Here is a 57,671-nt window from a genome sequence, read left to right as displayed (position 1 = left end):
AAAATTACCCTAACGCTGGTACGTATTTTCTTAGTTCTTCCCGATACAGGGGTCCAAGTTGCAGTTCTTTTCCATTCGTCAGTAAAATCGTATTTCCATCAATTTGCCGAATGGCCGCCAGTTGAACAATGAAGGAACGGTGAATACGAACAAATTGGGGCGGCGTGAATAATTTTTCTGCCTTCCCAATACTTAGATGTGTGAGAATCATTTCCTCATTGAGGTAGACCTTCACGTAATCTTTTAAAGCCTCGACGTATAGAATTTCCTGGTAGGGTATTTGCAACAGCCGCTTCTCTTCCCGTAACCAGATCGACGATGTTTCAGGGGAAATTATTAATTTATCGGAAATATTTTCCCCTGAACCATCAGCCAGCTGATGACTTACCGGAGCCAGCGGGATTTGCATCCTTTCGCGAAACTTCACAACGGCTTTCACAAACCGCTCAAAGGCAATAGGCTTTACTAAATAGTCTAACACCGAAAACTCATAACTACTTAGCGCATAATCCGGATAAGCAGTAGTTAAAATCACTTCAGGGCGGGGGTTTAATGGAAGACTCATTAATTCCATTCCAGACATTTCCGGCATCTGGATATCTAAAAACAATAAGTCGGGCTTTAATTGCTGAATTGCCTCTAGGCCTTTCATGGCATTCGAGCAAGTCGCGACACAGGTTAAATCTGGAATGCGATTGACAAATACTTTGATCAGATCACGGGCAGGATGTTCATCATCTAGAATAATGACTTTATAGGGCTGGCTCATACAGGGTGATAGTTAACGTAACAAGATAATGGGCCGGATCAGACTCAATTGTGAGGGCATGCTTTCCCGGGTAACTATACGCAAGCCGCTTCTGCATGTTTTTCAGACCCAATCCGGGCGACACTGTTTTTTTTATCCTGGGGACACTATTCTCTACCCGCAAAGTAAGATTGGTCGAGTCTATACTTAACTGTATGCTGACCCATGATTCTTGGGCTGATGCCTCAATGCCATGCTTAAAGGCATTTTCAACCAGTATAATCAGGATCAATGGTGGTATTAGATGGTGCGTTGCCGTCCCTGTTACCGTAAATTCAATAGAAACATGCTCATCGTAGCGAATTCGTTGCAAATCGACATAACTGTTTAAAAACGATAATTCTTTGGTCAAGAGCACGCGATCCTCAGACGTCTCATACAAAGTATAGCGCATCAAATCAGCGAGTTTCAGTATAGAATCGGCTACTTTTTCCGGTGACCGTATAGCAAACGAATACACATTATTTAATGTATTGAACAAAAAATGAGGGTTGATCTGTGCTTTTAAGAAGTTGAACTCTAATTGAATAACCTCCTTTTCTAATTCAGTTTTCCGGTTTTGAATACTAAATAGATCTTTAAATACCTTGAAACTAACTGTATATAATAAATAATTATAAAATAGTGAGAAAGAGAATAACCAAACAATTACACTGTCGAAGGGAGCCCTTAAATAGGATAATGTTTTTACATGAGTTTCATTAATATGGTAGAGTCGTGGCAATTGAGGTAATGGGAATAAGGCATAAAACAGATTAAAATGAATTAATACTAGTTCTGACGCAAGTAAATGCGTTAGACAAATACCTCCAATAAAGTAGCTGAATTCAAATTTAGTGAGAATGTACCGATGAGTTATCGTCGTTATTACCAGGTATGCCCCTATCGTCAGCAAACCAAAATAAGCCGTAGATAAAAGGCTGTATCCTAAAATTGACTCTTGAGTTGACGATGGAGCTGTTGTCGCCAGAAAGTGAAAACCACGATAAATGAGTAATAGGGCTGTCGTCCACATGCAGCCGTATCGAATGATACGATAGCTTGGGTCCGAATTAATCAATACCCTGTAAAAGAAAAGTCTTGGATTAGCGCGCATAGTCAATCAATAGCGAACTCCTATCGCAATAAATCGGTATAAGATAAGAATACATTACTCTGATCAGCTTACTAAAAAAAAGGCAATAGATTGTATATATTTCTATAGCAATTAATGATTTATTTTTGGAAGTGCTCGCTGAACTGCGTCAATAGGATCTACTCGAAGCAATATGATAAACACCGTCATTCAAATATAATGCTGAACTGATTGATTACATCTCCCCAATTGCATGTCATTATTCCTAGATTATATTTTACCATATTAGCACCCCATAACGCTGACAAAGTACTATTAAAATGTATTTTCAGTTTGGGAAGACAATAACCGGCCGGCTTTGGGATATGTTACAAAAGCGTCAGTTTCTGGCTAATCAGGAGTAATACTCTGTACAAGTACAGATCATTGTTTCCGGTCAATAGTATATCATACCCCGATTCTGGAGTATTACTAACAATTTTACAAAGAAACGAATGCTAAAGGAACTTTTTCATGGATATGACTTTGTAAAAGCTAGTTTTAATATACAGACTAAACAAATCCATCCAGGCAGACAAATAAGTCCATATTCCAACAGTCAAGGCAATGTAGATAATGCCATCAACCAACACTAGTCAAGAAACGAGTAGTAGCAGACCAGGGCTAAATGGACTAAAATGGCGTCTATTGGTGAATCAGGTGTATAAATTACAAGATGACGCATAAGTACAGTTGTCGTATGAGCTGTTGTACTTGATACCAACTTTCTAGGCCAAACCTCCCAACTTTTACTGATACGTAATTAAGGCCTCCCTTAAAATTGGGGCTGAAGCGTTCAATGCCTTCTCATCTTGGAAAATATAAAATATTTGGTGATGTAGCGTAGATCGTTCAAGCAAATCCCATACACACAACCCTTAGAAATCGGCGATTGCCAGAGAGTGTTCAGTAAAGTGTGTCAAGTTGGAATGAACTAACTTGATAAGTAAATGGAAAATACAAAAGGGGAAGAAAACTTCGATTACACGGCCTTTCGTCAGCAGGCCATTCAGCGGATGCTGGCTGGTGACAAAGAACTTACGGGTAAAGATGGCGTGTTAGCTCCGCTGCTAAAAGATTTGCTCGATGCTGCCCTGTCGGGAGAAATGCAAGCCCATGACGAGCAGAGCCGACCGAACCGACGCAACGGCAGCAAGGCCAAGCAGGTTAAAACACCGCACGGGCCCGTTAGCGTGGAGATGCCTCGTGACCGGGACAGCTCCTTCGAGCCAAAGTTGATTGGTAAACGACAAACTACACTGGGTGAAGGACTGGATAACCGTATCCTCTCGCTCTACAGCAAAGGCATCGGGGCCGCCCGTGCGGTCCTACGAGGATATCCAGGACCATTTGCAGGATTTATACGGACTGGACATCAGCACGGGGCAACTATCAGCCATTACCGATAAGATATTACCCTTGGTTGAGCAGTGGCGCTCACGGCCGCTGGAGCCGGTCTACGCTTTTGTCTGGTTAGATGCAGTTTACTTCAAAGTGCGTCAGGACGGCAAAGTCGTTAACAAAGCCGCTTATAATGTCTTAGCTGTTGATCTACAAGGCCGTAAAGACCTGTTAGGTATCTACATCGGCGATGCCGAAAGTGCTCGTTTCTGGTTATCGGTCTTGACTGATTTGCAAAATCGAGGAATTAAAGATCTGTTGATCTGCTCGATTGATAATCTGTCAGGTTTCGGAGACGCCATCGAAACGGTCTTCCCGCAAGCCGATGTCCAGTTGTGTCTAGTGCATCAGGTGCGCACCTCCCTGCGGTATGTCGTCTCCAAAGATCAAAAAGCAGTAGCGGCTGAGTTGAAGCCGATTTATCAGGCGGCTAACTTGGCAGCAGCGGAACAAAAGTTGGCTGATTTTTCCCATCAATGGGGGAGTAAATATCCGCTGGTAGTTGAAAGCTGGCAACGAAACTGGCTACGCTTAACGCGCTTTTTTGAGTATCCAGCCGCCATTCGCAAGGTAGTTTATACGACAAATACGGTTGAGGGTTTTCACCGACAAATCCGCTGTGTAACTAAATCGAAGGGAGCTTTTCCCTCGGAAAGTGCTCTGGTGAAACTTCTTTACCTGAGCACACAACGGATTATCGAAACCTGGACGATGCCTTTAGCCAATTGGTCACTGACGGTCCAGCAACTGGCCATTTTGTTTGGCGATCGAGTCAAGCCCTACTTAAAAGTCTGAAGGAATGACACACTTCATTGAACATTCCCGGCACGATTGGTACTTTATACCTGTAACTTAACACCGAGCCTCTCGATGAATTTCAATACCCGAAGGTGCGATTGATACCGGCTGGCGTGACGGCGTTTTCTAGCTATCCGTGGGTGGCCTTTCAATACCCGAAGGTGCGATTGATACAGTCTTAATCAACTCCAGCTAGTCAGGGTCTCTCACTTTCAATACCCGAAGGTGCGATTGATACTCTTGAAAAGCGGATGCCTTATCAGAAATTACATCAACCTTTCAATACCCGAAGGTGCGATTGATACTTTTCTGCAGTCGGATTCGACGCGCCGGTATGGGGATTCTTTCAATACCCGAAGGTGCGATTGATACAAAGGCTCGTTCTTCATTGTCAACCTCACAAGCCACTTTCAATACCCGAAGGTGCGATTGATACTTGGCAAAGAGACTTCTCAGGGATGGGGGCAGGTGCTGCTTTCAATACCCGAAGGTGCGATTGATACCGTAACCACATCGCGCCATCTGAGCTAGTAAGCGCCATCCTTTCAATACCCGAAGGTGCGATTGATACACTGCTTTTTTTCGTCATCCGGCTGAGTGGATTTACCCTTTCAATACCCGAAGGTGCGATTGATACAGAAAGAATTCAACTGGAAAGAAGTTGAAACTGAGAACTTTCAATACCCGAAGGTGCGATTGATACATCAACTTAATGCCTGCTTCCCCCGTCTGGATAATCGCCTTTCAATACCCGAAGGTGCGATTGATACTCCATTTGTCGAAGCTGCGTCGCGAGTTCTGTTAACCTTTCAATACCCGAAGGTGCGATTGATACTCGCGGCAAGAACGGCAATTTCTTAGTACAATTTGATAACTTTCAATACCCGAAGGTGCGATTGATACGTTCTTGTTTTTGTTGTTTACTGTGCCTACTTACGCATCTTTCAATACCCGAAGGTGCGATTGATACTTAGTTTTAGGTATCCGTCTTGCGTAAGATTATTTTCTTTCAATACCCGAAGGTGCGATTGATACCGGTTGTGGCGGCCCAGTTATCTACCTCATTACCATCCTTTCAATACCCGAAGGTGCGATTGATACCTGAGCACGAACCGGAGCTACCCACCAATACTGATGTCCTTTCAATACCCGAAGGTGCGATTGATACGTCTGTATCCTGGCTGAGGCTTGAACAGGCTGCTTTCTTTCAATACCCGAAGGTGCGATTGATACACGAGGTGGCATAGCCGCAAACATTTTCTGAAACAACTTTCAATACCCGAAGGTGCGATTGATACATCCTCCGTACAAAAGACTCCAGAGGAGTAGCTTGCTTTCAATACCCGAAGGTGCGATTGATACTTCTAATAAACGATTCCGCGATGAACCATTTGCCCTTCGCTTTCAATACCCGAAGGTGCGATTGATACTGCCGTATTGATTCCGACCGTGGGCTTTGTTGTTTTGCCTTTCAATACCCGAAGGTGCGATTGATACGTACTCTTCCTTGCCCACAGTTCGGCTTGAGCAGCTTACTTTCAATACCCGAAGGTGCGATTGATACATCCATCTTTTGTCTCTGTACCGCGCAGTTTATTCTCTTTCAATACCCGAAGGTGCGATTGATACCGCTACCTTCGAGAAACGACGTAAGCGTTGAGGTAGCTCCTTTCAATACCCGAAGGTGCGATTGATACGAGGAGCCAGTACCTGGATCGTAAAGGGCGTTGCATCTTTCAATACCCGAAGGTGCGATTGATACATCAGTCCAATGTATTCCGTGGGAACAGATTCGCTTTCCTTTCAATACCCGAAGGTGCGATTGATACTTTAAGCAGAGCGGTACTTATAATCAGTGAGGTATTCCTTTCAATACCCGAAGGTGCGATTGATACACAAGCGAAAAGTCTGTCTACGATTTGATGGTGTGTTCTTTCAATACCCGAAGGTGCGATTGATACACGTTGGGCAAAATCCTGTTCAATCTTGGCGCGGGCATCTTTCAATACCCGAAGGTGCGATTGATACTTCCAGTGCTTTTTCGTAGGTGCCTTTCGTGAGCTCTTCTTTCAATACCCGAAGGTGCGATTGATACTCATTCAGCGCGAATCACCCGAAGAGTTCCAGCAGCTTTCAATACCCGAAGGTGCGATTGATACCGGTTGTGGCGGCCCAGTTATCTACCTCATTACCATCCTTTCAATACCCGAAGGTGCGATTGATACCAGTGCGATCGGCTTAACAGTAGGATGGTTATTCTTTACTTTCAATACCCGAAGGTGCGATTGATACTTGTCTACGTCGCGGTCTACATCAACAACATCAAGTACTTTCAATACCCGAAGGTGCGATTGATACCTGATGGTCCGTCCCCACCGTAGATGAGTGACACGTCCTTTCAATACCCGAAGGTGCGATTGATACTGATTCAAATCGTGGGGCTAGCACCTGAATAACAACTTTCAATACCCGAAGGTGCGATTGATACTTTGATCATCCTAGCGCGGACGAAACGCATTTCAAAGCTTTCAATACCCGAAGGTGCGATTGATACGAATGTGAGCCGAATTCTTACGAACGACGAGAATATCTTTCAATACCCGAAGGTGCGATTGATACAATTTATTAGAATAAAGTCCCGCTGCCCATCTTTCCTTTCAATACCCGAAGGTGCGATTGATACAAATATAAATTAGCTAGGTAGATTTACATTAGGCAACTTTCAATACCCGAAGGTGCGATTGATACGACGGTAAACGCTGGCCTAATTGGCTAAAGCATACCTTTCAATACCCGAAGGTGCGATTGATACCAATCCTAAAAAAGCACTGTACAGGGCTTTCAAGTAGGTTTTCAGGCTTAAAAATAACACAAAAAAGCGTCAGCCTCTAGTACTGCTAAAAATGCAGGAGGCTGACGACTTTACAAAAAGGCCATTTACAGGCCGTATAATTTGATTTAGCTAATCATTCGAGAACAGGCCGTATTAATTTCGAGTTGATCGCCCAATTCAACAGGCTGACGACTTATAAGAACCTAGTGCGGTTCACCTCATCGGTGCCGAGTGCAATGCGTTCGACGTAGCGTTCGTCGCGAAACTGATAAAACACCACGCCGTCATCGTCCTGCAAAAGCGCATCCGCTTCCAGTTGTAACTGCTTTAGCTGACCAACGGTTAGGTCACCTTCAAAGACGGAATTTTGTACCCAGGTTAGGTAACGCCGGAATAATTTGAGCATTTTACTCACCCGCTTCTGGTTTACATCATACACAGCAATACAAAACGGCATAGTTATAACGGTTTAGTATAAACGGCGTTACCACCACATGTGAAAACCCTGATACGGATCGCCGACCGGATCGCACAAGTGACGCACAAGTTTGTAGCACTCGTGGCGAATCAGCCGCTCGTAGGATACTTTCTTGTTCATGGTGCGGTGCTGAACGGTCTGGCTTAGGCGCTCATCCCAATGGCTAACCACAATTTTGCGTCCGGCCTCGGTCAGGTAACATCCACCCAAGTATTTCTCGAAGTGCTTTGGATTCAACTCACCCGTTTTTAGGAGCCGGAAAATCATCCGGTCTACCAGCAGGGGTTTGAAGACTTCGGCTAGGTCCAGCGCCAGCGAGAATCGTCGGTCGCCGGGTTCGTGCAGATAGGCAATAGTCGGGTCAAGAGCGGTACGGTAAATCTGACGCAGTACGGTCGAATAGCAGAGAGAGTTGCCAAACGAAATCAGGGCGTTCAACTCGTTGGAAGGAGGTCGTCGTTCACGTTTGTTGAACGGAAACCGGGCCGCTACTTCCGGCCCCAGAAAGTGGGGCCAAAGTCGATAGTACCGATCCCGAATACGCCCTTCAACCGCCATTAGTGTGGGAATATCAACCGTCAGCGGTAGGGCTTCTCGGTCTTTTTTCAATTCCACTAGGGTAGCTTGCACGGCTGCTTGCCCCTCCCCTGCCAACCGAGGTTGATAGTATTTGATAACGCGTTCAATGTTGAACAGAGCCGCTTCCACAAAAGCGCGGGCCAACACCAACCTTCGTTTCCCACTCAGATAATGCCGGGCCTGATCAACGCGCAACCGCCCCGACAACTGCCCCTCCCGAGGGAACAGAGTGGCCGTATAATTGCCGTAGTAGTCGTAGAAAAACGTCGGAATACCCTGCTGTCCTAGGAACGTGACGAGTTTGCTGTTGATGTCGATTTCGCCGAACAGATACAGACTGTCGACGGCTTCGACGGGAAACGGAGATCGGGCACCGTCAGCCTCGACGGAAGGCAACCCCTCGTCGTCAGGGGCATCATCAGGCAATCGCTCACCTGTTGTGCGCTCTAGGCATAGGGTATTGTGCTGGCGACGCAATCGGCCGCTTGAAAAAAGGTAGTGTGGTCGTTTCATAGTAGTGAATTACTGAGACTGAACGCGTTACTTCATCCACCCTCTCGCTCCACTACGGCATTTTGGTTCATCCATAGCAGAGTTCTTCAAAGGCACATTTGGTGCAGAAAGATCGTTTGGCTAAACGCGGGGGCGGTGTTTCCTGGTCAGCGATGGCTCGGATTGCCGACACGGTAGTGGCTAGTTCCGTGATGTGTTCAGCATCCAGCGTGACAGGTTCTGTCCGGCGCAGCAACGGATAATCCAGTTGACCGGTAAACGGCTGTCCGTTGGAACGAGTTACGCCGTTGAGATAAAGTAGCCAGAGGTAGTACCGGACCTGCCAGCGGTGCGAGTCCTCGCAGGCGCGGCCTTTCTTGGTTTCGTGCAGCACGCCGTTTTTAAGGTTTGTCCGGTCGATCTTACCGACCAATTCGGTACCATCAGGCGCTTCGGCGTCGATGGTAAGGTGCTTTTCGTCGCGACTATAGCTGTGGTCGTCCAACAGACGACCGAGCGCCACCGCATCCGACTCCTGTTCCATCCAAAGTCCCCGCATCGACAGCCACGCTTTGCGAGGGCACAGGCGGTAATACCCCACCAGCATACCACCAATGCGAGAGTTAGAGGTGATCATGGTTACAATGCATCGGCGTAAGCCGTAATACGTTTTATAAGTTCATCTTCTGCCTGCTTGAGTGCATAGGGAGAAGCAATATTTGATCGTACATTATGAAGCGCCCCCGCTGTGTGAACAAATAAACTGACGCCTTCAACGGTATCATCCGCTATCGGTTCGACTTTTGCGTTATCGTCTAGTGGCAGGGTCACGCGGATTGAACCAGCTATTAAACTAGCGTTATCACTAATTCCCACAGCTAAAGTTTCCATTGGACTATAGGTTCTGGATTGATTCGACGTAATTCGCCAGTTCAATAACGCATATGCTAAGGCTTTTGTGATCTTCTCTCGTTCTGATTTGGGTGCCATTAAACATTTGCCGAACACGTTTTGTCCTTCGCTCCATCCTTTGCTTTTTAATGCTTCAATTGTATCAGGTGAAATCTCTGGCTCAAACTGATTGATAGACACGGTAAAGAGCCTCCGTAGATCAATTGCGACATCATATATAAACAACCCGACAGCACGGCTTTCTCCCTGAATCCATTTACGAAATAAGCTACGGTTTTGTCCACCTAAAAGCTCCACAATTTCTTCTTCGGATAGGCGTCTCCCTTTTTCATCTCGAACAATAGGCTTGTGAACTTCCGGACGATCACTCCTATCAAAAGAAACATTCTCTGTTTTCACCCCAGCTAAATCAGGATGTAAGGGCCGCATAGCAGAAATCGACAATGGACTACGACGTTTTATGGTTCGTTTTTCAGTGCCTTCCGATTCCTTACTGTCAACGTTCATGTAACCCCCAATTAACTGATCAGGATAACTAGGATCACAGAGTCCTAATGGAGCCCCTTCACCTAATGATTTTTTATCCTTCTTGACTGTTACAACGCTAATGAACGTTATTGGGGCCGGTTGTATGCCAAGGCAATCGATGAATGCTTCCATAATTGAGCGTTTCACTTGTTGCCCACTGGAATAAGGAAGAGGGTAATTGGCACGATAGTCGTAATACGTTTTTTGACCATTATCAACACCGAATACGGTCAAATCAGCTTGTTTTAAGCCACGCAAGTACAAAAAAGATGACATGATTTTAGGAGTTAGAAGTGGTGTAAACTATCAATATTGCACTATGACTGTCTTACGTAACGCAGATGAACAAGCGTATTGAAATACGAGAAGTTATCTCTGGAAATTAGGTAAACTTTATGAGCAAACTTTTCCAGTTCTTCCTTCATTTCAGCATCAGCCGATTCCATAATTGGCACTAAAGCTGCCATAAATTTTGGCTGGTTCGATGCGGATAATAAGTCATTGACTTGATGCTGCCTAGATAGGCTCAAATCCTTACGCTCCCTATCAGGTCTTACGTAAGTTTCATATCGAATTAATAGGTCGGCAGCATGACCGGCTTCATCCCAAAATTCATTATTGTTTAGCATGGCTAGTAACCAAGTTATGTATGTTTTAAAAGTGATTTCGTCAGTTGGTTTGTATCTCCCTCCCTGCATGATGTCGCGAAGACCTTTAGGTTCCAGCGCAGCTACTCCAACAGCACCCATTTCACAGATACGTTGAAACGACTTTGCCGATCCATAAATCGCTCGTATTTTGTCGCGGTCGTTCTGATAAGAGCCTTCACCAAATAGCCGTACATAAATCTGCTCAGGGCGCTGAAGCTGAGTAAGCTGAAATGGGATGAAGCCGTATGTCGAATTGGTTTGCCCCATTTTGTAGATATAACCTGTCAGCGAGTCGATTGCTAACTGACTAGCGATACTTAGTAGCACATTGAGCCATGATTGCGGTTTGATCTCAATATCCTTGCCTGATTCGGCTACCAATACCTTATTTGCAAATCCTCGCAGTGGACTGTGTTCATTAAATTCATCACTAAAGACATGGCTAAGCCACTGACCATTCCAGGAGTTAATTTTATTACCGGGCAGATTATCATAAGCAGGGTCATTTAGAAAATCCCGGTAGTATTGCCAGCCAGCAAACAACGCATCGAAAATCAGTGGATGGTCAAAAAGTATTAACTGCCCCCCAGCCACGCCTATACCCAAACCACTACCAATCCAGGAGCAGTAAACAGTTTCCTCGGAGGTAGTCAGGCTCAAATCAGTTACCTGCCCTGATGTGGTCGCATACTCACTCTCTTCAGAAGCGGGGTACCCAATGGCAATACTGGCATCAGTTGCTCCCGCCTTAATTTTCTTATGTAGATCACTCAATTTTTCCAGTCGTTCGGCAGACGTCAATAGGTGTGGTTTTTGTCCTTTTTTCATCTGAACAAAAGGCGAATTACCAACCCACTGCATGTACTTTGAGTGATTGTAAAACAACTTAAAATAGTGGCGTTCGAAAAACTCCTTAGCGGATAAGTTGTCCTTATTCTTTTGGTTGTAATGCGCTAAAAATGCGCGTCCTACAAGGGCAGTTACCATGTCGATAGCAGATTAAAGAAATCGGTTTGCGTTGTCATAAAATTCTGGTTTCAGGAAGTCCTTTAACAGCCCCGCATCTTTATCATAAGCTCGGTTCGGTACAACAAACGGCTTATTACCGACAGGTGATCGATCCAACCCATTATGGGCAATGGTGTGGTAGCGAACTGGGATTTCCAGACTCATACGTTCTTCGTAGCCCATGCGCTCATAGGCTGGCTGGTCATCCTGTGTAATGCAGATCATCGAATCAATTTCCAGCTTCTCAAACAGCACCGATTTAGGACGGTGAACCAGTTTTTCAATTTCCCATTGACCATTTACATAGATGGCTTCTTTATTGATTTCAATGCTGTCTACGGTTGGGAAAACCTGATCAATTAGCCGCTGGACGTCGCGCTCGTGTAGTACGTCGTCACCAGGCAAGGCAGCAAACGAGTCTTTTAGTACCTGTAATTCGTAGGGTTTGGCGTCGTCCACGTTTTCGGGAGGAGCGATAACGTACACAGGTTTGAACTTACCAATTGTTGTGTCATCACGCTTTCGATTAACCCGGCCAAACCGCTGAATGAGCGCATCCAAAGGAGCGGTATCCGTAATCATCATATCGAAACTAATATCTAAACTGACCTCAACGACCTGCGTCGAAACAACAATACAAGGTCCAATAGCTGTATTAAATTCACGGATTGGCTCTCTGGTCGTCTTATCGACGCGTTTGCCTGTTAACCGTCGTTCCAGGTTTCCCCGACTACCTCGCTTAAATCGACTATGGATAAGCAGAATGGAAATGTCAGGATAAGTTGCTTGTAGTTCAGTGTACCGCTGTTGTGCTATCTCGACTCGGTTGGCTACAACCAATATCTTTTGCCCCGCTGTGATAGCTTTGCCGATAATATCACTAGCATCGGCGTAGCTGGAAAGCTTATGAACGGTATGGCGATCGAATTTATCCAATTGCTCATTAGTCAGGCTGACTTCGTAAATTGACGAGGGGTCTAAGATTTGTCGAATTCGATCCATCAATATAGAAGGCATGGTAGCCGTACCGATATGAATTCGACACCCTAGGGCTCGTAGCATCTCAACAATTTTCAGTACGATACTGCGGGTAATCTGCGTGTACGTATGAATTTCGTCCAGTATGACGTCGCAACCCCGTAAATCCATCAGCGTAGCTTCATAACCGGGCGTACCAAACACAATAGAGGCCAGTTGATGCGGAGTTAACACTTTTATGGCTGACCCAACGTGTCCTTGCAGAGTACGTTCCTCTACTTTTTTCTTCTCGACAACCAAACGTGATGCAGCATGAAGCACTCGAATTTGTTCATCCAAGCCGGGATTGTCGGGCAGAATATCATCCCGAATGCGACCGTACATACTATTAATGGACGCCTGAAACGGGAGCGTATAAAATACTCGCCCTTGACATCGTCGCAACAGAAAATCAGTTTTCCCAGCTCCCGTACAGGCCGTCACAAGCGTATGAGGACGATCCGAGTCCGCACTAACCCTTGAAAGTGGATAAAGTGGATTGTTTATGCGTCGCTGGTAGTGCGTTAGGTCCGGTTTTCGGAAAAGCTGTTGTGTCTGATCTAGCGTTTTGTGAATCAGAGCCGAAGCAAAATGATCGCCAGCCATTAGCAAACCGCGCCATTCCGAAAAACCATCTGGAGCCTTTTTACAATACATCAAGACCTCATTATACGCCTGTTGCGCTTCGTCCAGATTGATAGGCCGCGTTGGAATACCGTAATAAGTGAGCACAGCTAATGCCTCCTGCGACCATTGTTGCCATGCTTCTTCATGCAGCGCTTTTTCTGATAATGGAATATTGTGGTTTTTGCCTTCATTCCAAGCTCCAGCATGAAGGTAAAAAGCCCGCTCCCCAAAACGTACCTGTAAATCAATAATGCCCCGCTCTTTTAAATCACCCCGCACGGATTTATGATGACCTACAACCATTTCAATCAACGGTGGCCAGATGGTCCGCTCGAATAAGGGTAGAAAGAGCAGCGAAGCCAACTCATGACGGAACGGTTCATCAAAGGGACTATGCTGGTATTTATTGGTAAGACGGAATTGAAACGTAGGATGAATTTTGCCAATATCATGCAAAATGCTTCCCTTCCTGGCCAAGTCAGTATCCATCCCGAATGCTTGAGCGGCTTTTACAGTAGCCACACTTACGTGGTCGAGGTGGTGAACTACTGTTGTGTAATCCGGCTTCCCTTTTGCTAATAGGAGTGGAAATGGGCTACTCATATCTCAAGATTCGTTTTAACCGGATTCCCCACAATTTTCAGCCAACCCTCCATCACCGCCCCGTTGTCGAAACGATTATAGCCGACTACAAATGACCGCTCCGAAGGCTCAAAAACCAGTTCAAATCCGTCAAACGGCTGTTGGTCAAAATCATCAGGAGTAACCGTTATTATGTCAGGCCCGGGAAATAGAATATCTTCATTTCTGCATAGGCACAAATGCTGACGAGTTGCTGACTCAGCATCAGCCAAGGTACGAAAGGCTAGATGCAATGCAGGATTAAGCATAATTCCACGAGTCAAAATGGCGCGTGGGCGTTCTAGCGTCTTTCCCCATCGGTTCCAGCCGCGCGGTTGCGTTTGCTCCTGCTGCATGGACATACCAACGTACGAAAGTCGGTAACTAGCTATTCGATATAGGCCGAAGGGCTTATTGAGCAGTTCAGGAAATAGTTTGCGTTCAATGCCACATAGAATTGACGGTGTCAGAAACTGCTGACTGAATGTCTCACTATCGCGCACAGCGGTCCAAGGTTTGATGTAGCCGAACGGGCCGGTGTAGCGGACGACATAGTAAAGTTCTTGGCTCATAGGGGCTTATCGGATTAACGTAATGCGCCAAAACCACTACCCGTTAATTCACCAAGTCCCACCGTCCAGGCAAAATACAGCGCATCGGGAGTTCCCTCAACAATCACCGGGCATTCACTTCCCCGATGATTAGTACCTTTAATAGCGATCTTTCGAGTACGAGCATTTTGGTAGGTACGGTCGAACGAAGCCGTCACACCGAGGTCAGCTCCGGAAAAACCAGCCGCTGTAAGTTTGCGCTGGAATGACTGCGTTAATGCCTGGTCAGTAGCTGGATCATCCCAGAGTAGATAGGCTCGCGAACCATCGGGCCGTTTTTGGCGAATGACGATCGAGGAGCCGTCTGTCAGGAAATAATGATGGGACTGAAACGATGGTGGAGCTACCTCACGGATTTCAAAAATCCGCATACCAAAGCCCAACTCGGGTTGGCTCAACATACCTTTTAGTAACTGCCGGGCTTTCTCGTCATCAAAAAAAGAGATGTTCCAGGTGGCTCCTTTAGGGAAACGCAAGGAACCGTTACGGCTTTCGCCCCCACGTAACCAGCCGAAGCTGTATAAACTTAAGCCATCATGAATATCGTTCTGGCCCAGCCATTTGTGTAGCGCTCCGGTAAGTTGATGCAGATGGTCGTAAGGTACTAACTGAGTAGTAGGAGTTAGTTGTACTTGAAGGCGCATATGTGGTTTAGAAGGTTGTTTTTTGGGGTTAATAAGCTATGTGGGTCAAAGGTGAATGAACACTCCGCCACTTTTTGTCGCTAGGATAAGAAATGCAGGAAATATTATTCTGATTTGGCTCGATAATGGGACAGCAATCCTATTACTCGCCTAGCCATCTTCTCCCGCAGTTCAGCCGGTTCCAGTACTTCGACCAGTTCGCCGAAGGCCAGGATTTCACGTTCAAGTTCATGGTTGAGAATGACGGTCAATTCCAGATCAACAAAATCGGGGGTTTCCTGAATGAGCCGCTGACTACTGTGCAACGGCAGTGAACGGACGTAGTTGGCTTCGCTGGTCTGGAAGCGCAAAACCACCCGCTGGGATTCGAGGTCGGGCGGGCAGGTTACGCCGATGGCATGTCGGCGGTCAGTTCGGCGCTGGCCTGTGCGGGCGGTGGAGATAGGCTGATCCGTCAATGAAAGCCCATGCAACCGATCCAGGCCGAAGGTGCGTGGCTGATTGGCTTCCAGATCAAAACAATCCAGATAAAATCGATTACGGTACTCCAGCAGTAAATCCGGTTCTACCCGCCGGAGCTTTCCTTCGTCGGCTTCTTTATCAAACTTTCGGTAGACAAACTCCACACAGCGACCTGTTTGTAGTGCCTGCCATAACAGAGGCAAATGTCCGTTGCCTGTAAACTGTGTGTTATGCTCAAGTTGCAAATAGCGCCCAATGCCCCGAATACTCGCTACCGACGATGTCAGAAACTCTAACCGTTCTCGTCGTTCGAGCAGTTGCACAAACTGCTCAAAGTCAGCCACATCTTCATCGGTGGGCAGGTCGAGGTAATAGCCCCCTTTGCGTCGGTCATTTCGAATATAAATTTGATAAACCGCTCCAATCGCCCGGATGTCTCGCTCAACGGTCCGTACTGAAACCGCGTCGAAGTCCTCACTGAGCTGAGCAACCAGCTTTTTGAGAGAAGGATACAAAAAAGGTCGATCGACCATGCGAATGATGTGCAGCCGTCGACGCAGGGTCTGGATTTGATCCATTAAAGAAAAGGATATAGACAAACGTAAGGTCAACGAATGAAAATTTATGTCGTTGACTAAACCAGAGAAACGAAGATGTTTTTTGAAGAAATGATATGTTGATTAGAATTATCGCTTTCGCCTAATCGTCTGCTTCTGCCGTTCACGAATGGCTTTCATTTCAGCAACGAGCTTTTCATGCTCGTACTGTGTTTTCCCATGCACCATCGCCCTACTGTAATCGTTGGGAGTATTATCGTTTGAGGACTTCAAAATTTTGTCCAATAGCTCCGGTTCGTGTTTGGCGAGTTGGTAGCCATGATTATACCCTCTAACAAACTCAGGAGATGGTTCTTCTTCGTCTTCTATCATGGCTAAAAGGTCGCTTTGGAGTGGCGTGCTAAATAATCATTGATGGAATCGCTATCGTATAGAATGATTTTCTTCTCTGGCTGCGAAAACCGAATGCTGCCTTCGTCGCGCAGTTTCTGCAATGTTGTTTTGCTTTGAATGCGTAACTTCTTCATGGCTTCACTACCTGAAATCCATTTATCCTCCCTGACCGTTTGCTGTTGCTGAACCCGTTCAAGGACTTTATCAATCAAAGCATAAAAAGCCTCATCGTGCAGACAGATAACTTCCATTGGATTTTTTAGCCAAAATAACAAATATGCCTATAAAAGCAATTAAATGGATGCTGTGCAATATTCTAACCTCCTATAACTGTCTCAAGCGCTTCATCTGCATCCTTGTGGACAAAGTTTCCCTGATAGCCAATAGTCGTTGTGATGGATGTATGTCTATAGAGTTTTTGCAACAATTGAATAGGAATTTTATCTCCAGATAGATTACCGAACGTATGGCGTGCTATATGCATGGTTAGAACCTTGTTGATACCTGCTAACTTGGCTATCTTCCGCATGTGCACGTCCAGCCTTTTTATGGCAGATGCGATTTTTCGCTGCACGTCATAAGCATCATTGAAATGATCAAGTACCTGTAGTTCAGGAAATATCAAATCATGCTTTCCATCCTTTGGATATTGGGCAATGATTTTGAGCACTTTTTCTGGCACTTTCAATGAGCCAGCTTTTGCATTCTTACCCATAGTATAATGCAGCCGGTCGTTTTGAAAATCAGAATGCTTCAAACGTAAAACGTCTGAAGCCCGCATCCCAGCAAAATAAAAAGCGACCAGCCAGACATTACGAGCATGCGACCAATAAGCGGGCTTGCCAGATAAATCAACTGTTTCAAGCAATTTAACCTCATCGGCATTTAAGCCAATCTTATTGGCTTCGGGCAGTTTGATTCTGACCTTTCCCTTACCAAACGGATAATATTTCGGATCAACCATCCCATCGGTTATAGCCTGGTTAAAAAGCGTCCGGATCAAAATCATGTAATTCATGACTGTGCGTTCACTTACATGACGCTCACCTTTCAGGTAAGCCCTGAACTTGTTGAGAAGCGAAACTGTGATCTCTGGAAACATAATATCCTTACCATCCAGAAACTCACGAAAAATATTGATGCGGGGTTGCTCTGCATTCACACGGTTATACTTTCCTTGTCTGCGCATAGTATCCATACTGGCATCTGCAAACAAAAAAAAAGAATTAGCCTGTTTTGTCTTTACCTGCTTACGAACAGCGTTTGATGATATGACTTTATTCTGAGTTGCTAAATCGATAAACTTGCCATCAATCTCTGTCAACTTTTGGCGAATAAAGCTATTTAAGCGGCTAGAGTTGGGATGATTTTTCTTTACTTTTTGCTCTAAAGAGTCCCACTCTGTTTCACGTAGATTTTTACCCAAATGAATGTAGGAAGACTTGCGGTCAACTGTAATGCGGATCGCCAAAGGATAGGTACCATTAGCATTCGCCTTTTTCCTTAGAACGACTTTGAGGGAGTGAGCCATAAAATTTATGCATTTATATGAATGGATTTATGCTCAAAATTGTTGAACCGTATCCGTACCTTGGATCAACTAGATCAAAGATAACATTTTATTGGTACAACATAGGTACAACAAATTGTGGTTTTCTATGTATTTACAAGTTTCAACCAAAAACATAATACACTGAAAATCAACACATATCAAATCAAATAAAACCATATAAAACCAATAATCGCAGGACTTTGAATCCTGGCAGATTCCTATGAGCAAACACGGACGTATTCTGGTCGCTATGAGTGGCGGCATTGATTCCTCACTGGCAGCTGTTATGCTGCACGAAGAAGGCTACGAAGTTATTGGCATGACCATGAAAACATGGGATTATGCGTCGTCGGGTGGCACGAAAAAAGAAACTGGCTGCTGTAGTTTAGATAGCATCAACGATGCCCGTAATATAGCTGTCAACCTGGGTTTCCCCCATTATATCCTTGATATCCGGGAGGAATTTGGGGATTACGTCATTGACCATTTTACTGGCGAATACCTGGAAGGCCGCACCCCAAACCCCTGCGTTTTATGTAATACGCATATCAAATGGGACGCTTTGCTACGTCGGGCCGACCGTCTTGACTGCGAATTTATTGCAACGGGCCACTACGCTCACATCCGCCAGGAAGCCGGTGGACTAGCTGATGGGCGCTACGTCATTTCTAAAGGTGTCGATACGTTAAAAGATCAGTCGTATGTGCTCTGGGGTGTATCGCAGGAAAGTTTAAGCCGGACCAAACTGCCGCTGGGTCATCTGCGGAAGTCGGAAATCCGGGATATGGCGAGAGAAAAAGGTTTCATCGAACTGGTTACCAAGTCGGAGTCTTACGAAATCTGTTTCGTTCCTGACAACGACTACCGAGGTTTCCTGAAACGTCGAATTCCTGGTCTGGAAGCCGAAGTAGCGGGCGGTAACTTTGTCATGGAAGGTACCGGTAAAATTCTGGGCAAACATCAGGGCTATCCCTTCTATACCATTGGCCAACGTAAAGGGCTGGGCATGGCCTTCGGTCAACCGATGTTCGTTACCGAAATTAGGAAAGAAACCAACGAAGTCGTGCTCGGTATCGACACCGATCTCCTACGCGACGGAATGATCGTCAGCAAATTGAACTTGCAGAAATACGACCACATTCCAGCGCCGATGGAGACAATCACGAAAGTGCGCTACAAAGACGCGGGTACACCCGCTACGATTTCGCAAACAGGCGATAAAATCGAAGTTTTGTTCGAGCAGGGCGTATCGGCTATAGCGCCTGGTCAGGCAGCCGTATTTTACGAAGGCGACGACGTAGTGGGCGGTGGCTGGATCATGAAAAGCTTCCGTCAGGCCAATCCGCTGGCTGCTACGAATCAGATAGCTAACGTATCTGCGTAGCCAGTCGGCAATCCATTATATTTCAGCCCCATCCTACTATCTTGCAGATTAAATCTGGCTAGTATGATGGGGCTCTGCTTGTAAACGATTTTCTTTGCAGTAGACCGTCACAACAGGATCTAACTATGAAAACGTTTTTATTGCTGATTGCTTTGTCGGTAAGCGTAACGGGTCAATTACTGGCACAAACGCCCCCTACTGGTCACCCAAATACGAACACCGCTGGCTGGAAACCACTTTTTGAACGAGACTTATCGGATGCCAGCTACCCGAAAGGCGTATGGAGTTTTTCAGAAGGCGAATTGACGGCAACCGAAGACAAAGCGATCTGGACCAATAAGCAGTATGACGATTTCGTGCTTGACCTGTTCTTTAAGACCGCCGATGGGACGAACAGCGGAGTAGTGGTTCATTGCAGCGATACAGCCAACTGGATTCCTAATTCTGTCGAGATTCAGATTGCGGACGATCATGCTAAAAAATGGGCTGAAGCACCTACCAACTGGCAGTGCGGTGCCTTTTTTGGGCATCAGGCTCCGACCAAAAGTCTGGTCAAAAAGCCAGACGAGTGGAATCGGTACACCATTACGTGTCAGGGTAAAATGATTTACATCGTATTGAACAATCAACTCGTCAATACGATTGATCTATCCAAGTTCACATCGGCCAAAAAGAATCCCGATGGGTCCGAGGTTCCAGCCTGGCTCAACAAACCGGCTGCCGATCTGCCGCTACGTGGCTACATTGGCCTTCAGGGTAAACATGCAGGGGCACCTATTTATTTTAGAGGAATGAAAATTAAAGAGTTATAGTAAAAATGCCCAGGTACGGTCCTGGGCATTTATTACGTATTAGCTAGGCAGCGGAACGACTACGACTAATGGCATCTGCTACGTATTCTTTGAAGGTTGTCTGCGTTTTAACTAGTATAGCCCCATTTCCTTCGGGTTTTGCTTTTCCGTCATTGACGGCCTGGGTCATCTCGATGAAGTTTTTGGCTGAATCCTGCGTAAAGCCGGCCTGCTGCAATTGATCTCCCCAGCGTTCTCTAGGCATTTGACTGGCTTCTACGGATCGTCCGAGTATATTACCAAACGTAGTAGCCACATCGTTGGGATTACACCAGCCCGGCCCTTCCAGCTCATAAATTGGGTTGCCTTCCACATCCTGCACGATCACATTCGTCAAAAAATCGGCCACATCGAGTGGCGAAATCATCGGCATTTTTAGATCGGTCGGGTAAAATGTTGGTAAAAGTCCTTCGGCCATTATCGTATCCAGATAGAGCAGCCAGTTACTGAAATAGTAAGCAGGCCGCACTAAAACTGTCTGAACGTCAAGCCCCTCAAAGGCTCTTTCCAGCAAATAGGACATCTTTAAATTCCCAATAGGATGCTGAGCCCCCATTGACGACAAACCAACCACCTTTTTTATCGACGAACCGTTGATGGCATTTCTATAGTTAGTTAACAGCGTTTTTGTTTCGCCGATAACATCGGTAGAACTTGTGGTTTCAGGCGTAAGCACAAACAATGTGTTTCCCTCTTTGATAGCGCCCTGTAGGGCCGATCCATCAAAAACGTCCGCAATACGTACCTGTATGCCTTTCCTCTCAAGCTCCTTCGCTTTTTCCGGATTCCGGACAACAGCGACTACCGGTTCCTTTTCGTTAATCAATTGATCAATTATTGCGGAACCAACCTGACCAGATGCACCTAAGATAACATTCATAGTATTGGCTTTCTTTTAATAAGAAGCAGAATGCATCGGTTGTTCAGAATTTTTCAGTTGTTCACTACGTACCTCATCGGCTTGCTACGTTTAGTGTCAATACTACGTAGTACTCATTTTTATCTTCCGTCACATGCAAAACATGGCCGGGATACAATGTGTCCAGCCGTTTGCGCGCGTTGGCTAACCCCAGCCCACCTACCGTGGATTCGGATTTAGCCGGTTTGCTGTTACGTACCGACAATTGTACGGTAGTTTTCTCAACCACTACGCTTAGTTTCACCCACGATTTGCGCGCGGAGCTTTGGACCCCGTGTTTGAAGGCATTTTCAACAAAAGGAATCAATACAAATGGAGCGATCAGAACGTCTTCGCCCGCCAAATCAGGAAGCTCCATCTGAATATCGACGCGTTTACCCACTCTGGTTTTCTCCAAAGAAACATAATCCCGAATAAACTGAAGTTCCTTCTCTAAAGTCACCTTCGACTCGCCCGTTTCGTAGAGTGTGTACTGCATCAGGCTGGATAACTGATGCACTAGTTGAGCTGCTCGCGGACACTTCTCTTCGGTCAGGGAATAAACACTATTCAATACGTTGAACAGAAAATGAGGATTAATCTGGCTTTTGAGATAATTAAGCTCCAACTCTGTATTCTGCTGTTGTAAGCGAGCATTACTAACCTGCGACGCCATATTATCATAAAGTGCTTTGAAAGCCAGCAAGACGGCCGGATAGGCGAATGATAACGTAAAGTTCCAGGCGAATAACAGGAACTGGTTAAAAAGGCCAATAGGGCCATTCGCCAGCATCATATTCCACGTATCCAGCGTCGATTTCCAGTAAAAGCTGCCCGACATTATTTGTGGTTTACTGTCCGACAAGCTAGAGATGCCCTCCAGCCAGACAAAACCTGCGTAGTTGGCAACATAGACCAACGTATACGTTATCAGGACAATAGTGAGCAGAAGCACAGGCCGAAAGCGATATAGAAAACGCGGAAAAAGCCAATAGCCCCAACCGTAGTAAATAGCCAGTTGTATAAACAATTGCAGATAGACAACTCGCTCCCCAGCATCGCTATATCGATTGCTCAAGCCAATCATAAATCCATCATTGAGGACCAAAATAAAGAGGATGGGTAATGCCAGGAGTCGTATTACCAACTGGGTTGTTTGCTGGCGACGGGGCCATTGTATAGTCCGTACATAATTCATAGATCAAAAATCGTCTTCAGCCACAATCATCGGTACGTTTTTCGTTGAAAGTGCTCTTTTTTTCGATGAAACTCTTTTTGCGGTTTTGTCGAAAAGATAAACGGCTTCACCGAATTAACTGGGGCAGCCTGAAATGCGAGACTACGTTTGCCTCATCAATCACGCAAACGTATTTCCCGAATGAAAACGCTCCTCTCCTTCCTGTTGTCAATGCTTACATTCTCCGCTCTTGCTCAATATAAACTCAGCGGTACAGTCATCGAAAAAGCCAACCAACCAGCTGCCTATGCCACTGTTGTTATAGTTCAGGCGAACGATTCGTCCATCGTGAAAGGCGGGTTAACCGATGAATCAGGCCATTTCATGGTCACGAATATCGCTCCGGGTACGTATCGCGCTCGTATTAGTTCGGTTGGTTATAGCGACCTCTACTCTCCCATTGTCACAATAAAAAACAACTCCGTAACCGATTTGGGCACCTTAACCCTGGAGTCTGTTGCCCGAAATTTAGAGACAGTTACGGTGAAGGCTCAGGCATCACTTCTTAGTCAGCTGGCTGACCGGATCGTCATGAATGTAGAAGGTAGCGTAATCACCCGTGGTAATAAAGTCGAAGATCTACTACGTTATGCTCCGCGCGTACGCTATGATAATGGCAATGTAAGCGTCGGCAACAAATCAAATGTACTAATTCTGGTTGATGGTCGACAAATGGGTCAGGCCAGCCTAAGCAGTTTCCTACAGACTTTTTCGGCGGAAGATATTGTTCGGCTGGAGGTGATTACGAACCCATCGGCTCGCTACGACGCTACGGTAGAAGCCGTTATTAATATCGTCACCCAAAAAAGTCGCGAACAAGGGATCAACGGCCGGGCTACTGCTACGTATTCGCAGGGGCAGTATGGACGCTCATCGGTCAATGGATCGCTTACTTATCGGCAGGGAAAGTGGACTGTTTTCGGCAGTCTGAATGCGGCACTGCCTTCTACCGCTTACTCGACGCAGTTGCTGAATCGCTCGTTCCCGGATGCTTTCCAGCAAAACGACATGTCTACCCGGAATACGTATCAATCCGCAGCGGTCAATCTTGGCCTCGACTATGCTTTCAATAACCGGCACACGCTTGGCCTTCGCCTGAACGGAAAAATGGGTCAGGACGCTAAAGACACCAGAACCATCACCCGGTCAGGTGCGTCACAGCGCGTCGACTCAACGATACGCACCTTAAACGATGGACATGAAAACACTGGTAGTTACGACCTGAACGTAAACTATAAAGGACTGTTTGGCAACGCGACTACGCCAGGCGGCCAAAAAGAACTGACCGTTTTTATAACCGAATCGTTCGTAGATAAAGATGCCACCCAGTTAATTCAGTATCAAAAGGACGTAACGACTGACGCTGCGGCCGGTCCAGCGACTCTGCTACGTATCCTGAATCCGAACAAGCAACGTAACGTTATCGGTCAGATTGATTTTGGAACCCCACTGCCAGGTGGCAAATGGCGGATGGATGTTGGGGCAAAGTATGTATTTATCCGTAACGACAATCATCTGCAACAACAAAATTTCGTAGCTAACCAGTACGTCACCGACCCCGCCTTTAGCAACATCGGTGTATATCAGGAAAACACCTATGCCGCTTACACCAATTTTAGCCGACAACTCAGTAAAGGATGGTCGATCCAGGCCGGGCTACGGGCAGAGCGTACCGAACAAAACCTAACCCAGTCAGCTCTGTCGCGAGTTTATCACGGGTTATTTCCCAGCTTTGGACTAAGTCGTACCCTACCGAATGGTCAATCGTGGGGCTTGACCTTAAGTCGCAAAGTCAATCGGCCTAGCCTGAACAGTCTGGTTCCTTACCGGTACCTGATCGATCCCTACACGCTGATTCAGGGAAATCCTATGATTCGGCCTTCCTTCTCGCACACGCTAGACGCCTTCTACTCAGCAGGAAACCTGATCCTATTTGCCAACTATTCGTACGTACGGGATCAGATAACTACCGTTCTACAGGCCAACGACCAAACGTTGCAATACACTCAGATTGATGCCAACCTACGCAGTGGCAACGACATTTACCTGGGCGCTACGTACGCCAGGAATCTGACCAAATGGTGGCAGACAAACACGACGGTAATGGGCATGGGTAACTACACCAACTCACCAGTCAACGAGCTCAGCACCTATCGTTCGTCAGGTGCGTGGGTCAACGTAAACTCGACCAACCTATTCACGTTGCCAAACGCCTGGACGTATGAACTCACGCTTATGTATATGTCGCCCGCCCGCGCTGGCCTGTTTATGCAGAAAGGTTTTGGTGGCGTATCAATGAGCGTCAACAAGTCGCTCTTGGCTCGTCAGGCTAATCTTCGGATTGACGTGAGCGACGTTTTCCGTACCATGTATAGTCGGTTGGTATCCAACTACGGTTTGGTCGATTTCACGATGAAAAGCGTTTACGACAGTCAGCGCGTAAAAGTGTCCTTCAGCTATACGTTTGGGAAAAAGACGGTGAAGGCCGCCCGAACAACCAATCTTGGGAACGACGATGAAAAAGGGCGTATGAATCAGTAGCGTATTCTAGCCGATCTGCTCCTGCCGAATTCGCTCTTTCACCACATCGCGGTAATTGGGTCCAATAACCAGATTATCGCCCGTTGAGAGAATAACTGAATTTCCGTCCAGTGTTTTTACGTGCCGCAGTTGAATGATGTAGGACCGATTGATGCGTAAAAAGCGGTCTTTCGGTAATGCATCGTTCAGCTTCGTCATGGTTAAGTGGGTTACCACAAATCGATTCGGCAAAAAGACCTTGATGTAATCACCTAACGCTTCCGCAAAAACAATGTCGTCGTACTGAATCTGCTCCAGTTTTTTGTCGGTTTTGAGATAGATAAACGTAGCGGATCGTGTATTCTCGGAAACGGCTGACTGAAACGTTTCGTCTGCATTTATACTAGTGCTACGTTTGGCTGAACCTGTTCCCTGAAAGCGCTCTTTCAGACGACCAACCGCTTTCAGAAAACGATCGAACGCAATTGGTTTCAGAAGATAATCAACGACTCCCAGATCAAATCCATCCAGAGCATGATGGGGATTTGCCGTGGTCATTACCACCAGCGGATGTGGTGTCGGGTAAGCCTGTAAAAACTCCAGCCCGGTCATCTCGGGCATATTGATGTCTAAAAAGATAACATCCGGCTGAATGGCAGGCAACTGTTCAAACGCATCAATGGCGTCATCGAACGTAGCAATTAGTTCGAGCGACGGAACACGCCGGATATATTTTTCGAGTAATTCCTGAGCCAGCGGCTCATCTTCTATTATTGCACAACGAAGTGGACCAGTCATCATGTTCGTTGAGACGCAGAATTGTTCGTCTCTTCAACAAAACTACGTGAATTATGGCTGGCAAGCTGTAGTTTATTCTAGTCAACGATCTCAACACCAAACTCCCGTTGCTCTGCATCATGGAGTTTTACAGTACCTGTCTCATCGAGTTGTTCAGGGTTGATCTCAATTTCGTTGAGATAACTGTCTTCCGGGAAGTTAATTTTACGTACCTGACCGTTGTTGACTTCAACCTTTACTTGATAATTAGCCCGGTAATTGGTCTGGGGGTTGTAATAACTTACGGCAGCAGAATGTGTGCCATCTTTAATGACCACTTTGGCTTTGTGAGCGTTTGTTTTCGTAGCTACTGGATGGCTATGCCCGAGGGGCTGTTTCATTTTATTGTCACAGGCATATAGTCCTATGAGTAATAAAAGCCAAAGTATTTTATGCATAGCGAATGTCATCAAAAGGGTGAAAACGACCGCCTTAACTTAGCTGTTCATCAGTCTGTTGTTCGATTCTCAAAGGTAAAGCCCTTTTTTCAAAACCAAACAACAAGCTGCACGTTTTTTTAAGTATTTTTCCCCATAAATAGTAGGTAAACTTAAAAGTTAGCTACATCCTGCTTTACTTACTCATCTACCAGCAGGCTATTGACACCGTTTATAGCCCAGAAAAGCCAAGCAAGCTACAATGCTTGTTTCGGCGGAGTCCCATTTGTACCTAAGTAAAAACACCGGGTACTATTCTATTTACTTGAAGAATGGCGTGAACAGCCCTTTTGCAAAGTCATCCTCCAGTTGCTGTCGGCTTTGATAGGTATATCGTAGTCCAGTGTTACGTAAAAACTGTGCATCTTTCCTCTCGACGGGATCCTGAATATCGGCCAATGGCATTCCCTGATCAGTAATAAAATGCGCAAATGTGTGGCCAGCACCAACACACAGAATTAATCCGTAGGCGAACTGAAACAAATCCCCTACCTCCCATCGTCTCGTTTGATTGTCATCTATGCTTTCGGGTTGCATCATTAGTTTTAACGCTTTGACTATCTATTAACGAAGAAGGCCCCGATGGGGCCTTCTTCGTTAGCTATTAATTTATCAATCAACCATGAAAAAAGTCCTTCATTTTGTCGAAGAATCCTTTTTCGTTTTTATTCGGTTTTGGCTGAAAATTAGGTGAATTCCGTAATCGCTCCAGTAACGATCGCTCTTCAGACGAAAGCGTTTTGGGAGTCCATACGTTTACATGAACCAGCTGATCGCCACGGCCATAGCCATTCAGTTCTTTGATTCCTTTGCCTTTCAAGCGAAGTATTTTTCCACTCTGCGTACCTGGGTCGAGCGTAATCCGTGCTTTACCATCAATGGTGGGCACTTCTACGTTTGTTCCGATCGCTGCGTCTACGAAATTAACGTACAAATCGAATACGACATTATTACCATCGCGTTTCAGATCAGCATCTTCTTCTTCTTCGATCACGATCAGCAAATCGCCCGCTACACCACCTCGTGGCGGTACGTTCCCTTTACCTCCTACCGATAGTTGAATGCCTTCAGCAACGCCCGCCGGAATCTTAATTGGAATAACATCTTCCTGTAAGACACGCCCTTCTCCGAAACAGACATCGCAACGATCGGTTACGAGTTTACCTTCACCATTACAGGTTGGGCAAGTGCTGGTCGATACCATCTGCCCCAGCATGGTATTAACTACCTTACGGGTTTGTCCGGTGCCATTACAGGTTGTACAGGTTTGAACAGCAGTGCCATTTTTGGAGCCATTGCCGCCACACGTATTACACGTAACGTGCCGCTTCACTTTGATTTTTTTCTCGACTCCGTTGGCTACCTCCTGTAAATTCAGTTTCAGCTTGATTCGCAGGTCAGAACCACGACGTACCCGCTGACGTTGCCCTCCGCCACCAGCCCCCCGGAAGAAGCTGCCAAACGGAGAATCGTCGCCAAAAACGTCGCCAAACTGGCTGAAAATATCCTCCATGGTTGGACCACCAGCACCATAACCGCCTGCCGCACCGCCCATACCAGCATGACCAAACTGATCATAACGGGCTCTTTTTTGCGGATCGTTCAGTACGTCATAAGCCTCGGCCGCTTCCTTAAATTTCTCTTCAGCAGTAGGATCGTCAGGATTTTTGTCGGGGTGGTATTTGATGGCCATTTTCCGATAGGCCTTTTTCAAATCTTCCGACGAGACGTTTTTATCAACGCCCAATACTTCGTAATAGTCGCGCTTCGTTGCCATATTTTTGAATGAGTGAATGAGCAAATGAGTGATTCAGTGAATAAACATGCGTGGCTATTCACTCAATCACTCATTCGCTCATTCACCGCACCGGCGGCCCGGTCATTATTTTTAGCTTCCTACAATCACTTTCGCAAACCGAATGACCTTGTCATTCAGATAATATCCCTTCTCTACTTCGTCAATAACTTTACCTTTCAGATCATCGCTGGGAGCCGGAAACTGCGTAACCGACTCATGCAGGTCAGCATTAAAAGGCTCCCCTTTCGAAATCATGGGCTTCAATCCTTTGCTTTCCAACGTTTTGAAAAGCTTGTTGTAAATCAACGACACGCCTTCTTTTACTGCCGATACGTCTTCGGCGGTTTCCATCGATTGCATGGCCCGCTCAAAATCATCGACAACAGGAATCAGCGCCTGCAACACGCCTTCATTTGCATTGCCAATCAACTCTAACTTCTCCTTGGCTGTGCGCCGACGAAAGTTCTCGAAGTCAGCGTACAAACGGAGGTATTTATCTTTAAGTTCAGCTAATTCACTGCCGATTTTTTCCGTTTCGGCCACAAATCCTTCTGCCGTATTCTCTGCAGCAGACTCTTCGGGCTCGCCACCATTGACAGTTACGGCCTCGTCAGTTGTCAGGTTGTCAGGTTGTTGTGTATTACCAGACGTTTCTTCGTCCAAAATGTCTTTATTTTCCATTGATGAGCTTCTATTTCGCTTCCAGAAATTCATGCACAAAGATGGGCAAAAGCTCGGCCAAAACCACATTATCTGCCAAGTTGACATAATGACAGAAGCAGGAATTTTACGCTTCGTATGCTTTTTCTGGATTTAAAAAGGGCTCAGCAATGTTCTTGTTGGGCTAACACGTTGATAACCGCAGAAATTCTGTACATCAAAAATCGCTTCATTACCTATGCAGTCGCCAGCCAGCCAGTATACTAAACTAGTCAAAGCGAAGGCTATTGAACTTGGCTTTGATTTATGCGGTATAGCCAAGGCTGACTTTCTGGAAGAAGAAGCCCCCCGACTGGAAACCTGGCTAAAAAATGGGATGCACGGCCAGATGAATTACATGGCTAATCATTTCGATAAACGGCTCGATCCCCGTTTGCTGGTCGACGATGCCAAATCGGTCATAACGGTTCTCCTAAATTACTATCCCGAGCAAAAACTACCGGAAAACGCAGAAGACTACAAGCTTTCCAAATACGCCTATGGTACAGATTATCACTTCGTTATCAAAGATAAGCTAAAAGATTTGCTCACCTACATTCACGAAGAGATTGGTGAAGTGGGTGGTCGGGCATTCGTCGACTCGGCTCCGGTTATGGATAAAGCCTGGGCGAAACGTAGCGGTCTGGGCTGGATCGGCAAACACACCAATCTGATCAACCGGCAAATCGGGTCGTTTTTTTTCATCGGCGAACTGATTCTTGATCTGGAACTGGAACCCGATGGCCCTATTACCGACTATTGTGGTACCTGCACCCGCTGCATTGATGCCTGCCCCACTGATGCTATTGTTGGCCCCTACGTAGTGGATGGTAGTAAATGCATTTCCTATTTCACCATCGAACTGAAAGAAGCCATTCCCCAGGAGGTCCAGGGAAAATTCGACAACTGGATCTTTGGCTGTGATATCTGTCAGGATGTCTGCCCCTGGAATCGATTCGCCCAACCGCATAAAACTGAAGCCTTTCAGCCCCACCCCGACTTAGCCAGTTTCTCCCGAAACGACTGGGAAGAAATTACCGAAGATGTTTTCCGGGAAATTTTCCGCCGATCCGCTGTGAAGCGTACTAAACTGGAAGGCTTAAAACGAAACGTAGCGTTTAATCAGATAATAGAACGCTGACTTTTATGATTTGTATGGTTTATTTTGATCAGAACCAATCATAAAAATCAGCGTTCTATTGTGCTGTAAAATGCCATTACCACCTCACCCACTCGCCGGACATCGTCAAACGTATTGTATAATGGATTGGGGGCCAACCGGATACAGTCAGGTTCCCGCCAGTCGCCAATGATCCCCTGTTCAGTTAGATACTTAAATAACTCTTTGCCCCCTTTACGGACCAGCAACGACAACTGACAACCACGCTGATTAGGATCATCGGGCGTCAGAATCTGAATATCATCGAATGGTGTTAATAGGTATTCCAGAAAACCAGTCAGTTGTTCGCTTTTTTGCCGGAGACGGACCATACCTGCTTCGGCCGTAATAGCCAGCGCTGCCCGATGAATCGACAAGGCTAGTATGTTGGGCGTACTGACCTGCCAGCCATCGGCACCTGGTGCGGGCAAAAATCCAGGCGTCATCTCAAAACGGCGATCTTCCCGATACCCCCACCAGCCCGCCAGACGAGGTAAGTTCTGATCGTGATGTTTCTGATGCACAAAAACTCCTGAAACGGCTCCTGGTCCACCATTCAGGTATTTATACGAACACCAGGTTGCAAAATCGACACCCCACTCGTGCAACCGGAGTGGTACGTTGCCAATGGCATGAGCCAGATCAAAGCCAACAGGAATGCAATGCTGCTGAGCGGTTTGCGCAATAACATCCATGTTGTATAACTGCCCGGTATAATAATTCAGGCCACTCATCCAGATCAGCGCCAACGAATCGGCATGTTCGGCAATGGCATGCTGTATGTCTGTCGTATGAATCAGTTGATCGTCGGGCCGGGGAGCGATTTCAATAATTGTCTCGGCGGGGATTAAGCCACGTTGTTTAACGTGCGTTTCCAGCGCATACTGGTCGGAAGGGAAGTCGCCCTTAATGGTCAGAATCTTGTATTTTTTTCCAGTAGGTTGATAAAAAGAAGCCAGCAGCAGGTGTAAATTGACTGTCAGCGCATTCATCGGACAAACCTCTGATGGTTCAGCACCGACAATCTGCGACAAGGCTTCCTTACACGTAGCATGATAGCTCAGCCACGGCTGTTCGCCGGATTCTGTCGACTCAAACCACCCCTCTACCCCCAGATTTTGCCATGTGTTAAGTTCATGATCCAACGCACTACGTACCGTTTTAGGCTGTAGACCGAGTGAATTACCACACAAATAAACCAGCTCTTTTCCGTCACGTTGGGGAATATGAAAACGATCCCGAAAAGAACGTAGCGGATCAATTTGATCAAGGTGTTGCGCAAAAGCAGGGGTGTTTTTGTAGATCATCTAATGATACGTAGCGTTGTCACCTACAAAGTACGCGTTCAACTACAGTTTTGTTTGCGGTAAAATCAAATGCACGCAAAGAATTGACATTCCAACAAGTATGTAACCGGAACAAAAGTATACTTTTGTAACCTAACAATACATTGAGATACTAAATGAAGCATTTATACTTTCCATTAATTTGTTTGATTTTATGTCTGACGACCAGTGCTTGTCGAGAGTATGAGCTGGAAAAAAAGACAGGCATGGATATACTAATCAGTGATTTTTCTCACCAACGTACGTTCGGACTTTATCCTTCAGAAAGACAACTTCCCATTACACTAAGGGTCAATGGATATATAAGTGACGACGTAGCGTTTTCTGTTGAGAGGTATGATGATTATGGGAAATGGGTTACATTAAATACTATCATACTTCCTAAGGGGAACTATTCCAATAAAATCCTTCAGTTTGAGCATCAATATGTCTATTATCTAAATCTAGTCATTAGCGCTTCTCATAATACAACTGGCAATCTAACCATAAACTGGCAACCATTATGAGACTACTTCTTGCCGCTCTTCTACTAATCTCACTGACAACAGTATATGCACAGAAAAGTCGTAATTCAGTTCGACTTGGTGTCGATTATATGAGCATTGATGTACCGAGCCCGGACGCAGTGGCTTTTAGGCCTAACCTCCGGCTGACTCGCAATTTTTTCAACAACCGTATTGTAGTGGCAAGCACCGTCGGCTATTTCAGCAAATCGGATGCTAACAGCTCCTTTCCCAATTTTGTTTTTAGAGGTAATCAACGAAAACGAATTACTGCCGACTTTACGCTATTGATCAATCTTCTAAAAAGAAATCAACATACGCTACGTATTGGAGGTGGCCTTTCTGTCTGGTATATAGATGATAAACTTATAGATTCATCTGTTTTTCTTACCGTATCGCCCACATCTCCTGCCATTTCCCTTTATTTCTTAGCTTATAATCAAATCCGTGTTATTGATACTGGATGGCATGTAACGGCAGAATACGAATATTTAATCACACCGAAACTAGGCATAGATGCACGTCTAACTTTCACCGCTGTTCACCTGGAACAAAGTTCACTGGCAGGCATCGGCCTTGGTTATCATTTTTGATACGTTCTCATCACGTTATTACGTCGTTCAGACTAGCCAGATTAGCAACAGTTTACAATCCGCCAATAGTAAAGACCTTACCATATGCTCTTTAGAGGAAAAACCGATTCAGTCTTTTTGCCTAAACCCGCGCTTCTTTCTCCAGTATGCAGATTAATGATGGGCTACAACCTGCCGACCTTTCTCTAAAACTTGCCCGATTCTGGGCGCTTTCCGGTCAGAAAATTGACCTCATCGAACAGGAATACGACGTAACAAAAGGCTCGCCCGTGTTCACGGCGGCTGGCAAATACACTACGCGCGGCTGGACCGAATGGACGCAGGGCTTTCAGTTTGGTTCGGCCATTCTCCAGTTCGACGCTACCAACGACAACCATTTTCGGGACATCGGCCGCCAGAAAACACTGGACGTAATGGCCCCGCACATCAGCCATATTGGTGTGCATGACCACGGATTCAATAACGTCAGTACGTATGGCAACCTGCTCCGACTCATGCGCGAAGGACGTATTCCGACCAATGAGTGGGAAGCCAATTTCTACGAACTGGCGCTGAAAATTTCGGGAGCCGTACAGGCCAGCCGCTGGACAACAACTAGGAATGGCGGCTATATTCATTCCTTTAATGGTGCGCATTCATTGTTTGTCGATACGATACGTTCGTGCAGGGCGTTGGTGCTCAGTCATGCGCTGGGACACGTATTTCAGGGCGAAGGTGACGTAAAAATCAACCTACTCGACCGGGCATTACAACACATTAAAGCGACGGCCGAATATTCTGTTTTTTACGGCGAAGGGCGCGATTCCTACGATGTTTGGGGTCGTACGGCTCACGAGAGTGTATTCAACGTAAAGGATGGAAATTTCCGTTGTCCGAACTCGCAACAAGGTTTTTCGGGCTTCACGACCTGGACACGCGGTCTGGCCTGGGCTATGTGTGGTTTCCCGGAAGAATTGGAATGGCTTGCTACACGCGAAGATGCCGAACTTGAGCCGTTTGGCGGACGTAGCACCATTGAAGCCTACATGCTCAAAGCTGCCAAAGCTATCTGCGATTTTTACATCGACAACACCGCTACCGACGGCATTCCTTATTGGGATACCGGCGCACCAAACCTCCACAAACTCGGCGATTACCTGAATCGCCCAGCCGATCCCTACAATGACTTTGAGCCCGTCGATAGTTCAGCCGCTGCTATTGGTGCGCAGGGTTTGCTACGTCTGGGCAAATACCTGACCGAAAAAGGTGACGTAGCAGCGGGCAAACGCTACGTTCAGGCGGGGCTGACGGTGCTTAATACGTTGCTCGATGAGCCTTATCTGAGTACGTCGCCAAACCATCAGGGGCTGCTTCTTCACTCTATTTATCACCAACCCAACGGCTGGGACTACGTACCGCCCGGCAGCAAAATTGCCAACGGCGAGTCGAGTATGTGGGGTGATTATCACTTCCGCGAACTGGCGTTGTATGTGCAACGTATCATCCGTAACGAACCGTACTATACTTTTTTCAACCAGATTGTCTGACCTATTCTGATGAGCGAGAAATATAAACCGCAGTTTCCGCGTATGGCGCAGATGAAAACAGCGTCTGACCTGCAGAATTATCTGGGAAACAACAACATTGCCCTGCCGTTCGACGATACGTTACTGCCACCCAACCAAAGCCCATTTAACAAAACGATTCCGCTTAAATCGGGGAAAACGATTGGGAATAGCCTCTGCATTCTGCCGATGGAAGGCTGGGACGGCACCACCGACGGTCGCCCGACCGATTTTACGCGGAACCGCTGGAAGAAATTCGCCATCAGTGGCGCTAAACTGCTGTTCGGTTGCGAAGCTGTGGCGGTTTGCCACTCCGGTAAAGCCAATCCGAATCAACTGGTTCTGAACACCGATACGTTCGATGACTTTGTGGCGTTACGTCAACTGATTCTCGACGAACATACGAAGGCTTTTGGTACTACCGATGGCCTTTTGATTGGCCTTCAGCTAACTCATTCCGGACGTTTCAGTAAGCCGAACAGTCACAAAAAATTTGAATCGAAAATCCTGTATAGCCATCCCATTCTGAACAAAAAATTCGGGATGGAAGCTGATTATCCGACGCTTACGGACGAAGATATCGATCAAATTATCCAACACTACGTCGATGCGGCTGTGCTGGCGCAAAAGGCTGGTTTCGATTTTGTAGATGTAAAACATTGCCACGGCTATCTGGGCCATGAGTTTCTGAGTGCCGTTAGTCGCGAAGGGCGTTACGGTGGTTCGTTTGAAAATCGGACGCGCTACCTACGTAACATCGTGGCGGGTATTCGTCAGGCCGCGCCGGGGCTTGAAATGGGCATTCGCCTGAGTGCGGTCGATTTGCTTCCGTTCAAGAAAGGGCCTGATAGCAAAGGGATTCCAGAAGAAGCTGAACAATACACTTGTGCATTCGGCGGAAAACCGAGCGGTCTGGATTTCGACTTCACCGAAACCAAAGCATTTTTGGCGCTGGCTGAATCGCTTGGTATTCAACTGATTTGTATTACGGCAGGCAGTCCTTACTACAACCCGCACCTGACCCGTCCGGCGTTATTTCCACCTTCCGACGGTTATTTACCCCCCGAAGACCCGCTCATTGGGGTAAAACGCCATCTCGACGTAACGAACGAGCTGAAACAGGCTTTTCCCGAACTGGTCATCATTGGGTCGGGCTATTCGTATTTGCAGGAGTGGCTTCCCAACGTAGCGCAGTACGTACTACGTAACAACATGGCCGACAGCATCGGTTTTGGCCGGATGGTATTATCGTACCCAGCCATGCCCGCCGATATGTGTGCGGGAAAAACACTGACGCGCAACCTAATCTGCCGCACGTTTTCGGATTGTACGACCGCTCCACGCAATGGGCTGATTTCGGGTTGTTACCCGCTGGACCCACTTTACAAGAAAAGCCCTGAAGCGGAGCAGCTTAAAGCCTATAAAGATAGCCTGTGAAGAAAATAGCATTTATAACCGGCGGAAGCCGGGGCATTGGCTACGGCATTGCCGAGCATCTGGCCCAAGCGGGTTTCGATCTGGCTATCAACGGTGTCCGGCCCGAATCTGCCGTTACCGAAGCACTTGAGGGATTGCGCTCGCTGGGAGCCGAAGTAATTTATTGCCCCGGCGACATCGCATCACGCGACGACCGGACCAGTATGCTTGATACCATAAAAGCACATTTCGGGCGACTGAACGTACTGGTCAACAACGCGGGTGTAGCCCCAAAGGAACGTCGCGATATTCTGGAAGCTACGGAAGAAAGCTTTCACTACGTAGTATCAACCAATCTGCAAGGGGCGTATTTTCTGACGCAGGCAGTCGCCAACTGGATGATCGAACAGCAACGTAACGACGCTACGTTCTCCGGCAGCATCATCAACGTATCGTCGGTTTCGGCAACGGTGGCGTCGGTTAATCGGGGTGAATATTGCATTGCCAAAGCCGGATTGAGCATGGCAACTCAGCTTTTTGCTGTTCGACTGGGCGAGTTCAACATTCCGGTCTACGAGGTTCGTCCGGGAATTATCCAGACCGATATGACAGCGGGCGTTACGTCGAAATACGATACGTTGATTGAAAATGGCCTGTGCGTACAGAAACGCTGGGGCCAACCCGACGACGTTGGTAAAGCCGTGGCGGCTCTGGCTCGTGGAGACTTTCCTTACTCCACCGGGCAGGTGATTATGGTTGATGGCGGCATGACCATACCGCGTCTGTAAGATTTTGATAGTCAGCCTAAAATTTCCGATTAGTTTTCTTTATCCCGTCCCTTTACATAATACCTTTTCGGCAGGTTTGTATTCCCAGGCCAGCCAATAATTAACCTTAATCTCCTAAACCTGATAACTACTCATGCAACGTTCAACCGAGTCGCGTAGAGAGTTCATTAAATCGGCAGCCGTGGGCACACTGGCTACTCTTAGTTTACCGACAATCATCCCAGCCCATGCCTTTGGTGCCAACGACCGCATTCGAGTGGCCGTCATCGGCGTCAACGGTCGCGGGAAAGACCACATACAGGGTTTTTCAAAACAGAAAGACGTTGAAGTCGTAACGCTTTGCGATGTCGATAGCAACGTATTGCAGGAACGGGCAAACGAATTCGAGAAAAAATACAACCGGAAGGTTCAGACCGTAGGCGATCTACGGCAGGTTTACGACGATAAGAACATCGATGCCGTCAGTATTGCAACGCCAAACCACTGGCACGCGCTGGCCGCTATCTGGGCCTGTCAGGCCGGCAAAGATGTGTACGTCGAAAAGCCAGGGGCTCACAACATCTACGAAGGTCGGAAACTGGTCGAAGCGGCTCACCGATACAACCGAATTGTTCAGCATGGCGTACAGCTACGTAGTTCGGTAGCGATTCAGGAAGCCATTCAGCACCTGCGCGATGGTCTGATTGGCAACGTGTATATGGCGCGTGGACTCGTTTACAAATGGCGTCCTGACATTGGTAATCAGGGCAAATCAAGCGTTCCTTCCGAACTCAACTGGAATCTTTGGCAAGGACCCGCTCAGGAAAAAGAGTTCAGCAAAAACTACGTGCATTACAACTGGCACTGGTTCTGGGACTACGGCAATGGCGATATCGGCAACCAGGGCATTCACGAAACCGACCTCTGCATGTGGGGCCTGAACGTAGGACTTCCCGAAGAAATCACGTCGGGAGGGGGCAAGTTTCTCTGGAAAGATTGTAAGGAAACCCCCGAAACACTTACCTCGACCTACAAATACCCGAAAGAAGGTAAAATTATCCAGTTTGAGGTACGGCCGTGGATGACCAACAAAGAAGACGGCGTTGAAATCGGCAACCTGTTTTACGGCGACAAAGGCTATATGGTTATCAACGGTTACGACGACTATAAAACCTTCCTGGGCAAAGAGCGTACACCGGGCCCGGCCCGTAAGGCAGGTGGCGACCACTACGCCAACTTCATCGAATGCGTTCGCTCTCGTGATAAATCGAAGCAGAACGGCCCCGTCGAAACGGCGCATTTATCGTCGGGCATTGCGCATTTGGGCAACATTGCCTACCGCTTAGGCCGCACACTCCATTTCGACCCGAAAAACGAAGTGTTTGTTGGCGACAAAGAAGCGAACCAGATGCTTACCCGCAAATACCGCGCTCCGTTTATCGTACCGGAAAAAGTCTAGTTAGATTGTCTCAGCCAGCAAGATGCAGTCTGAGACAATTTAGTCTTCTAAACTCGCCATTATATGAAGCCAATCCTTACTCCTGAACCTATGACAACCAATCGCTCGGTAGCCAGTCAATTACTACAACTGCCTGTATTGGTGGCGGCCCTGGGTTATCTGGTTGATATGTATGATTTATTTTTGTTCAGTGTTGTCCGCGTACCGAGTCTCAAAGGAATTGGTATTGATGGGGATCGTTTATTAAGCGACGGCATTCTGCTGTTGAACGCCCAGATGGCCGGTATGCTGTTGGGCGGTATTTTCTGGGGTATTCTGGGCGATAAACGCGGACGGTTATCCGTTTTATTTGGGTCTATTCTCCTCTACTCACTCGCCAACATCGCCAATGGTTTCGTTACGTCACTCAATCAATATACGATTCTACGATTCATTGCCGGGATCGGCCTGGCTGGCGAACTGGGTGCTGGCATTACGTTGGTAACCGAAATTCTACCAAAAGAAATTCGTGGCTATGGTACCACCATCGTGGCAACCATGGGCGTACTGGGCGCTATTCTGGCGTACTTCATGGCCGATCTTTTCGACTGGCGAATTTCGTATTTTATTGGTGGTGGCATGGGTTTGCTCCTGCTCATCCTACGTATCAACATTCTGGAATCGGGCATTTTCAACCGCACGAAACAGCGCGTGCTTCCCCGTGGCAATGTTGTCATGTTATTTACATCGGCCAGTCGACGTAACAAATATTTTCAATGCATACTCGTTGGTTTGCCTATCTGGTTTGTGGTTGGCATTCTGATTACGTTCTCGCCGGAACTGGGGAAAGCCTTGGGTCTGAGCGAACCCGTTGTAGCCGGGAAAGCCGTTATGCTTAGTTTTTCGGGGCAGGTGTTGGGCGATCTGGTCAGCGGTTTTCTGAGCCAGTCGATGCAAAGCCGCAAGAAAGTGATCCGGCTGTTTATGCTAGTGTCCTTCGCATTCATGCTGGTCTACTTACTCGCCCCAATCAGCGATCTTACTGTTTTCTACATCGTTTGTGTTTGTCTGGGTTTCGCCAACGGATACTGGACCCTGTTTGTGACCATTGCCGCCGAACTGTTTGGCACGAATTTACGGGCTACGGTAGCTACCACGGTACCGAATTTTGTACGAGGTGCTACCATCCCGTTAAGCGCTCTTTTTGTGCAGTTAAAACCGTCGCTCGGTACTATCAATAGCGCGCTGGTTGTGGGTGTGTTAACGGTAGCCTGCGCGTTGGTGGCCCTAGCTTTTCTGGATGAAACCTTCAAAAAAGACCTCGACTACGTAGAAGAAGTCTGACAAATTCAATTCGTTTAGCTTACCTTACCCTACGAAACATCAGCGATATTGTTCGTAGGCCCGATGCTTATTTTTCGCCAATCCGGTTTAAATCGATGTAGATTGATTATCAACGTACTCAGGAACGTATTGATTCTCTGCCTGATAGCGCAGTCAAAAACCCAGGCTCAGGAATCGTCCAAAATAACCTATATCTCGTCTGAGTTACCGTTGAGTATCAATATTCTGTATTTCGACCAACGTAGTGCACTATTACGTCCCGGTGTCAGTAATACGTTAGACTCAGTAGCACGGGTTCTGATCAACCAGCCTCGGCTTCTGGCTACGCTGACAGGCTATACAGATCCTATTGGGAACCGGGAAAAGAACGTAGCACTCGCCGAACAACGGGCCAAGGCGGTGGAACGCTATCTGAAACAGCGGGGAGTTGCGTCCAACCAGATCATCACCCAATGGGAAGGCCCTGACGAAAACGCATCAACGCGGACTGATCAGGGCCTTCAAACAATAAGCAGACGGGTTATTTTACAGCTATCACCAAAGTAACGTGATTTTGATAATTCATACGCCATGTCTTGGAGACATGGCGTATGAATTATCAAAATCAGGAACCGCATATCGAACTACAGCATATCAGCTTTTACCTGCCGTATAGCTGCAGCCCGCGACGGCATTCCTTTCGCCACACAATGAGCAGCACTATCGGCCGACGTAACAGATTCTTTTTTGGACTCCGCCACCGACTGACACCCTGTAAGAACATAACCCAGTAACAAGGCAACCAGATACGTAACCCGGCTAAAGTAAGTCATAGTTAATTTCATAGATTAATAATTGCCCAGGTATCGATGGTCGTTACGTTTCTGCTTGGTTGAGTGAAGCGGGATTTGTAACCCATTCGTCGATTCCAGCCAGTCGAACACCTGGCTACGTAGTTCTTTTGCAATTTCCTGATGGGCCGGACTCCGAATCAGATTATTTACCTCTTGAGGGTCATTTTTCAGGTCATATAACTCATTGGCATCCCAAACGCCATGATTATAGATGTATTTGTATCGGTCGGTTCGTACCCCAAACATGGTGGGTGTCTGCGGAAAATCGGCTTCCCAGTAGTACTCATAAAACGCCCGGTCGCGCCAGGGGGCTCCTTTTTTGTCGCCTTTCAGAATAGGCAAGAACGAATTGCCCTGCATTTGCGTAGGTTTCGGTAGCCCCGCATAAGCCAGGAACGTTGGAGCCAGATCGACGTTCTGAATCACTTCCTCAACCTTTGTCCCTGGTTTCACTACTGCCGGGCAACGTATCAGCAGCGGTACGCGCATCGACTCTTCGTACATGTGTCGTTTATCGATCAAACCCCGTTCGCCGAAACTAAATCCGTTATCGCCCATGTAAACAACCATTGTATTTTCCAACTGCCCGTTGTCTTCCAGCCACTTCAATACGCGACCAACACTGTCATCAACCCCCAGGAGCGTTTCGCAGTACTGACGATAGAAATCGTTGAAGCTAATAGCACCATGATACAGATAGTCTACTCCGTGCCAGCTATAGCGTTGCTGCTTAACCCAGTTTGGCATATCAGCCATGTTCACCTTCAGATCGGGGCTCACAGCGGGCTTCGACCCGCCCCAGATTTTGCTGGTATCCGACGCTGTCAGGTACATCGTTTCCGGGTAGTTGATCTTCATATCCTTATACTTACCCCGATGCCGCCGGGCGGGCTGAAACTCCGAATGGACGGCTTTGTGCGACAGATACAGGCAAAAAGGTTTGTTTTTGTCCAGCGAATTGAGCCACTGCACAGCATAATCGGTCAGGAGGTCAGTTGTGTAACTGCTGTCTTTATGCTGAATCTGTTTCCCATTTATGTTGAACGTTGGGTTGTAATAAACGCCCTGCCCTTTAAAACTCAACCAATAATCGAATCCAGGCTGAGGAGCATCGTCCGTGTTGCCCATGTGCCACTTTCCAAGGAACGCCGTTTTATAGCCTGCTTTCTGCAAATACTGCGGAAAGAATTTCAGGCCGGGTGTCAAGGGCGCAAAATTATCCACCACCTTGTGCGTATGCGCGTACTGCCCGGTCAGAATACTGGCCCGGCTCGGCGAACAGAGCGCCGTACTGACAAACGCATTACGAATATGCGCACCCTCGCTGGCCAGTCGATCCAGATTAGGCGTTTGCAAGCCCGGCACTTTGCCGGTAAAACCCATGAAATCGTACCGATGATCATCGGCCAGGATGTAAATAATATTTTTCGGTTTAGCGGCTATCGGTCTGGCGGGTGGCTCGACAATCTGAGCCCGAAAAGCAACCAGGATACCACTCAGCACTAGCGTACCAATTCCACTCAGGAGAACTCTTTTCATAAATAAAGCTCGTTAACAAGTTAACGTATTACGTTCAGAAAGAATCAGCAAGGGCAAGTATACCCGCTAATACATAGAAGTTCTGTTCTTAAGAATTGGCTAAAAACGCCGAAACCCCGTCGATGTTACAGCATTTTCTGTAAATCGACGGGGTTTCATGGTGTCAGCGCATCTGACTGACGTATTGTTGTGAAACGAAAACTTATTGATGGTCCATGCTGCTACCTTTTTTGCAGCAACTTGGCAGTTTGTTGTAGCTCGTTTCATCAGCGGCCACTTCTTCAGCATCGTAACCTGTTTTGCTGATGTTCGCTTTTAGCTTTGCTACGTCTGTTTTGGCAGGATTGTATTTAATCGTTACGACTTTCGTCTTTACGTCCAGATCAGCTTCTTTTACGCCTTTTTCAAACGAAAGATTACGCTCGATACGTGCCTTACACATACCGCATATAGCTGAGGTTTTAATTTTCACTTCTTTCTCTTTGTCATCTCGAATCGACGAGCCAGCCCAGAGAGTACCGACAATCAGTAAGGATGTCAGAGCGGTCAGAAACAGGTTACGCAACATAGTTTGTACGTGGTTTATGGTGAATCAAAAACAAAATTTTAACGAGAATGGTGCCCGCTCATGCGATGCATGCTGTTCATAGTCATCAGGCTGGGCGATAGTCGCAGGTAAATCTGGCCAGACACGGGCGTCTTGCCGTATACATCCTGCAAGACAGCCTTTTCCGGTTTAGCGCCCGTAATTTGAGCTCCTAAGACCAGGTCAGAATTCAGATACTGTACCAGGCGATAGTTCATACCCAATGTCAGGGTGTTTATGACGTAGCCGCGATGCGTATCCAGACCAGGCCCCGTAATGCTCAGCTCTTCCAGCGATTTGCTCACATTTTCATAGCGGCCGTAGAAAGCAAGTCGATTGAGTTGCAGGCTACTCTCCGCCAGAAACGAATTCTCCCCTTGCCCATCGTGGCTATTACGTCCCCAGACAAACGCCGACGTTACGTAGCTAGACGGCCCTAGTGCTTTACTGTGCAGAATCGATGCCGTAGTACGCGTTACGTCTTCGCCCGGATGCGATTCTTCCGGGCTTTTTAAGAAGCCCTGCGAAAATTGTAAAGCCAGCGATGGGGATGGGTTGATCGAGACACGATACGAATAACTATTGAATGTAGGCTTATCAAAGTTGTATCGATGCTCATCGGGTTCACGGCCCGTAAACGACGACCCTTCCAGCTTAGCCCACTTATAACGGACTCCAATCGTTGCTACGCCAAACAGAATATGGCTAGCGTCCTGCCAATGGTGGCCCAATGGCGCGTCAGGGTTATTAAACGATGAAATTCGGTGCATAAAAGCAGGCGGCCCCAGAGCCGGTTCGCCCGGATAGCCAACGTATCCATACACATCAACGTCTTTGTTAAAGGAATGGCTATAACTCACCGACAGCTCAGAAACCAGATCATGCGGGTGCTGCTTATCGATCAACGGCTGGCCTTTGTAGCTTTCTCCCGTCTGGAACAACAACGGATAACCACCATTACCGACCGTCAGCGGATCGAGTGAAATCATGGCCCTGGCCTGAAATAAACCCCGTCGGCCAATTTTACGCTGGGCCATGCCCATAAACCAGTTCGGAGCACCAAATTGCTGGTTATGTCCGCGTTTATCCGGATTATTACTGTTTTGTCCGGTATAGCGCAGGTAAACAGCGTAATGCAGCATATAACTCCAACCATTATCCTTTGGATGAGTCATGTATGCGTACATGGGCGTATTGTCTGGATGCCACGACGTACCCGACCCATTGCGATTCATTGACAAATGCCGGGAGAGCGAATGGGTCATTCCCATTGTGGTATCCATAGTCAATCCATGATTCGGGCCATGCATAGTCATCCCATCCATTGGCATGCTTCCATGCATCGAATGATCCATTGGCTTCGTTGTATCGGCTTTCTCAGCACTGGATGCGGCCGGCGTAGCGTCATGGTGCTGATGCTGCGCAAAAGCAATGCGTTGTATAAAAAGTAACGTAACAAAAAATAGAGTTCTCATTAACTTGTTAACGAATCGTTGAGATGGTGATGCCACCATCTCAACGTGTTGGTCAGGCAGCCATTTGGCGGCACTCCTCAGCACATTTGCGACAGGCTTCCGCACAGGCTTTGCAATGCGCAAAATGATCGGCATGTTTTTCACATTCGGCAGCACAGGCTTCACAAGCCTCTGCACAAACCCGCATAAACGACTTCATAAACTCCGACCCACGCGCCGTCAAGCGTCCGCAAAGGGTGCAGATATCGGCACAATCCCGACAGAGTTTAATGCAGGCTGTCATGTCATGACCCTTACTGTCGGTATCGCCCGCTTCAATACAGGCGGTAGCACATTCTTCGCAGGCTTTTGCACAGTCGAAACAGGTGTCGACGTGAGCAGTCATTGTCATTGATTCCATAATCGTAGTTGAGTTTAGATGAACCGACCACCATTGGTCTGGTAAAATAACCTGGCTAATCCGGTTCGGTTTTTACATAATTATGGGCCGGTCTAACAAGCCTCTTCAAATCGAATCAAGAGTTCGGCGGGGTGTATCGGCCGCTTTCCGAAATTGTCCCGGCGTTTGCCCCGTCACCTGTCGGAACTGGTTCGAAAGGTGCTGTACACTACTGTAACCGAGCCGCCACGCAATCTCACTTAACGTCAGCTCATCGTAGCGCAACCACTCTTTTACCTTCTCGATTTTCAGACCGATACTATATTTCTCAACCGTTTGGCCCTCACTGGCCGAAAACAGACCGCTTAAATACGAATACTCATAGCCCAGTTTACGCTCCAGGAAGGTCGAATAATTTTCGGTAGCCAGGCGATCTCCTTTCAAATGCTGTATTTCGTTGATCAGCAACACTTTCATGTGTTCCACTAGCGACTGTTTCCGGTCCTCAACCAGATCAAAACCATTCGCCTGTAAGGTCTCCCGGACCTGGTCGAGCGTAACGGTAGCCGGTAAAGGTGCTACGTCGGCTTCCCCCAGGTCAACCCGATCGACTACCAGCCCTAACTTTTCCAGTTCTTCGCGAACAACACGCTTACAGCGGTCGCACACCATATTTCGAATTGTCAGTGTCATAGTAAAACTTCTGAACCGGGATTTAGCGGATTTTAGGATTAATCGAATTTTGTTAATGCCTATAGCGCTTCAAAGAAGCGAAAACAAAATCCGGTAAATCCCGGTCTAGGTTTGAGGTTTGAATCGAAAGCCCAGGTAAATCATTTGTCCCGTCACGGGACCCCATACGCGTGCTCCGGCATCGAAGTTCTGGCCAAATGGGTCATTCGGTGCTACAATCGGGTCCTGCTGTCGGAAGCCGGTCAGGTTTTCGCCACCCAGATAAATTTCCCAACCGCTTCGGAAGGCCCGGCTAACCTGAGCATTCAGATTGTAGAAACCGGGCGCATAGTCGGTCGGCATATTCTGATACGTCGTATGCACATAGCCTTCCTTCAGATAGGGAATCCGCCGGGGACCATTCCATTGCAACGTAGCGTCAAACTTCCACTTGTCGTACGGCAACGCGTAACCCGCATTCAGTAAAACCCGATCTCGGCTGACCATCATTTTGGGTAGCAACCGTTCTTCGCCAAACATCCCTCCCATGCTTTGTTGTACATCAAATAAGCGATAAGCGGCTTTTACCTCGACGCGTTTGGCCGGTTGAATGTTAACTTCTGCCTGGAAACTATTGGCATACGAAGGGCCGCGCAAATTATAGAGATGCAATTCGCGAGGATGCTCTACATCGACAATGAGTTGATTCTGAAACGTAGTACGGTGGTAGTCAATAACGATAGAGGCTTTTTTGCTGAATACAGAAAAATCGTTCGTCAGGCTAACCCCATAGTTCCAGGACACTTCGGGCCGAAGTTGCTCGTCTAAATAGACTGTCCGTGAGCTAACCAGATAGCCGAAATTCTCCGCAAACGGATTCGGAACCCGGAAACCTCGCCCAGCCGAAGCACGTAGCGCCAGATTCGGACTCAGGTTGTATTTAATGTGCGCCCGTGTAGTCCATTGCCCGCCGAACAGATTGTGATAATCAAACCGACCACCCAACACGAGGGTTAACTTCTCTGGATAGGTGTACGTATATTCAGCAAATGCGCCCGGTACTGACTCGGTCCGTGCCGTATTGATCGCCTTATAGTTTTCCCGATAATCATCGAGCAGGTAACTCAGCCCAGCCTTTATAGTATGATTGGTATTATCGATAATTGTCTGATAGATCAGATTAGCGTACAATGTCTGCTGGCGGCCATCGTAAGGCGAATACCCAAAACGCGCTGACTGCTCATGATGAACACCATTCAGAATCAGCCCTAGCCCCTTATAAGGCTTATCCGGGTAAAGTCTGGCCGTTTTCGAGAAAAATTCGAGCCGCTTTGTCGTATTTAAGAAGCTATAGCGCGACTCACCAAACCGAGATAATTGCCCGCCATCCCGATCTTCATACAGCGCTTTTACCCCAAACTGAGCCATAAATCGCTCACCGCTATATTTGTAGCGGTTAATCAGGTTGACTTGTGTATAGAGCGGCAAATCGCGAAAACCATCGTTGTTCTGATCGATTTCAGTACGTAGTGCGCTCACATGGCCCAGTACACCCATACTCCATTTTGAATCGGCAGCCGCCCGATTAGCCAGATTATTACGTTTGATACGTAGTGGCGTAGACCAGTTAACGTTTCCTTCGGCCCGACCGAAGCTATTGACGTATCCGTTTAAAAACAGGTATTGGCGGTCGTCGGGCTTTTGTAGCTCTACGTTCATCTGCCCACTCATCGACTCGTAGCCGTTCACCACCGATCCGGCACCCTTACCTACATCAATGCTCGTAATCCAGGTTCCTGGAATATAATTGAGACCAAACGTAGTAGCCAAACCGCGTACAGTCGGAATATTCTCCACATTGGTCTGAACGTATTGACCACCCAGGCCAAGAAACTGAATCTGTCTGGCACCCGTAACGGCATCACTATACGATACGCTCACCGATGCATTAGTTTCGAAACTTTCAGACAGATTACAACAGGCGGCTTTAGCCAACGTTCGCTGCGTAATAAATTCCGTCTGAATAGGATTGATACGATCAATCTGACCGGGCGCTCCTGATACGGTTACCTCCTGAAGCGTCTTCTCGGAACGTAAAATAATGGAAAGCGTAGCAGCCGGGTTGTCGACGGTTATCGTATCGGATTGATACCCTACGTAGCTAACGATGAGCTGTTTAACCGTTGAATGAGCCAACAGAGAAAAGTGTCCTATCGAATCGGTCACCGTTCCGTTGGTGGTACCAGCCCAGTGTAGGGTTGCCCCTACCAGTGGAACTTGTTTACCGTTAACTGTTTCGCCAACGAAACCACTGACGGTAGCCAGACTAGGCTCAGGTGAAGGGGGCGTCTGTGTTTCAGAACCTGGAATAGATTGACCCAACGCTGGCCACATAGCCAACACGGCAATCCATGTAAAAAAATAATGCATGAGTCCGTTGATTATTGAGTAAAATCAGAATCGACCCATACCATATTGGTATAGGCAAAACCCGTTTCATCAACAGCTCAAATAAGAAGGGTACGAACGAGCGTCAGAATATCACGCCCGGACAACGAAGGAGGAGAATACGACGATAACTGGGCCGAAAGCGATGCGCTCCGGTCAAAAATCCATTCGACGATCCAGGCCAGCATAGCCGTTACGCCAACCAGTATCGATTCTGTTACGTTCTTGACAAATTTGGCAACCAGCTGACTGAGCGACGAATTGACATCTACGTTTTCGTAGCGTTGATCATCCTGGCAACAGTCCGTCTTTTTTAAGACAATCTGATCGGAAGGGGCAGCGGGTTCATGTTTACCACAATTCGTCTGCGTCCCGGCATCACTGAAAGCAACAACGATTGTTTTCTTTTTGCCCCGCATCTGGCACGAATGTTCCACCAGCCCGAAACCCGTACTGCTCAGCAGCACGACACAGGCCATTAATACGTGGAATAGTTGTAACAGATTGCGTTTCATATCTGGCCCAAAAGTAAAAATGGTTCTCTGTAAAACCAAGCTCCCTGCCCGCAATCCCCGCAATTTTGTAAGTCAGGTTTGCAATTCTGTAAAGAAAACGGAGCCTAATAGCTCCATAAGCCCAGGATGATTTATGAAATATCTTACTACAGTCGTATTTTTGCTTATATTGATTCTAGTAACAGACTTGGCTTAACCGTGAGAAATACTCTCTCTATTCTCTTTTTTTCCAGCGTTGCACTCCTTTTAACCGCTTGCGACAAACCACTTTTTTCGTCGCTACCAGCCAGTGAAACCGGCATTACGTTTTCCAATCGCATTACGGAAAACGATACCATGAATATCATCGACTTTGAATACGTCTATAACGGTGGCGGAACAGCCATCGGCGACTTCAATAATGATGGGCTGGCCGATATTTTTTTTACGGGAAATCAGGTATCGAACCGACTTTACATCAACAAAGGCGATTTCAAATTTGACGATATTACCGAAAAAGCAGGCGTTAGCGGCAATGGCAAATGGTGTTCAGGCGTGGCGCTGGTCGATATTAATAACGATGGATGGCTGGATATTTACGTTGGAGCCACGGTAAGCAAGATAGCCGCTAAACGGGAAAATATGCTGTTCGTCAATCAGGGCTCCAGGAATGGCGAAGCACCGGTTTTCCGCGAGATGGCTAAAGAGTATGGTATTGCTGATGATGGACATACGACAAACGCGGCCTTTTTCGACTATGACAATGATGGCGATTTAGACCTCTACGTTCTTACCAACACGATTGAAGAAAACCCGAACGCTTACCGGGACCGAATTCTCGACGGTTCGTCGCCCACGACCGACCGGCTTTACCGGAACGACCCCAATCCGGCGCTTGGTCACCCTGTCTTTACCAATGTTTCTAAAGCGGAAGGTATTTTGAGTGAAGGCTATGGCTTAGGGTTAAACATTACTGACATCAACCGGGATGGCTGGAAAGACGTTTATGTGACGAACGACTACCTGAGCGACGATCTGTTATACATCAATCGCCATGACGCCAGCAACCGCCATATGGGTTTCCTCGATCAGGCACCCCAGTATCTGAAACATACCAGTGGAGCGGCCATGGGGAACGACGTAGCCGATATTAATAATGACGGGCTGGCCGATATCGTAGCGGTTGATATGCTTCCCCGCGATAATTCCCGCAAAAAAATGCTCATGGGTGCTAATAATTACCAGACCTACCTGAACAACGAGCAATTTAAGCACACCTATCAATATACCCGCAATACGCTTCAGCTGAATCAGGGACTAGCCCCTACGCAGTCGGGATGGCATCCGGTATTTAGCGAAATCAGCCTTTTCAGCGATATAGCAGAAACCGACTGGAGCTGGGCACCTACACTCTTGGATTTTGACCACGACGGTTATCGCGATCTATTGGTAACGAATGGCTTTCCAAAGGACGTAACCGATCGTGATTTCGGCTCTTTCCGGGCAGAAAGCGAACGCGTTGCCACGAAGTCGTTTATGCTGGCCCAGATCCCGGAAGTTAAAATCAATAATTATGCCTTCAGAAATAAAGGCGATCTCACCTTTGAAGACGTAACACAGAAATGGGGGCTGGCTACTCCGTCCTTCTCTAACGGAGCGGCTTACGGCGACCTGGACAACGACGGCGACGTAGATTACGTAGTGAACAATGTCAATGATTCAGCCTTTGTGTACCGTAACAACCTTGTTGAAAGCAAAGCGGCTCAATCGAATTACCTGCGTATCAAATTCGTTGGCGAAGCCCAGAATCGAATGGGTCTGGGTGCCATCGTTGAAATCTACTATGATAAAGGCAAAGCCAACGGTCACAAGCAACAAGTGTATGAACACAGCCCCTACCGGGGTTATTTATCGACGATGGAACAGGTCGGTCACTTCGGTCTGGGTGCCGTCGAGACAATCGATGAAGTACGTATCATCTGGCCCGGTCTTAACGGAAACCCGCAAAAGCAACAGACGCTACGTATTGTTAAAACGAATCAGGTGCTCACTGTCGATGTCCGTAATGCTCATGAACCTGTCCAGTCTGTTCAGCCTCCTAAAACCTTGTTTACGGAAGTAACCGATTCACTCAACGTTACGTATCAGCATACGGAGCCAGAATATATTGACTTCAATACGCAGAAATTATTACCCCATAAGCTCTCTCAATTTGCACCCGCCGTATCGATCGGTGACGTAACGGGCGATGGGCTCGATGATATGTTTATCGGTGGCTCACGCATGAACAAGGGCCGTTTCCTGATTCAGACCAGCACAGGAGCGTTTATAGAAAAAGATCTATTGCCAGAAGCGGCTATACCTACCCCTATTGTTGGTGGTATTGCCGGTGCGAAAGATAAAGCCGAAGAAGACATGGGGACGCTTCTATTCGATGCCGATGGCGATGGCGACCTTGATCTTTACGTTGTCAGCGGCAGCATTGAAGGAAATGCCAATTCTACTGTTTTTCAGGACCGGTTGTATATAAACGATGGTAAAGGAGGGTTTACCCGAGACGCGACTGCTTTGCCCAACTGCACCGTCAGTAAATCGTGCGTCAAAGCCATTGATTTCGATCGGGATGGCGACCTCGACTTATTTGTTGGCGGCCGTGTCGAACCTGACCATTATCCTAAACCCGTTTCCAGTTTTATATTCCGAAACGATTCAAAACCCGGTCAACCCAAGTTTACGGACGTAACAAAAACGGTAGCGCCTGCCCTGCAAAATCTGGGACTGGTTTGCGATGCCCTCTGGACGGATTACGATAACGATGGATGGCCTGATCTGATGCTGGCGGGCGAATTTATGCCATTGACTGTTCTCAAAAATAACCAGGGTAAACTACAGGTCGCCGACTGTAAGCTTCAGGCGCAAAAAGGCTGGTGGAACTCACTGGTTGCTGGTGACTTTGACAGCGACGGCGATATGGATTACATCGCCGGAAATCTCGGCCAGAACTCCCGGATGCATGCCAGCGACAAAGAGCCAGTACGTATGTATGCCGCCGATTTTGATAATAACGGCTTCTACGACGCCATTCCAACCATTTTTATTCCCGATGAAAAGGGCGTAAGTCGCGAATTTACATTTCATGGCCGCGACGACCTTATTAAGCAGATGATTGCGATACGCAGACGCTTTCCGCTGTATAAGGACTTTACGCAGGCCAGTATCGACAAACTCCTGACCCCCGAAGAGCGATCGCAGGCGCTACTGCTTGAAGCTAATTATCTTCAGTCAGCGTTTATCGAAAATAAAGGCGATGGTACGTTTGCCGTCCATGCCTTACCAACGTCTGCGCAATTAGCGCCCATTTTCGGGATGGTTGCGGATGACGTTGATCGCGATGGCAACCTGGACGTAATGCTGGTTGGTAATGATTTTAGTGGTGAGGTTTCTATGGGGCGGTACGACGCCCTCAACGGTCTGTGGCTAAAAGGCGATGGCAAAGGCGGGTTTTCGGCTCAGAATATTGCCACCAGCGGTTTTTACGTACCGGGCAATGCCAAAGGGCTGGCTCAAATGGCAACCACCGACGGGCACCAGCTTCTTGTAGCTACGCAGAACCGTGGACGTTTATGCGTTTTCCGCAACAACAAACCGGTTCCATCACTACGTCTCCGGTCTATGGATGTTTCTGCCATACTGACATTTGGCAATGGCAAAAAACAGAAGATAGAATTTAACTACGGTAACTCCTTCCTGTCGCAGTCAGCTCGGGTTTTGCTCATCGATCCACAAGTAAAATCAGTTGAGATTATCGATTCCAAAGGCAAAAAACGGCAGGAACTCAATCAGGAAACAGTAGTAAGCAGGTAATAAAAATAGTCCTTACACGGCCTCGTCAAAACAGAAGCGGTGTAAGGACTATCCTTTCATTCATTTTAGTTTTCTGCAGCCTGAACAATCTCGCTCAGTGGCCTTAGATTGCGCCGGTCTTCTTCGTTATACGGGAAAATTTCGAGAATCTTCGTCGTGTTTACATCCGTTATTTCAAATGGATCAAGCGCCGTTTTTAAACTGTGCTCAACACGTTCATAAGCCTGTTTTGGATTTTCGCCGTTCACCAGCATCACGCTTGGTGTCTTCTTCTGTTTTCCCGTTTTTTCGTCGTCAGTGATGAACATGGCTTTCACCTTGTACCAAACTTCTCCACCATCTTCATGATGAAATACATCGGCCAGCTTCATGCGGGAGATATTGGTAATTTCGAAGTCAGGTGTGTTTGCTGCAATCTCCTGATATAATCGGGTTTCGGCGTCGGTATAGCTCACGGCATCAACCAGATAAGCCTCTGTGACTGTCTTTTGCTTGATAAATTCTTCATTCCGCGACCCTACGTTCGAATCGTCAATAGGCTGCTGATAACGGATTTTTCCGAGAAACCAGTTGGGCATTTTTTAATGAGTTGATATACAAATAGAACAAAAAAGTGCTGGCAAAGGTGCCGAAAAATACGCACATTATACTGTTTTAGCACCGGCTTTTTAGCCTATAGTCTGCAAGCGGCATTTACCTCATTTTCTACCCATACGGGTCAAATTCCTGACCGTACAAGCTCCTTTTATTTTTCAGGAATAACTCTGTTTACTCACTACCCATTCTACATTACCTGCACTTCTAAAAAAACAAATACCGGTTACTAACAATCAAGGCCTTTCAGGAATCTAATAAATATGTAAGTCAGACTATTAGCCTATCTTTAATCCGTATCCAAATACATCCTTATTCATCCTTTTTTTAACTTGATTAGTTATGAAAATGCAGCGTTCTACCTTATCCTCTTTCCGGGTTTTACTGGTTGTTAGTTGTTTCATTCTTTTACTCGATAGCTGCCAGGACCACCGAATTCCTGATCCCACTACGTTAGCTGCTGTTCAGGGACCACCTTTTGCCAGTGGACTTCGGTCGCCAATCGGACTAACTGACGACCCCAAAGGAAATGTGTGGGTTACTGAAGCCGGCAGTGGAACGGTCAACAACGGGCAGGTATCAGTGATTACGCCATCCGGTACGGTCTATCCGGCCATTACGGGTTTTGTATCAGCCATTAGTCCTGAAAATTCACCGGAAGGGCTCAATCACCTTCTCTACAGAGAAGGTAAGCTGTATATTTTGCATGGCGTAGAAGAAAAACTCTACATTGTGGATGTTTCCAGCTTTACACCGGGCGTCAGCACACCTATTGCAGCCAGCTCGCTGACAGGCATTGATATTGGTACATTTGTTCGAAACGCCCACCCGAACGCTCCAGATGATAAGGACTCGAATCCTTATAACCTGACTTTTGGCCCCAATAACGACTTATTTATTGTTGATGCTGGTGCAAACGCTATTATCCGTCGAAACATGACCAGTGGCGCGTTAAGCGTTTATGCGGTATTCCCCGATTACACTAATCCGACGTATCCCAGTGCGCCAATGGGGCCGCCCACAATCGACGCTGTTCCCAGTGGCATTGTTTTCGATGGTACTAATTTCTACGTCAGTACATTGGGCGGTTTCCCATTCCCAACAGGAATTGCCTCGATTTATCAGGTCAGTGGAACAGCGTCAGCTCCGGTTACGCCAACAGCTTACAAGTCAGGTTTTTCGGGTTTAACCGATCTAACCTTTACGCCAGGGGGTAAGCTCATCGCAACAGAGTTTGGTTTCTCTACACCTGGTCGGGTTGCTAAAGGCGACAACCCTGCTACCAGTCTGTTTACACCCGCCATCACCCCGGTCGATATTATGCTGAGTACTGCTGCTGCCGATACGTACTTATTGTTATACTACGGTCCAGGTATTATAGTCAGACTATCGGGCTCGAATTAATTAGTAATACCGTTTTAGCGGGCGTTTTTTATAAATAAGGATTGGGGTTGCAGTACTCCAATCCTTATTTTTCATCCTCAATCCATACCTAACACGCTGATAAACAGCCTTTTCCCTAAAACAATTAGCATTCCCTTCCGTTACTACTCAAAAAATTTAAATGTTTTGAAACATTTTCGAACAATTAAATGTATATACATTAAATGCACATACAGGCAATATCTCATTAAATCAAAATCATGGAAACTCAAACAACCACTGCCACTAACTGGGTTATCGATCCTTCCCACTCAGAAGTTCAATTCAAAGTAAAACACCTGATGGTATCAACTGTCACGGGTTTATTCAGTCAGTACGAAGGTAACATCGAAACCCAGGGCGACGATTTCGACGGTGCGAAAATTACGTTCTCAGCCGACATAGCCAGCATTACTACCGGTAACGAACAACGTGACGGGCACTTAAAATCAGCTGACTTTTTCGACGCTGAACAGTTCCCCAAATTGACCTTTACCTCAACCGAATTCAAAAAAACCAGCGATGACGAATATACGCTGGTTGGCGACCTGACACTACGTGGTGTTACTAAGTCGGTTAAATTGAAAGCCGAATACGGTGGTCAGATGCAGGATTTCTACGGTCAAACCAAAGCTGGTTTCGAAGTTGCCGGAACCATCAAACGGAAAGAATTTGGTTTGTCGTGGGATGGCGTAACCGAAGCGGGTGGCGTAGTTGTTAGCGACGACGTACGGTTAGTAATGAACATCCAGGTAACGAAGCAGGCATAATCCTGTAAGCGTTCGTTTTTTCTTTACACTCCTGACGATACGTATCGTCAGGAGTTTTTTTATAGGTTCCATGCTACAGAACATTACGTTCCGTTTTCCATGTAAACGTTTCGTTTCCACACTCCGCAAAATAGGCTGACAATCCTCATGAAATATCCTTCAATTGCTCTCTTTACACGCTACGGTAACCGTATTTTCCGACGCTTCTAGTTATATTTGATAAAATTCAATGAACCAGTTTTCCTGATAGATTCAGGTGTGGATAAACTGGGAGTTCCCTTACTACGAGTACGCATTCATTAAGTTTCTGTTCGTATGAAAAAATGGGTACTAATTGCGTGCCTCGTTTTCAATGCATTGTTCATCAACGCCCAAAATCGATTCGGGAACGAATGGATAAAGCCTGGTCAGCAATATCTGAAGTTTACCATTGAAAAAGCCAGTATTTACCGGATAACGTATCAGGATATTCAGTCGGTCAATACCGCTTTACTACAAACGAATCCTTCCCACTGGCAACTCTTTTTCAGAGGACAGGAAATAGCAATCCGCGTTGTGGGACAAGATGATGGCGTATTCGATGCACAGGATTATATCGAATTTTACGCAGAGGGCAACGACGGTAGTCTTGATTCACTGGTTTATCGGCCCCAGAAACGGCTGCACCCTTACCAAACCCTATTTTCCGATAAGGCCTATTATTTCCTGACCAGTAGCCCAACCCAAACCGGCAAACGAATGGCGCAGGTGAACGTATCGTCGCAGGGGTTAACAGCCGAACCGTTTCACATGGAGGAAAACGTCCAGGCCTTCACCAGCGAATACACGTTCAATAACTTAAAAAGTCTGGAACCTTACATCCAGGCCAGTTATTTTGAGCCAGGTGAAGGGTGGTCCGGCCCGCTCCTGACCGCCGATTCAGTGGGTGTTGTTCAGCTGAAGTTTACCAATAGAGCCACTACAACCACGCCAATTACGATAGAAGGCATGGTGAACGGACGTGATAATACAGAACATACTATTCAGGTACAGCGAGACAACGTTACGTCTACGCCGTTTACTACGTTGAAATTCTACGCGTTTAGCAGCCAGACATTTCAGCAAACTCTTGAACCGGCATCGGTTCAGAATGAACAAGTGACGCTCCGGTTCAAGCCCGATAAACCACAGGGTTTTTATACCACCAATAATTTCTCCGTTACGTATGTAAAACTCACGTATCCGCAACGAACGGACATGACGGGGTTACGATCAAAAACGTTTCATTTGCCCGCCAGATCGACTCAGGCGGCCCTTTTATCGATTGCAAATGCGCCATCCGCAGCGATTGCCTACGACATAACCGACAAGGCAAACTGTCGACTTATGCCGATTCAAACCGTGGGCGAACAACGGCAGATAGCCGTAAACGATATGCTACGTTCCCGGAGCATTTTCGTGAGCGATCAGCAAGCCAAACCCGCTGCTATTCAATCCGTACGCTTCCAGCAAACATTCCCTAAAGACGTTACGTACTTACTGATAACGCACGCTACGCTCAAACAATCAGCGAATGAGTATGCTACGTATCGGTCGTCGGTGCTGGGTGGTAACCACAAAACATACGTAGTAGAAGCCGACTCACTCTACGACCAGTTTAATTACGGCGAGAAAGGCCCGTTGGCCATCCGGCGGTTCGCCGATTTTATGCAGACTCAGTCAGCCATAAAAAATCTACTGCTTGTTGGTCGGGCCTGTAGCTATCCTTACCTGATCAAAACAACCAAAGACGATCTGGTACCTACATTCGGCTATCCGGGTTCCGATATTCTGCTCACCGCTGGCTTACAGGGTCATTCGCAGAACACGCCTTCAATTCCTACCGGCCGACTAAACGTAACGACCAATGAGCAGGTACTAGCCTATCTGGAAAAAGTGAAGCAGATGGAGAATACGCTTCCCAACGGACCATGGCGGAAGCACATTATTCACATCAGTGGCGGAAAATCGCAGGGAGAAGCCGAGAGTTTACGGTCAACGCTGAGCAATCTCGGTACCGTTTTCAAGAGTGGATTACTCGGTGGAGAGGTCAGCGCATTTAGTAAGAATAACGCCTATGAAGAGGTTGAACAAATCAATATTACTCCGCTGGTAAACGACGGAGTGGGCATGATTACGTTTTTCGGGCACGCAGGACCGGCCATCACCGACATGAATTTTGGGTTTGCCTCGCCGGTTCAGAACGGGTATCGAAATAAATTCTATCCGTTCATGATTTTTAATGGCTGTGGAGTCGGTGAGATTTTCTCTACGTTCAATACCTTATCGACCGATTGGTTGCTGGCTCCCGAAAAAGGGTCAGCGCTGATCCTGGCTCACTCCTACCTGAGTTATGAACAGCCCACAACAAAATACCTACAAAAGCTGTATGCCAAACTGTTTACTGAGCCCAATACGTTAGGACGGCCCTTTGGTGAAATTCAACAGCAATTAAATCAGGAACTCGACCAGGTAAATACAGGTACGTATGATACGTCTGTTATGCTGGAAATGCTGCTCCAGGGCGATCCTGCTCTGAGTCTCTATCCACTGCCCAACCCTGACTATACGATTGACTCAAAAGGAATTTATATTCAATCATCGGTTGCCGGTAGCCCTATTAAAACCAGCGATTCCGTTCAGGTGGTTATTCCGTTAGTCAATCTGGGGAAATTTGTAGCGGGCCAGTCCGTTCCCATAACTATAAATCAGACGAAAAGCGCCGGCTCGACCACGACAACGCTACGTACTGACGCCTTTCGCTATCGGGATACGCTGGTTTATACAATAGCCAAGGATGAAACTCTGAAAAAGATCGACGTAATTATCGATGCCGGAAACCAGCTCAGCGAACTGGATAAAACCAACAATACGGCTTCGTTGGCCATTGATTGGGCTAAAGCCGAAAGCAGCAGTAGTTATCCAATCAACAGTTTGCCCGATCGGGTGAGTCCAACGCTAAACGTATTTATCGACGGCGCTGTGAAAAAGAATAACGCTGTTGTTGGCACGAACCCCACCATTGACATTTATTTACTCGACGAAAATACACTGGCAGCACAAGACACCAGTGCCATTGAAATGTATTTAAAACGGTGCGAGACCTGTAATCAGGAGAAAGTCCCAGCGCAATCCCTGACATTCACATCGCTATCAGCCAACCAACTGCACGTAACGGCCAAGCTATCATTACAGCCAGCCACCAACTATGAACTGATTATTGTTGGTAAAGATGCCGCTGGTAATCGAACTCAGCCACCGTATATAGTAAACGTGAACACACTGGCTTCCGACGAACCCATAGTCATTCAGACGTACCCAAATCCAGCAACCACTTATACAAAGTTTGAACTGACACTTAACGTACAGGATTTACCCGTGGAGTCCCGGCTGATGATCTATACCTTAACAGGTAACCGGATTCTGGATACAGTTCTCCCGGTATCGACCGGCAGTACGGTTTTTCTCTGGCAAGGGGCACAAGCCGGTTTATATCCCTATTCGCTCCAGTTGACCTGGAAAGATGGGCGAGTGGAAACCAGAACAGGCAAAGTACTCTGGCAACCCTAAGGCAGCCGGTTACTCGAAAGAAGTTCCCATTTCTGAATTGTCCCCGATTCGATCTGCGCTTTTCCTATACAGTCGGGCGACGACTGGCAATAGGCCAGCGCTGCATTTTCACGATAGACTAACCCTACATTCAGGGCATATACACGCCGAT

At 47.0% G+C, this 57,671-nt stretch carries 47 protein-coding genes, 1 pseudogene and 1 CRISPR repeat array (1 of these 49 only partly in view); of the genes and pseudogenes, 16 read left to right on the top strand and 32 right to left on the bottom strand.

Annotated features, from left to right (window positions below; genetic code table 11):
• Positions 1-4: 4 nt before the first annotated feature.
• Positions 5-769, bottom strand: coding sequence for a LytR/AlgR family response regulator transcription factor (locus GK108_RS13525; RefSeq protein ID WP_163948894.1), 765 nt, complete (start codon positions 767-769; stop codon positions 5-7).
• Positions 753-1,904 carry a sensor histidine kinase gene (locus GK108_RS13520; protein WP_163948892.1) on the bottom strand — a complete coding sequence of 384 codons (1,152 nt, stop codon included), beginning with the start codon at positions 1,902-1,904 and terminating at the stop codon, positions 753-755. The genes GK108_RS13525 and GK108_RS13520 overlap by 17 nt, the downstream gene beginning before the upstream one ends.
• A 968-nt stretch (positions 1,905-2,872) precedes the next feature.
• Here GK108_RS13520 and GK108_RS13515 point away from each other — a divergent pair.
• Positions 2,873-4,118, top strand: a pseudogene (locus GK108_RS13515) (IS256 family transposase).
• Positions 4,119-4,197: 79 nt separating this feature from the next.
• A CRISPR array of direct repeats spans positions 4,198-6,933; the repeat unit is 29 nt; unit sequence CTTTCAATACCCGAAGGTGCGATTGATAC.
• 214 nt (positions 6,934-7,147) lie between these two features.
• Here GK108_RS13515 and cas2 read toward each other — a convergent pair.
• From cas2 to GK108_RS13455, 12 genes are all read right to left on the bottom strand, one after another.
• Positions 7,148-7,411 carry a CRISPR-associated endonuclease Cas2 gene (cas2, locus tag GK108_RS13510; RefSeq protein ID WP_163948888.1) on the bottom strand — a complete coding sequence of 88 codons (264 nt, stop codon included), beginning with the start codon at positions 7,409-7,411 and terminating at the stop codon, positions 7,148-7,150.
• Between the two features lie 27 nt (positions 7,412-7,438).
• Positions 7,439-8,524: a type I-B CRISPR-associated endonuclease Cas1b gene (gene cas1b / locus GK108_RS13505; protein ID WP_163948886.1), complete on the bottom strand. Its 1,086-nt coding sequence runs from the start codon at positions 8,522-8,524 to the stop codon at positions 7,439-7,441.
• A gap of 67 nt (positions 8,525-8,591) precedes the next feature.
• Positions 8,592-9,140 (bottom strand): CRISPR-associated protein Cas4, encoded by a 549-nt coding sequence (cas4, locus tag GK108_RS13500; protein WP_163948884.1) that lies wholly within the window; start codon positions 9,138-9,140, stop codon positions 8,592-8,594.
• Positions 9,141-9,142: 2 nt separating this feature from the next.
• On the bottom strand, positions 9,143-10,219 hold the full coding sequence (locus GK108_RS13495) for a CRISPR-associated protein Cas7 (protein ID WP_163948882.1): 1,077 nt from the start codon (positions 10,217-10,219) through the stop codon (positions 9,143-9,145).
• Between the two features lie 41 nt (positions 10,220-10,260).
• Positions 10,261-11,580: a hypothetical protein gene (locus tag GK108_RS13490; RefSeq protein WP_163948880.1), complete on the bottom strand. Its 1,320-nt coding sequence runs from the start codon at positions 11,578-11,580 to the stop codon at positions 10,261-10,263.
• A gap of 12 nt (positions 11,581-11,592) precedes the next feature.
• The gene (gene cas3 / locus GK108_RS13485; RefSeq protein ID WP_163948877.1) at positions 11,593-13,848 is read right to left on the bottom strand and encodes a CRISPR-associated helicase Cas3'; all 2,256 of its coding nucleotides are present in this window, start codon (positions 13,846-13,848) and stop codon (positions 11,593-11,595) included.
• Positions 13,845-14,438 carry a hypothetical protein gene (locus GK108_RS13480; RefSeq protein WP_163948875.1) on the bottom strand — a complete coding sequence of 198 codons (594 nt, stop codon included), beginning with the start codon at positions 14,436-14,438 and terminating at the stop codon, positions 13,845-13,847. The genes cas3 and GK108_RS13480 overlap by 4 nt, the downstream gene beginning before the upstream one ends.
• A 14-nt stretch (positions 14,439-14,452) precedes the next feature.
• A complete protein-coding gene (gene cas6, locus GK108_RS13475; protein ID WP_163948872.1) occupies positions 14,453-15,121 on the bottom strand; it encodes a CRISPR-associated endoribonuclease Cas6 in 669 nt (222 codons plus the stop codon).
• A 104-nt stretch (positions 15,122-15,225) separates the two neighbouring features.
• Positions 15,226-16,161, bottom strand: coding sequence for a helix-turn-helix transcriptional regulator (locus tag GK108_RS13470; RefSeq protein ID WP_163948869.1), 936 nt, complete (start codon positions 16,159-16,161; stop codon positions 15,226-15,228).
• Between the two features lie 108 nt (positions 16,162-16,269).
• Positions 16,270-16,512, bottom strand: coding sequence for a hypothetical protein (locus GK108_RS13465; RefSeq protein WP_163948866.1), 243 nt, complete (start codon positions 16,510-16,512; stop codon positions 16,270-16,272).
• Between the two features lie 2 nt (positions 16,513-16,514).
• On the bottom strand, positions 16,515-16,784 hold the full coding sequence (locus GK108_RS13460; RefSeq protein ID WP_163948864.1) for a helix-turn-helix domain-containing protein: 270 nt from the start codon (positions 16,782-16,784) through the stop codon (positions 16,515-16,517).
• A gap of 65 nt (positions 16,785-16,849) precedes the next feature.
• Positions 16,850-18,064 carry a site-specific integrase gene (locus GK108_RS13455; RefSeq protein WP_163948861.1) on the bottom strand — a complete coding sequence of 405 codons (1,215 nt, stop codon included), beginning with the start codon at positions 18,062-18,064 and terminating at the stop codon, positions 16,850-16,852.
• 241 nt (positions 18,065-18,305) lie between these two features.
• On the opposite strand from GK108_RS13455, the gene mnmA reads away from it, so the two are divergent.
• Complete coding sequence (gene mnmA, locus GK108_RS13450) at positions 18,306-19,469, top strand: tRNA 2-thiouridine(34) synthase MnmA (RefSeq protein ID WP_163948857.1); 1,164 nt, start codon at positions 18,306-18,308, stop codon at positions 19,467-19,469.
• Between the two features lie 125 nt (positions 19,470-19,594).
• On the top strand, positions 19,595-20,281 hold the full coding sequence (locus GK108_RS13445) for a 3-keto-disaccharide hydrolase (RefSeq protein WP_163948853.1): 687 nt from the start codon (positions 19,595-19,597) through the stop codon (positions 20,279-20,281).
• A gap of 43 nt (positions 20,282-20,324) precedes the next feature.
• Here GK108_RS13445 and GK108_RS13440 read toward each other — a convergent pair whose 3' ends face one another.
• Complete coding sequence (locus GK108_RS13440) at positions 20,325-21,200, bottom strand: NAD(P)H-binding protein (protein ID WP_163948850.1); 876 nt, start codon at positions 21,198-21,200, stop codon at positions 20,325-20,327.
• 73 nt (positions 21,201-21,273) lie between these two features.
• Positions 21,274-22,416, bottom strand: a complete 1,143-nt coding sequence (locus GK108_RS13435) for a sensor histidine kinase (protein WP_163948848.1) — start codon at positions 22,414-22,416, stop codon at positions 21,274-21,276.
• A 180-nt stretch (positions 22,417-22,596) separates the two neighbouring features.
• On the opposite strand from GK108_RS13435, the gene GK108_RS13430 reads away from it, so the two are divergent.
• Positions 22,597-24,996, top strand: a complete 2,400-nt coding sequence (locus GK108_RS13430; RefSeq protein WP_163948845.1) for an outer membrane beta-barrel protein — start codon at positions 22,597-22,599, stop codon at positions 24,994-24,996.
• A gap of 6 nt (positions 24,997-25,002) precedes the next feature.
• Here the strand turns inward: GK108_RS13430 and GK108_RS13425 are convergent, their stop codons facing one another.
• From GK108_RS13425 to GK108_RS13405, 5 genes are all read right to left on the bottom strand, one after another.
• Complete coding sequence (locus tag GK108_RS13425; protein ID WP_163948843.1) at positions 25,003-25,776, bottom strand: LytR/AlgR family response regulator transcription factor; 774 nt, start codon at positions 25,774-25,776, stop codon at positions 25,003-25,005.
• A 74-nt stretch (positions 25,777-25,850) separates the two neighbouring features.
• Positions 25,851-26,153, bottom strand: coding sequence for a hypothetical protein (locus GK108_RS13420; RefSeq protein ID WP_163948841.1), 303 nt, complete (start codon positions 26,151-26,153; stop codon positions 25,851-25,853).
• 357 nt (positions 26,154-26,510) lie between these two features.
• Positions 26,511-26,789, bottom strand: coding sequence for a hypothetical protein (locus GK108_RS13415; RefSeq protein ID WP_163948839.1), 279 nt, complete (start codon positions 26,787-26,789; stop codon positions 26,511-26,513).
• A 76-nt stretch (positions 26,790-26,865) separates the two neighbouring features.
• The gene (gene dnaJ, locus GK108_RS13410) at positions 26,866-28,026 is read right to left on the bottom strand and encodes a molecular chaperone DnaJ (RefSeq protein ID WP_163948837.1); all 1,161 of its coding nucleotides are present in this window, start codon (positions 28,024-28,026) and stop codon (positions 26,866-26,868) included.
• Positions 28,027-28,137: 111 nt separating this feature from the next.
• Entirely contained in the window at positions 28,138-28,728 is a 591-nt protein-coding gene (locus GK108_RS13405) for a nucleotide exchange factor GrpE (RefSeq protein WP_163948835.1), read from the bottom strand.
• Positions 28,729-28,945: 217 nt separating this feature from the next.
• Between GK108_RS13405 and queG the strand changes: the two genes are divergently transcribed.
• Positions 28,946-29,887 carry a tRNA epoxyqueuosine(34) reductase QueG gene (gene queG, locus GK108_RS13400; RefSeq protein WP_163948833.1) on the top strand — a complete coding sequence of 314 codons (942 nt, stop codon included), beginning with the start codon at positions 28,946-28,948 and terminating at the stop codon, positions 29,885-29,887.
• Positions 29,888-29,934: 47 nt separating this feature from the next.
• On the opposite strand, the gene kynU is transcribed toward queG, so the two are convergent.
• Positions 29,935-31,212, bottom strand: a complete 1,278-nt coding sequence (gene kynU, locus GK108_RS13395; protein WP_163948830.1) for a kynureninase — start codon at positions 31,210-31,212, stop codon at positions 29,935-29,937.
• 634 nt (positions 31,213-31,846) lie between these two features.
• On the opposite strand from kynU, the gene GK108_RS13390 reads away from it, so the two are divergent.
• The 7 genes from GK108_RS13390 (at position 31,847) to GK108_RS13360 (ending at position 39,402) form a co-directional block, all read left to right on the top strand.
• Positions 31,847-32,347, top strand: a complete 501-nt coding sequence (locus GK108_RS13390) for a hypothetical protein (RefSeq protein WP_163948827.1) — start codon at positions 31,847-31,849, stop codon at positions 32,345-32,347.
• A 146-nt stretch (positions 32,348-32,493) separates the two neighbouring features.
• Positions 32,494-33,873 (top strand): glycoside hydrolase family 88 protein, encoded by a 1,380-nt coding sequence (locus GK108_RS13385; RefSeq protein WP_163948824.1) that lies wholly within the window; start codon positions 32,494-32,496, stop codon positions 33,871-33,873.
• 9 nt (positions 33,874-33,882) lie between these two features.
• The gene (locus GK108_RS13380) at positions 33,883-35,328 is read left to right on the top strand and encodes an oxidoreductase (protein ID WP_163948822.1); all 1,446 of its coding nucleotides are present in this window, start codon (positions 33,883-33,885) and stop codon (positions 35,326-35,328) included.
• Positions 35,325-36,095 carry a 3-ketoacyl-ACP reductase gene (locus GK108_RS13375; protein ID WP_163948820.1) on the top strand — a complete coding sequence of 257 codons (771 nt, stop codon included), beginning with the start codon at positions 35,325-35,327 and terminating at the stop codon, positions 36,093-36,095. The genes GK108_RS13380 and GK108_RS13375 overlap by 4 nt, the downstream gene beginning before the upstream one ends.
• Before the next feature lie 133 nt (positions 36,096-36,228).
• Entirely contained in the window at positions 36,229-37,533 is a 1,305-nt protein-coding gene (locus tag GK108_RS13370; RefSeq protein ID WP_163948818.1) for a Gfo/Idh/MocA family protein, read from the top strand.
• A gap of 90 nt (positions 37,534-37,623) precedes the next feature.
• Complete coding sequence (locus GK108_RS13365) at positions 37,624-38,856, top strand: MFS transporter (protein ID WP_170305397.1); 1,233 nt, start codon at positions 37,624-37,626, stop codon at positions 38,854-38,856.
• Between the two features lie 102 nt (positions 38,857-38,958).
• Positions 38,959-39,402: an OmpA family protein gene (locus tag GK108_RS13360; protein WP_163948814.1), complete on the top strand. Its 444-nt coding sequence runs from the start codon at positions 38,959-38,961 to the stop codon at positions 39,400-39,402.
• Between the two features lie 77 nt (positions 39,403-39,479).
• Here the strand turns inward: GK108_RS13360 and GK108_RS13355 are convergent, their stop codons facing one another.
• From GK108_RS13355 to GK108_RS13320, 8 genes are all read right to left on the bottom strand, one after another.
• Positions 39,480-39,668: a hypothetical protein gene (locus GK108_RS13355; RefSeq protein ID WP_163948812.1), complete on the bottom strand. Its 189-nt coding sequence runs from the start codon at positions 39,666-39,668 to the stop codon at positions 39,480-39,482.
• Between the two features lie 15 nt (positions 39,669-39,683).
• Entirely contained in the window at positions 39,684-41,228 is a 1,545-nt protein-coding gene (locus tag GK108_RS13350) for a sulfatase family protein (protein ID WP_163948809.1), read from the bottom strand.
• Positions 41,229-41,430: 202 nt separating this feature from the next.
• Positions 41,431-41,796, bottom strand: a complete 366-nt coding sequence (locus GK108_RS13345; RefSeq protein WP_163948806.1) for a heavy-metal-associated domain-containing protein — start codon at positions 41,794-41,796, stop codon at positions 41,431-41,433.
• A 38-nt stretch (positions 41,797-41,834) separates the two neighbouring features.
• Complete coding sequence (locus GK108_RS13340) at positions 41,835-43,289, bottom strand: hypothetical protein (protein ID WP_163948803.1); 1,455 nt, start codon at positions 43,287-43,289, stop codon at positions 41,835-41,837.
• 52 nt (positions 43,290-43,341) lie between these two features.
• Complete coding sequence (locus GK108_RS13335; protein WP_163948800.1) at positions 43,342-43,689, bottom strand: four-helix bundle copper-binding protein; 348 nt, start codon at positions 43,687-43,689, stop codon at positions 43,342-43,344.
• Positions 43,690-43,794: 105 nt separating this feature from the next.
• A complete protein-coding gene (locus GK108_RS13330) occupies positions 43,795-44,361 on the bottom strand; it encodes an AraC family transcriptional regulator (RefSeq protein WP_163948797.1) in 567 nt (188 codons plus the stop codon).
• 105 nt (positions 44,362-44,466) lie between these two features.
• A complete protein-coding gene (locus tag GK108_RS13325; protein ID WP_246224889.1) occupies positions 44,467-46,770 on the bottom strand; it encodes a TonB-dependent receptor in 2,304 nt (767 codons plus the stop codon).
• A 77-nt stretch (positions 46,771-46,847) separates the two neighbouring features.
• Entirely contained in the window at positions 46,848-47,303 is a 456-nt protein-coding gene (locus GK108_RS13320; RefSeq protein WP_163948794.1) for an HYC_CC_PP family protein, read from the bottom strand.
• A gap of 198 nt (positions 47,304-47,501) precedes the next feature.
• Here GK108_RS13320 and GK108_RS13315 point away from each other — a divergent pair, with 198 nt between their 5' ends.
• A complete protein-coding gene (locus tag GK108_RS13315; RefSeq protein WP_317166521.1) occupies positions 47,502-51,146 on the top strand; it encodes a VCBS repeat-containing protein in 3,645 nt (1,214 codons plus the stop codon).
• Between the two features lie 65 nt (positions 51,147-51,211).
• Here the strand turns inward: GK108_RS13315 and GK108_RS13310 are convergent, their stop codons facing one another.
• A complete protein-coding gene (locus tag GK108_RS13310) occupies positions 51,212-51,724 on the bottom strand; it encodes a DUF4494 domain-containing protein (protein ID WP_163948788.1) in 513 nt (170 codons plus the stop codon).
• 358 nt (positions 51,725-52,082) lie between these two features.
• Here GK108_RS13310 and GK108_RS13305 point away from each other — a divergent pair, with 358 nt between their 5' ends.
• From GK108_RS13305 to porU2, 3 genes are all read left to right on the top strand, one after another.
• The gene (locus GK108_RS13305) at positions 52,083-53,144 is read left to right on the top strand and encodes a ScyD/ScyE family protein (protein ID WP_163948785.1); all 1,062 of its coding nucleotides are present in this window, start codon (positions 52,083-52,085) and stop codon (positions 53,142-53,144) included.
• Between the two features lie 239 nt (positions 53,145-53,383).
• Positions 53,384-53,932, top strand: coding sequence for a YceI family protein (locus GK108_RS13300; RefSeq protein ID WP_163948783.1), 549 nt, complete (start codon positions 53,384-53,386; stop codon positions 53,930-53,932).
• A 315-nt stretch (positions 53,933-54,247) separates the two neighbouring features.
• On the top strand, positions 54,248-57,520 hold the full coding sequence (gene porU2 / locus GK108_RS13295) for a putative type IX secretion system sortase PorU2 (protein ID WP_163948779.1): 3,273 nt from the start codon (positions 54,248-54,250) through the stop codon (positions 57,518-57,520).
• Here porU2 and GK108_RS13290 read toward each other — a convergent pair.
• A protein-coding gene (locus GK108_RS13290; RefSeq protein WP_163948776.1) for a hypothetical protein crosses the window boundary here: on the bottom strand, positions 57,517-57,671 show its end. The gene runs 547 nt beyond the window's last position; the window shows 155 of its 702 coding nt (coding positions 548-702); its start codon lies off the right edge, out of view — the gene reads right to left on this strand; the stop codon is at positions 57,517-57,519. The two genes, porU2 and GK108_RS13290, sit on opposite strands and share 4 nt — an antisense overlap.

This window comes from Spirosoma terrae (genome assembly GCF_010435915.1).
In the GTDB taxonomy this organism is placed as follows: Bacteria; Bacteroidota; Bacteroidia; order Cytophagales; family Spirosomataceae; genus Spirosoma; species Spirosoma terrae.
Note: the sequence above shows the minus strand (reverse complement) of the source record. Positions and strands in the feature narration are given on the sequence as shown.

Bases quoted from the DNA above. Each gene is read 5' to 3' on its own strand.
- GK108_RS13525 (WP_163948894.1), bottom strand. From the start codon at position 769: ATGAGCCAGCCCTATAAAGTCATTATTCTAGATGATGAACATCCTGCC.
- GK108_RS13520 (WP_163948892.1), bottom strand. From the start codon at position 1,904: ATGCGCGCTAATCCAAGACTTTTCTTTTACAGGGTATTGATTAATTCG.
- cas2 (WP_163948888.1), bottom strand. From the start codon at position 7,411: ATGCCGTTTTGTATTGCTGTGTATGATGTAAACCAGAAGCGGGTGAGT.
- cas1b (WP_163948886.1), bottom strand. From the start codon at position 8,524: ATGAAACGACCACACTACCTTTTTTCAAGCGGCCGATTGCGTCGCCAG.
- cas4 (WP_163948884.1), bottom strand. From the start codon at position 9,140: ATGATCACCTCTAACTCTCGCATTGGTGGTATGCTGGTGGGGTATTAC.
- GK108_RS13495 (WP_163948882.1), bottom strand. From the start codon at position 10,219: ATGTCATCTTTTTTGTACTTGCGTGGCTTAAAACAAGCTGATTTGACC.
- GK108_RS13490 (WP_163948880.1), bottom strand. From the start codon at position 11,580: ATGGTAACTGCCCTTGTAGGACGCGCATTTTTAGCGCATTACAACCAA.
- cas3 (WP_163948877.1), bottom strand. From the start codon at position 13,848: ATGAGTAGCCCATTTCCACTCCTATTAGCAAAAGGGAAGCCGGATTAC.
- GK108_RS13480 (WP_163948875.1), bottom strand. From the start codon at position 14,438: ATGAGCCAAGAACTTTACTATGTCGTCCGCTACACCGGCCCGTTCGGC.
- cas6 (WP_163948872.1), bottom strand. From the start codon at position 15,121: ATGCGCCTTCAAGTACAACTAACTCCTACTACTCAGTTAGTACCTTAC.
- GK108_RS13470 (WP_163948869.1), bottom strand. From the start codon at position 16,161: ATGGATCAAATCCAGACCCTGCGTCGACGGCTGCACATCATTCGCATG.
- GK108_RS13465 (WP_163948866.1), bottom strand. From the start codon at position 16,512: ATGATAGAAGACGAAGAAGAACCATCTCCTGAGTTTGTTAGAGGGTAT.
- GK108_RS13460 (WP_163948864.1), bottom strand. From the start codon at position 16,784: ATGGAAGTTATCTGTCTGCACGATGAGGCTTTTTATGCTTTGATTGAT.
- GK108_RS13455 (WP_163948861.1), bottom strand. From the start codon at position 18,064: ATGGCTCACTCCCTCAAAGTCGTTCTAAGGAAAAAGGCGAATGCTAAT.
- mnmA (WP_163948857.1), top strand. From the start codon at position 18,306: ATGAGCAAACACGGACGTATTCTGGTCGCTATGAGTGGCGGCATTGAT.
- GK108_RS13445 (WP_163948853.1), top strand. From the start codon at position 19,595: ATGAAAACGTTTTTATTGCTGATTGCTTTGTCGGTAAGCGTAACGGGT.
- GK108_RS13440 (WP_163948850.1), bottom strand. From the start codon at position 21,200: ATGAATGTTATCTTAGGTGCATCTGGTCAGGTTGGTTCCGCAATAATT.
- GK108_RS13435 (WP_163948848.1), bottom strand. From the start codon at position 22,416: ATGAATTATGTACGGACTATACAATGGCCCCGTCGCCAGCAAACAACC.
- GK108_RS13430 (WP_163948845.1), top strand. From the start codon at position 22,597: ATGAAAACGCTCCTCTCCTTCCTGTTGTCAATGCTTACATTCTCCGCT.
- GK108_RS13425 (WP_163948843.1), bottom strand. From the start codon at position 25,776: ATGATGACTGGTCCACTTCGTTGTGCAATAATAGAAGATGAGCCGCTG.
- GK108_RS13420 (WP_163948841.1), bottom strand. From the start codon at position 26,153: ATGAAACAGCCCCTCGGGCATAGCCATCCAGTAGCTACGAAAACAAAC.
- GK108_RS13415 (WP_163948839.1), bottom strand. From the start codon at position 26,789: ATGATGCAACCCGAAAGCATAGATGACAATCAAACGAGACGATGGGAG.
- dnaJ (WP_163948837.1), bottom strand. From the start codon at position 28,026: ATGGCAACGAAGCGCGACTATTACGAAGTATTGGGCGTTGATAAAAAC.
- GK108_RS13405 (WP_163948835.1), bottom strand. From the start codon at position 28,728: ATGGAAAATAAAGACATTTTGGACGAAGAAACGTCTGGTAATACACAA.
- queG (WP_163948833.1), top strand. From the start codon at position 28,946: ATGCAGTCGCCAGCCAGCCAGTATACTAAACTAGTCAAAGCGAAGGCT.
- kynU (WP_163948830.1), bottom strand. From the start codon at position 31,212: ATGATCTACAAAAACACCCCTGCTTTTGCGCAACACCTTGATCAAATT.
- GK108_RS13390 (WP_163948827.1), top strand. From the start codon at position 31,847: ATGAGCATTGATGTACCGAGCCCGGACGCAGTGGCTTTTAGGCCTAAC.
- GK108_RS13385 (WP_163948824.1), top strand. From the start codon at position 32,494: ATGCAGATTAATGATGGGCTACAACCTGCCGACCTTTCTCTAAAACTT.
- GK108_RS13380 (WP_163948822.1), top strand. From the start codon at position 33,883: ATGAGCGAGAAATATAAACCGCAGTTTCCGCGTATGGCGCAGATGAAA.
- GK108_RS13370 (WP_163948818.1), top strand. From the start codon at position 36,229: ATGCAACGTTCAACCGAGTCGCGTAGAGAGTTCATTAAATCGGCAGCC.
- GK108_RS13365 (WP_170305397.1), top strand. From the start codon at position 37,624: ATGACAACCAATCGCTCGGTAGCCAGTCAATTACTACAACTGCCTGTA.
- GK108_RS13355 (WP_163948812.1), bottom strand. From the start codon at position 39,668: ATGACTTACTTTAGCCGGGTTACGTATCTGGTTGCCTTGTTACTGGGT.
- GK108_RS13350 (WP_163948809.1), bottom strand. From the start codon at position 41,228: ATGAAAAGAGTTCTCCTGAGTGGAATTGGTACGCTAGTGCTGAGTGGT.
- GK108_RS13345 (WP_163948806.1), bottom strand. From the start codon at position 41,796: ATGTTGCGTAACCTGTTTCTGACCGCTCTGACATCCTTACTGATTGTC.
- GK108_RS13340 (WP_163948803.1), bottom strand. From the start codon at position 43,289: ATGAGAACTCTATTTTTTGTTACGTTACTTTTTATACAACGCATTGCT.
- GK108_RS13335 (WP_163948800.1), bottom strand. From the start codon at position 43,689: ATGGAATCAATGACAATGACTGCTCACGTCGACACCTGTTTCGACTGT.
- GK108_RS13330 (WP_163948797.1), bottom strand. From the start codon at position 44,361: ATGACACTGACAATTCGAAATATGGTGTGCGACCGCTGTAAGCGTGTT.
- GK108_RS13325 (WP_246224889.1), bottom strand. From the start codon at position 46,770: ATGCATTATTTTTTTACATGGATTGCCGTGTTGGCTATGTGGCCAGCG.
- GK108_RS13320 (WP_163948794.1), bottom strand. From the start codon at position 47,303: ATGAAACGCAATCTGTTACAACTATTCCACGTATTAATGGCCTGTGTC.
- GK108_RS13310 (WP_163948788.1), bottom strand. From the start codon at position 51,724: ATGCCCAACTGGTTTCTCGGAAAAATCCGTTATCAGCAGCCTATTGAC.
- GK108_RS13305 (WP_163948785.1), top strand. From the start codon at position 52,083: ATGAAAATGCAGCGTTCTACCTTATCCTCTTTCCGGGTTTTACTGGTT.
- GK108_RS13300 (WP_163948783.1), top strand. From the start codon at position 53,384: ATGGAAACTCAAACAACCACTGCCACTAACTGGGTTATCGATCCTTCC.
- porU2 (WP_163948779.1), top strand. From the start codon at position 54,248: ATGAAAAAATGGGTACTAATTGCGTGCCTCGTTTTCAATGCATTGTTC.